At 36.5% G+C, this 55778-nt stretch carries 44 protein-coding genes, 1 tRNA gene and 2 pseudogenes; 27 read left to right on the forward strand and 20 right to left on the reverse strand.

What is annotated here, in order from left to right; genetic code table 11:
* Window positions 1-211: 211 nt before the first annotated feature.
* The 4 genes and pseudogenes from ACFIME_RS08935 to ACFIME_RS08950 all read right to left on the reverse strand — a co-directional run bounded on the left by ACFIME_RS08935 (window position 212) and on the right by ACFIME_RS08950 (window position 2957).
* Window positions 212-412 carry a helix-turn-helix transcriptional regulator gene (locus ACFIME_RS08935; RefSeq protein WP_375684827.1) on the reverse strand — a complete coding sequence of 67 codons (201 nt, stop codon included), beginning with the start codon at window positions 410-412 and terminating at the stop codon, window positions 212-214.
* A 207-nt stretch (window positions 413-619) separates the two neighbouring features.
* The gene (locus ACFIME_RS08940) at window positions 620-1786 is read right to left on the reverse strand and encodes a tyrosine-type recombinase/integrase (protein WP_375684828.1); all 1167 of its coding nucleotides are present in this window, start codon (window positions 1784-1786) and stop codon (window positions 620-622) included.
* A gap of 608 nt (window positions 1787-2394) precedes the next feature.
* Window positions 2395-2667, reverse strand: coding sequence for a type II toxin-antitoxin system YafQ family toxin (locus tag ACFIME_RS08945; RefSeq protein WP_375684839.1), 273 nt, complete (start codon window positions 2665-2667; stop codon window positions 2395-2397).
* A gap of 9 nt (window positions 2668-2676) precedes the next feature.
* Window positions 2677-2957, reverse strand: a pseudogene (locus ACFIME_RS08950) (type II toxin-antitoxin system RelB/DinJ family antitoxin).
* A 277-nt stretch (window positions 2958-3234) separates the two neighbouring features.
* Here ACFIME_RS08950 and ACFIME_RS08955 point away from each other — a divergent pair.
* The 3 genes from ACFIME_RS08955 (at window position 3235) to ACFIME_RS08965 (ending at window position 6281) form a co-directional block, all read left to right on the forward strand.
* Window positions 3235-4197: an L-threonylcarbamoyladenylate synthase gene (locus ACFIME_RS08955; protein ID WP_375620641.1), complete on the forward strand. Its 963-nt coding sequence runs from the start codon at window positions 3235-3237 to the stop codon at window positions 4195-4197.
* A 2-nt stretch (window positions 4198-4199) separates the two neighbouring features.
* On the forward strand, window positions 4200-5609 hold the full coding sequence (locus tag ACFIME_RS08960; RefSeq protein WP_375661872.1) for an FAD-binding oxidoreductase: 1410 nt from the start codon (window positions 4200-4202) through the stop codon (window positions 5607-5609).
* Between the two features lie 144 nt (window positions 5610-5753).
* Window positions 5754-6281, forward strand: a complete 528-nt coding sequence (locus ACFIME_RS08965) for a DUF6101 family protein (RefSeq protein WP_273787899.1) — start codon at window positions 5754-5756, stop codon at window positions 6279-6281.
* A 1152-nt stretch (window positions 6282-7433) separates the two neighbouring features.
* Here the strand turns inward: ACFIME_RS08965 and purD are convergent.
* Entirely contained in the window at window positions 7434-8708 is a 1275-nt protein-coding gene (gene purD / locus ACFIME_RS08970) for a phosphoribosylamine--glycine ligase (protein ID WP_375684829.1), read from the reverse strand.
* A 90-nt stretch (window positions 8709-8798) separates the two neighbouring features.
* Between purD and ubiA the strand changes: the two genes are divergently transcribed.
* Window positions 8799-9803, forward strand: coding sequence for a 4-hydroxybenzoate octaprenyltransferase (gene ubiA / locus ACFIME_RS08975; protein WP_375634211.1), 1005 nt, complete (start codon window positions 8799-8801; stop codon window positions 9801-9803).
* A 238-nt stretch (window positions 9804-10041) separates the two neighbouring features.
* On the opposite strand, the gene pdxH is transcribed toward ubiA, so the two are convergent.
* Window positions 10042-10665: a pyridoxamine 5'-phosphate oxidase gene (pdxH, locus tag ACFIME_RS08980; protein WP_375611119.1), complete on the reverse strand. Its 624-nt coding sequence runs from the start codon at window positions 10663-10665 to the stop codon at window positions 10042-10044.
* 324 nt (window positions 10666-10989) lie between these two features.
* Here pdxH and ACFIME_RS08985 point away from each other — a divergent pair, with 324 nt between their 5' ends.
* The 8 genes from ACFIME_RS08985 (at window position 10990) to ACFIME_RS09020 (ending at window position 19618) form a co-directional block, all read left to right on the forward strand.
* Window positions 10990-11895: a DnaJ C-terminal domain-containing protein gene (locus ACFIME_RS08985; RefSeq protein ID WP_375661874.1), complete on the forward strand. Its 906-nt coding sequence runs from the start codon at window positions 10990-10992 to the stop codon at window positions 11893-11895.
* Window positions 11896-12022: 127 nt separating this feature from the next.
* A complete protein-coding gene (fabI, locus tag ACFIME_RS08990) occupies window positions 12023-12841 on the forward strand; it encodes an enoyl-ACP reductase FabI (protein WP_273787904.1) in 819 nt (272 codons plus the stop codon).
* Window positions 12842-12989: 148 nt separating this feature from the next.
* On the forward strand, window positions 12990-14078 hold the full coding sequence (gene aroC, locus ACFIME_RS08995) for a chorismate synthase (protein WP_375634294.1): 1089 nt from the start codon (window positions 12990-12992) through the stop codon (window positions 14076-14078).
* A gap of 15 nt (window positions 14079-14093) precedes the next feature.
* Window positions 14094-15197, forward strand: coding sequence for a 3,4-dihydroxy-2-butanone-4-phosphate synthase (gene ribB / locus ACFIME_RS09000; RefSeq protein WP_375684830.1), 1104 nt, complete (start codon window positions 14094-14096; stop codon window positions 15195-15197).
* A 7-nt stretch (window positions 15198-15204) separates the two neighbouring features.
* Window positions 15205-15459: an exodeoxyribonuclease VII small subunit gene (locus tag ACFIME_RS09005; RefSeq protein ID WP_375618413.1), complete on the forward strand. Its 255-nt coding sequence runs from the start codon at window positions 15205-15207 to the stop codon at window positions 15457-15459.
* A 241-nt stretch (window positions 15460-15700) separates the two neighbouring features.
* On the forward strand, window positions 15701-17608 hold the full coding sequence (gene dxs / locus ACFIME_RS09010; RefSeq protein ID WP_375684831.1) for a 1-deoxy-D-xylulose-5-phosphate synthase: 1908 nt from the start codon (window positions 15701-15703) through the stop codon (window positions 17606-17608).
* A gap of 16 nt (window positions 17609-17624) precedes the next feature.
* The gene (locus ACFIME_RS09015; protein ID WP_375655278.1) at window positions 17625-18368 is read left to right on the forward strand and encodes a TlyA family RNA methyltransferase; all 744 of its coding nucleotides are present in this window, start codon (window positions 17625-17627) and stop codon (window positions 18366-18368) included.
* On the forward strand, window positions 18365-19618 hold the full coding sequence (locus ACFIME_RS09020) for a class I SAM-dependent RNA methyltransferase (RefSeq protein WP_375634223.1): 1254 nt from the start codon (window positions 18365-18367) through the stop codon (window positions 19616-19618). Before ACFIME_RS09015 ends, ACFIME_RS09020 begins: the two co-directional genes overlap by 4 nt.
* A gap of 555 nt (window positions 19619-20173) precedes the next feature.
* On the opposite strand, the gene tldD is transcribed toward ACFIME_RS09020, so the two are convergent.
* Window positions 20174-21598, reverse strand: a complete 1425-nt coding sequence (tldD, locus tag ACFIME_RS09025; protein ID WP_375661878.1) for a metalloprotease TldD — start codon at window positions 21596-21598, stop codon at window positions 20174-20176.
* 110 nt (window positions 21599-21708) lie between these two features.
* A complete protein-coding gene (locus ACFIME_RS09030; RefSeq protein ID WP_375611128.1) occupies window positions 21709-22248 on the reverse strand; it encodes an invasion associated locus B family protein in 540 nt (179 codons plus the stop codon).
* 344 nt (window positions 22249-22592) lie between these two features.
* On the opposite strand from ACFIME_RS09030, the gene cyoE reads away from it, so the two are divergent.
* From cyoE to rnhA, 4 genes are all read left to right on the forward strand, one after another.
* On the forward strand, window positions 22593-23528 hold the full coding sequence (cyoE, locus tag ACFIME_RS09035) for a heme o synthase (protein WP_375661879.1): 936 nt from the start codon (window positions 22593-22595) through the stop codon (window positions 23526-23528).
* A 178-nt stretch (window positions 23529-23706) separates the two neighbouring features.
* The gene (gene ispH, locus ACFIME_RS09040) at window positions 23707-24762 is read left to right on the forward strand and encodes a 4-hydroxy-3-methylbut-2-enyl diphosphate reductase (RefSeq protein ID WP_375636191.1); all 1056 of its coding nucleotides are present in this window, start codon (window positions 23707-23709) and stop codon (window positions 24760-24762) included.
* Window positions 24762-25721, forward strand: coding sequence for a homoserine kinase (locus ACFIME_RS09045; protein WP_375634231.1), 960 nt, complete (start codon window positions 24762-24764; stop codon window positions 25719-25721). Before ispH ends, ACFIME_RS09045 begins: the two co-directional genes overlap by 1 nt.
* Before the next feature lie 5 nt (window positions 25722-25726).
* Window positions 25727-26194 (forward strand): ribonuclease HI, encoded by a 468-nt coding sequence (gene rnhA, locus ACFIME_RS09050; RefSeq protein ID WP_375634233.1) that lies wholly within the window; start codon window positions 25727-25729, stop codon window positions 26192-26194.
* 26 nt (window positions 26195-26220) lie between these two features.
* Here the strand turns inward: rnhA and ACFIME_RS09055 are convergent, their stop codons facing one another.
* A complete protein-coding gene (locus ACFIME_RS09055; RefSeq protein WP_375684832.1) occupies window positions 26221-27099 on the reverse strand; it encodes a protein-disulfide reductase DsbD domain-containing protein in 879 nt (292 codons plus the stop codon).
* A 71-nt stretch (window positions 27100-27170) separates the two neighbouring features.
* On the opposite strand from ACFIME_RS09055, the gene ACFIME_RS09060 reads away from it, so the two are divergent.
* Entirely contained in the window at window positions 27171-27755 is a 585-nt protein-coding gene (locus ACFIME_RS09060) for a YqgE/AlgH family protein (protein ID WP_375618404.1), read from the forward strand.
* Window positions 27756-27797: 42 nt separating this feature from the next.
* Here ACFIME_RS09060 and ACFIME_RS09065 read toward each other — a convergent pair whose 3' ends face one another.
* The 7 genes from ACFIME_RS09065 to ACFIME_RS09095 all read right to left on the reverse strand — a co-directional run bounded on the left by ACFIME_RS09065 (window position 27798) and on the right by ACFIME_RS09095 (window position 38379).
* Window positions 27798-30683 (reverse strand): EAL domain-containing protein, encoded by a 2886-nt coding sequence (locus ACFIME_RS09065; protein WP_375684833.1) that lies wholly within the window; start codon window positions 30681-30683, stop codon window positions 27798-27800.
* A 400-nt stretch (window positions 30684-31083) separates the two neighbouring features.
* Window positions 31084-32358, reverse strand: a complete 1275-nt coding sequence (locus tag ACFIME_RS09070) for a M16 family metallopeptidase (RefSeq protein ID WP_375684834.1) — start codon at window positions 32356-32358, stop codon at window positions 31084-31086.
* An 83-nt stretch (window positions 32359-32441) separates the two neighbouring features.
* A complete protein-coding gene (gene thrC, locus ACFIME_RS09075) occupies window positions 32442-33839 on the reverse strand; it encodes a threonine synthase (RefSeq protein ID WP_375684835.1) in 1398 nt (465 codons plus the stop codon).
* Window positions 33840-34451: 612 nt separating this feature from the next.
* Window positions 34452-34817 carry a hypothetical protein gene (locus ACFIME_RS09080; RefSeq protein WP_375661884.1) on the reverse strand — a complete coding sequence of 122 codons (366 nt, stop codon included), beginning with the start codon at window positions 34815-34817 and terminating at the stop codon, window positions 34452-34454.
* A gap of 206 nt (window positions 34818-35023) precedes the next feature.
* On the reverse strand, window positions 35024-35371 hold the full coding sequence (locus tag ACFIME_RS09085; protein WP_375661885.1) for a hypothetical protein: 348 nt from the start codon (window positions 35369-35371) through the stop codon (window positions 35024-35026).
* A gap of 174 nt (window positions 35372-35545) precedes the next feature.
* Entirely contained in the window at window positions 35546-35902 is a 357-nt protein-coding gene (locus ACFIME_RS09090) for a hypothetical protein (protein WP_375661886.1), read from the reverse strand.
* A 1781-nt stretch (window positions 35903-37683) separates the two neighbouring features.
* Window positions 37684-38379 carry an HAD family hydrolase gene (locus tag ACFIME_RS09095; protein ID WP_375661887.1) on the reverse strand — a complete coding sequence of 232 codons (696 nt, stop codon included), beginning with the start codon at window positions 38377-38379 and terminating at the stop codon, window positions 37684-37686.
* Window positions 38380-38752: 373 nt separating this feature from the next.
* On the opposite strand from ACFIME_RS09095, the gene ACFIME_RS09100 reads away from it, so the two are divergent.
* Window positions 38753-39841: a site-specific DNA-methyltransferase gene (locus tag ACFIME_RS09100; protein WP_375661898.1), complete on the forward strand. Its 1089-nt coding sequence runs from the start codon at window positions 38753-38755 to the stop codon at window positions 39839-39841.
* Between the two features lie 755 nt (window positions 39842-40596).
* Here ACFIME_RS09100 and mutY read toward each other — a convergent pair.
* Window positions 40597-41655, reverse strand: a complete 1059-nt coding sequence (gene mutY, locus ACFIME_RS09105; protein WP_375620664.1) for an A/G-specific adenine glycosylase — start codon at window positions 41653-41655, stop codon at window positions 40597-40599.
* 203 nt (window positions 41656-41858) lie between these two features.
* On the opposite strand from mutY, the gene ACFIME_RS09110 reads away from it, so the two are divergent.
* From ACFIME_RS09110 to ACFIME_RS09130, 5 genes are all read left to right on the forward strand, one after another.
* Window positions 41859-42359: a DUF721 domain-containing protein gene (locus ACFIME_RS09110; RefSeq protein ID WP_375638055.1), complete on the forward strand. Its 501-nt coding sequence runs from the start codon at window positions 41859-41861 to the stop codon at window positions 42357-42359.
* Window positions 42360-42441: 82 nt separating this feature from the next.
* Window positions 42442-43098 (forward strand): DsbA family protein, encoded by a 657-nt coding sequence (locus tag ACFIME_RS09115; RefSeq protein WP_375611143.1) that lies wholly within the window; start codon window positions 42442-42444, stop codon window positions 43096-43098.
* A gap of 172 nt (window positions 43099-43270) precedes the next feature.
* A complete protein-coding gene (gene ppdK / locus ACFIME_RS09120; RefSeq protein ID WP_375684836.1) occupies window positions 43271-45937 on the forward strand; it encodes a pyruvate, phosphate dikinase in 2667 nt (888 codons plus the stop codon).
* 718 nt (window positions 45938-46655) lie between these two features.
* Window positions 46656-46853 (forward strand): hypothetical protein, encoded by a 198-nt coding sequence (locus tag ACFIME_RS09125; protein ID WP_375684837.1) that lies wholly within the window; start codon window positions 46656-46658, stop codon window positions 46851-46853.
* Window positions 46854-47419: 566 nt separating this feature from the next.
* A complete protein-coding gene (locus tag ACFIME_RS09130; protein ID WP_375661891.1) occupies window positions 47420-47608 on the forward strand; it encodes a hypothetical protein in 189 nt (62 codons plus the stop codon).
* 97 nt (window positions 47609-47705) lie between these two features.
* Here the strand turns inward: ACFIME_RS09130 and ACFIME_RS09135 are convergent, their stop codons facing one another.
* Entirely contained in the window at window positions 47706-48539 is an 834-nt protein-coding gene (locus ACFIME_RS09135; protein ID WP_375636199.1) for a peptidoglycan-binding protein, read from the reverse strand.
* A gap of 1054 nt (window positions 48540-49593) precedes the next feature.
* On the opposite strand from ACFIME_RS09135, the pseudogene ACFIME_RS09140 reads away from it, so the two are divergent.
* Window positions 49594-49969: pseudogene (locus ACFIME_RS09140) on the forward strand (DUF5330 domain-containing protein).
* 108 nt (window positions 49970-50077) lie between these two features.
* Window positions 50078-50488 (forward strand): SufE family protein, encoded by a 411-nt coding sequence (locus tag ACFIME_RS09145; protein ID WP_375611146.1) that lies wholly within the window; start codon window positions 50078-50080, stop codon window positions 50486-50488.
* A gap of 98 nt (window positions 50489-50586) precedes the next feature.
* On the opposite strand, the gene ACFIME_RS09150 is transcribed toward ACFIME_RS09145, so the two are convergent.
* The gene (locus ACFIME_RS09150) at window positions 50587-51024 is read right to left on the reverse strand and encodes a MucR family transcriptional regulator (RefSeq protein WP_012754848.1); all 438 of its coding nucleotides are present in this window, start codon (window positions 51022-51024) and stop codon (window positions 50587-50589) included.
* Between the two features lie 854 nt (window positions 51025-51878).
* Here ACFIME_RS09150 and ACFIME_RS09155 point away from each other — a divergent pair.
* Window positions 51879-53972 carry a S9 family peptidase gene (locus ACFIME_RS09155; protein ID WP_375684838.1) on the forward strand — a complete coding sequence of 698 codons (2094 nt, stop codon included), beginning with the start codon at window positions 51879-51881 and terminating at the stop codon, window positions 53970-53972.
* A gap of 82 nt (window positions 53973-54054) precedes the next feature.
* Here the strand turns inward: ACFIME_RS09155 and ACFIME_RS09160 are convergent, their stop codons facing one another.
* The gene (locus tag ACFIME_RS09160) at window positions 54055-54657 is read right to left on the reverse strand and encodes a superoxide dismutase (RefSeq protein WP_375661893.1); all 603 of its coding nucleotides are present in this window, start codon (window positions 54655-54657) and stop codon (window positions 54055-54057) included.
* A gap of 877 nt (window positions 54658-55534) precedes the next feature.
* On the opposite strand from ACFIME_RS09160, the gene ACFIME_RS09165 reads away from it, so the two are divergent.
* Window positions 55535-55609, forward strand: a tRNA-Gln gene (locus ACFIME_RS09165).
* The last annotated feature ends 169 nt before the right edge of the window (window positions 55610-55778 follow it).

Genomic DNA, 55778 nt, shown 5'->3' on the forward strand with positions numbered 1-55778 from the left:
CAACCTTCCCATATGTCGTCCTGGTGCTGTCATGCCTCAGCGAAGTGTTGAGAGACGCTTAAATAGCCCTTATTGTAAAAAGCATTCAGAACAACTTGAATGCAAACCTTAAGTCTTGCTTCAGCAGAGAAAGCTTTGAATTTACACCAAATAAAGCTCTAGGTTGATGAGTTTGAGAAAGCCTTGTCCGTCCTTACGTGACAAGGTTTTTTTATGCCGCGTCAGTTTGACGTTGCTGTTTTGCTTGCTCGATGACATTCAAAAGATCCGATTGTAACCAACGTGATAAAAAACCAAATTTTAAAGGTTTTGGGAGAGAGCCATTGGTAACATGACGCCGGAATGTTGAAACACTCATATGAAGCAATTTTGCACTTTCACGGTCTGTCAAAAGAATATCATTTTCTGTCATTCTAAAATCCTTTCACTATAAAAACAAAAACAAATCATAACCATTTATTAACCACATTTTGGTTCCTTTTTGAAGGTATTTTATTTATAGAAAACAATATTTTATCATATAATTTCTGATGTAATACGTGATGAATCTTATTGAGAAAGAATGAGAGACAAGAGAGCTAAAGTTATCCACAGATAATGGGGTTATTCACCCCATATTTTAGGTCTGACCCGTGACATAAGCCGCCCATTTATCCATATAGACACGGCGCTGTTCTAGATAGTCAGTACGACGATAGGAGCGCTCTACTTGTCCTCCTACTGTATGACTTAGAATAGTTTCAGCGACCTCATAGGGGGCATCGGTTGTTTCTGCTAGCCAATCGCGTAAACTAGAGCGAAAACCATGGGGGCAAGCTTCAATTTTATTTTTTCTCATATACGCCGCCATCATCGTATGTGAAAGAGGACCACGACCGGTAAGTGAAAAGATGAAATCACTTTTAGAGATACAGCGGGCTTGTTCAATTACTTTTATTGCTTCAGATGATAGGGGCACGCGAAACTCTGTTGTGGCATCACGCTTGCCTTTCATATTCTCAGCAGGGATTGTCCATATATCACCTTCAATCTGATCTTCACGAATATGACGCAAAGGGTTGGTACGAACGCCTGTCAGGATAAGCAGACGCAAAGCTAAATGTTTTATAGTTGTTGTTTTGCAGAGAAATTGGTAAAAAGCCGGCACATCTCTCCAATCCATGGCTGGTAAGCTTTGTTTTTTATGACGTTGTTTGCCTAAGAGAGCGCGTGCTTTTTCTACTGCTTGTAAATCAACATCTAACCCTAATGCAGCCGCATGTTTGAGACAAAGATTAAGACGCATTAGTGCTGTTCGAGCAGTTCCAGCTTTTGTATGCCAAATAGGGGCAAGGGTATCGCGTATCTCTGTTTGCGTAATCTCTGAAACGGGCAGACAGCCTAATTTAGGCAGAATATGGAGGCGTAAATGTAAAAACCAATTACAAGACTCACCATCATTCTTTAATTCAGCTTTACGGCTTTCAAAAGCATCTAGAGCAATATCTTTTAAATAATGGAGATTGCGCATTGCCTCACGCTTTTGTTTGTTGCGTTCTTTAATAGGGTCACGCCCCTCACGTAAAACAGCCCGCCACCTAGTTGCCAATTCACGGGCTTGTTTTAAAGAAACATCTCTTAAAGCACCCAAGCCCATTTCGCGACGCCGACCATGAATGGTATAACGATAAAGCCATTGAGCACCACCATCTTTACGCTTATGGAGAAGCAAGCCGGCACCATCATTATATTTGCCAGCTCCCAATGTTGCGACAGCCCTTGCATTAAGACGATTCATAAGAACCATTTTTACTCCTTTCTTATACAAATTTGATCCACACACTCATCCCACTTGTTATGTGCAAATAGTGGTTTTGATTGATTCAAGATAAACAGATTTAAAATGAGAGAATCTTACGTTATTCGGGACTCTCACTCAACATACAAAACAGTGAATTGTCATTATAAATCAATGCATTACACACTGGTTGCGCGACAAATAAATATGTTTCTTCTTGTGTTGGCTGGTTACCTATTTATTTAAGCCGGCAAGATCTGAACACCATTAGCTCAAACTTAGCAAGAGAGATCTTAAAGCATAACAAGCAGGGTCAACGCTTGTGTGGGTGGAAACATGGTTAGAAAAAAAATCCAAAAAACACACAGAGCTTACAGAAGCAGAAAAAGAAATGCTTCAAGAAATGATCATCATCTATCAAAGCGTGAAAATGATGTCTCGCTTGATGAAGTGGATAGCATTTTTTCTTTTTTTGCTTATCCTTGATTTTGCATGCCTCATGGATGCGATAGACAACATCTTCGCTCATTTGAAGCAGTGGTTCTCAAAGAATTAGAAAAACTGTCATACAAGCAAAAACTTCGAAAAATTCTTTTTACTATGAATTGGAGATCCAATCATAAGCGTAGTTCAGAATGCAAACGAAGTCGTAAAAGCTCGAGTGTTTTGGTATTCGGCTTTCGATAGATCAAAACTAAATCTGGCTTGATATGACAATCACGACAATTGCGCCATTGACCTGTTAGCGCATGATCTCTCCAATGCGCTTTTAGCGGTTCATTCTCCGCTAACGCTTTGACCACAAGCAGCAAATCCTTCTCTAGTGTATTAGCATACCTACCTTTGCTTTCACGTTTAAGATCAGACCGGAATGAACGCGTATAGACAATATAGCAAGCTTAGGTTTTCTTTTCAGATTTACGCATTTCGGTTCTATCTTCGCGTATCATGGTCCTTAAGCTGTCTAATGATGTACGTTCGACGCATCCCATTTCGGCATCCTCGATAGCTCGTAATGTTTCCGGATTTGGTTGAAAGATCCAAGCGGTAATGTTCGATCTCTAGCAATGCGGGTCATAAACATGTGTACTGCATCCGATACAGTTAAACCCGTAGACTTAATAACTGCACCTGCAATTTTTTGAACTTGATCAGGTATGCGGGCTTGAATTTTCCCCATTTCTAAATCCCCTATTCAATTGTAGTACAATGTACTGCACGTTAAGTCTATGTCAAGAGTTTCAACAATAGCTTTTCACAAGAGAACTTAGCAAAATTCAAAAAATTATTAGAGAAAGTTAGAAGAATAAGATATGTTTTGTAGAAGAATATTGGAAAATCCTATTCCCTAACCTTTATTTATGAACCCCATACTTTTAAAAACATATAAATCAATGTGATATATGAATATAAAAGAGCATAATATCACTAAAAGAGTGTTATAGAAATGATGTGTCATGACGATTCTACCACTCGATAGTGCTTCGATAAGAGAGGCAATAGCGCTTCTTGAACAAGGGAAGTTAGTAGCATTACCAACGGAAACTGTTTATGGATTAGCGGGCGATGCAACCAATGGGAGGGCAATTTCTTCTATTTATTCTACAAAGGGTCGTCCGCAAATTAATCCTCTTATTGCGCATGTCAGCGGCATCGAAATGGCGGAACGTTATGTTAAAATTGACTTTCTTTCACGCCAATTAATGGAGGAATTTTGGCCAGGGCCTTTGACATTGGTTTTGCCTTTAAAGGAACAGCATAATATCCATCCTTTAACAACCTCTGGTTTGAATACCTTGGCTGTTCGTTTTCCAGACAGTCGTTTTGCGGAAGTGGTACAACATTTTGGCCGCCCACTTGCTGCTCCTAGTGCGAATCAATCGGGGCGTCTTAGCCCTACTTCAGCTGAGGCTGTTTTTGCATCTTTGGGGGAATCTGTTCCTTTGATATTGGACGGAGGACCTGCTAAAATAGGGCTGGAATCAACGATTATTAAAATTTGTGGTGAAAATATTTATCTTTTGCGTCCAGGGGGGCTTGCGGCTGATGAAATTGAAGAAGTTGTGGGGAAGCCTTTAAAACGGATAGATCAAAGGGCGGCGATTGAAGCTCCTGGGATGTTAAAGTCGCATTATGCTCCCAATGCCACGGTTCGTTTGAATGTAGAAAAGGTGGAAAATGGTGAAGCACTTTTAGCATTTGGTTCAAAGCGTGTTATGGGGGCTGAAAATGCCGTTTCTATTTTAAACCTTAGCGAAGATGGAAAGTTAGAAGAGGCAGCCTCTCATTTATTTCAATATATGAAGGAATTAGATTCATTTAAAGTGAGATGTATCGCAGTAGAACCTATTCCATTATACGGGTTAGGGGAGGCTATCAATGATCGTCTTATACGGGCTGCGGCTCCAAAGGAGAAATGAACATGGAGCAGGAATTAATTGAAGGGTTTAGGGAAATTGTTGGTGCTAAGCATGCTATAACAGATCAAGCGTTGATTGCACCATATTTGCTTGAAGAGCGTGGGCTTTTTCATGGAAAAACACCTTTACTTTTACGTCCATCTTCTTGCGCACAGGTCTCATTGATTATGCAGCTAGCGAGCAAAACACGCACACCGATTGTGCCACAGGGTGGAAATACAGGGCTTGTGGGGGGACAACAACCAGATGAAAGAGGAGGGAGCGTTCTTTTATCCATGGAACGATTAAATAAGATTAGAACTATAAATCTTGAGGGAAATTTTGTTGTTGTAGAGGCTGGTGTTATTTTACAGGATTTACAGAAAAAAGTGGATGAATCAGGTCGTTTTTTCCCTCTTTCTTTGGCATCTGAAGGTTCTTGTCAAGTAGGAGGAAATCTTTCGTCGAATGCTGGAGGGACAGCTGTTTTAGCCTATGGCAATATGCGTGATCTTTGTCTTGGTTTGGAAGTTGTTTTACCAGATGGCCGTATTTTAGATGATTTGCGTTTTGTTAAAAAAGACAATAGTGGTTACGATTTGAAAAATCTTTTTATTGGTGCAGAAGGCACATTGGGTGTTATAACCGCAGCCGTTTTGAAGATGTTTCCAAAAATAAAAGGAAAAGCTGTTGCTTTGGTGGGATTATATAGTCCGGCGAAGGCTTTAGAGTTTTTATCTCTGGCTCAAGAATATGGAGGAGGGATGTTGACAGGTTTTGAGCTCATGGGAAATCTCAGTTTGCAAATGGCTTTAGATTATAAGATGTGTGAGAAGCCTCCTCTTCAGCGGGAGCATGAATGGTATGTATTAATGAACATTTCATCATTGCAAGGCGATGATGAGGCGTTATCAGTACTGAGTATTATTTTAGAAGAAGCTTTAAAGAGTGCGGTGATAGAAGATGCAATTGTTGCACAATCTTTAAAACAGCAAGATTTTTTTTGGCAGTTGCGTGAAAGTATATCCTATGCACAAAAGTTAGCAGGAGGGTCCATTAAGCATGATATTGCGGTTCCACTTGCTTCTATTCCTGATTTTATTGCTGAGGCAGCGCTTATTGTTGAAGATATTTCTCCAGGAGCACGGGTGATTTGTTTTGGACACATGGGCGATGGAAATTTACATTATAATATTACACAACCTGTAGGAGCTGATACAACGGTGTTCTTGCAGTTATGGTCAAAAATGAATCATCGCATTCATAGTTTAGTAATGGACTATAGAGGTGCATTTTCTGCTGAGCATGGAATTGGTCAGCTTAAGCGCGAAGAACTTCGTTCTTTTAAATCGCCTGTCGCATTGGATATTATGCAAGGGATTAAAAAAACGCTCGATCCTTTAGGGATAATGAATCCCGGAAAAGTATTATAATTCAAGAATAGTGATCATGTATTTTTGTTTAGATTTTAATAACCAAAAAAGAAACCAGTTGTTTTTTATTCAAACTTTTAATAATCCAATGAGAAAAAGCTGCTAAAGGGTGTATGTTATTTAAGATAAATTGGGATAATGTATATGGCTAATCAATGCTTTAATCAGGCAAAAGCGGTGCTTGAATTTCGGTTAGATCCGTGCCATTTGCCACAAACGACGACATATTTTTCATCCAAAACGGGTAATCAGGTTATTTGTTCGTTAAATGAGCGTGGTGTTTCTTTTAAAACGGATATGCCTTCAAGCTTATCGCATTTAATACCCCCTTATCATTTCCAAGGAATTGCAGCACGTACCGTAAAAACGCGTTCAGGAGAAAGAGCTGTTGCATTAGAATTACTTCATGCTGATGAGGAAGCTTGTATACCGCTTTTGGTTTCCAGAGATTTGAATAATGTTCTTCTGGATTGGCGATTATGGGCGGATACTTATGGCCTCCCCATGCTTATGATCAATGAAGATAATCGCATTCTGGTTGTAAAAGATCGTTCTGATTTACATCGTTTTTTTGGTACAACAGCACATTCTAAACAAAAGCGTTTCTTACTTCGTTATAGCAATCCGTTAGGCTTGCGTTTGGTGATTGCGAATCGAGTTGCACTCCAGTAATATTAATATGCATTCATTTTTGTACTACCGTAAGCATTTATCTTGTTGTGCCGTAAAACATCGTTGTTTGGGCGGTAATATAAGGCATGTAAACTTCATACATGAAGTATTTTTAGAGGACATGGCGAATATTCTTAAATGTCGGTCTTTGTGTAAGTGAAGCATATGAGTGGGAACCAAGAGGAACCTGCTCAATGAGAATCCAGATGTTTCCAGATGGGATTTGGTGTGACTGTTGGTTCTTTAAGGCAAAGAGGAAGTCAATGATTGTAAATGAGAATTTTTTGACACCATATATTTGCAGCAGGAATCGGTTATGTTAAACGCTTTTTTCGGAGAGGTAAAAACGGTTTTCATAACAATAGAAACCGTTTTTTTGGCGGTGTAATTTTTGGTTTTTGCCACATCATTAAAACACCAGAAGATTGCTGGAAGTGTTTTTGATTTTTTTAATAAATCATTTCTCCATGTTGAATGAGAGCTTTGAATATTGCAAAATATTCTTATTTCATCTCTCTCCTATAACCAAAATCATTTTTTTGCACGTTATAAGAAGGATTAGAGTGTGGATAAAAATCATTAAAAAAGAGTAAACACTCTCTGATAAAGCGTTTAGATAGAAAGAGTTATCGTAATATTGAGAGTTGGAAAATACAATGATGGTATCGGTTTTTATCTTTATTCAAGAAAGATGGCAGAATGGGTTTATACTATTTGCAGGTAGTATCGTAAAATGGGAGTGACGAGCATGAGAGGTATTGTTTAAGAATTTGTACGTGAATAACATCAGTATCTTTTTTTTGGCATTTTATTTTTCGTAAAAGCGGAATTTCATTAAAAAACGCAATAAATAAAAGAAATGATAGTATATATGTTTTTCTTCAGGGTTTTATAAGAAAGTGTTTATAAAAGTGATGAGAAAATACGTTTAAAGTAAATACAACAGTAAAATGATCAGTTTATATGACAGTGTCATATTCAGAGAAACTTCCTATTTTATCATGAGTAGATATCCTATTTACAATATTTGATTGTTCAAACGAAAGCACACTCATTTTTTCAAAATTATAGTCAACGTAAAACAGTAAGAAAATTTGTGTATCATGCTCTTATATAAAATAATCAAATCGTAAAAAAGAATATTCAAATAATTTAGTTTTCTCGTGCAATGGCTCTCCATCCGATATCACGACGAACAAAACCTTCTGGCCAATCAATACAATCAACAGCTTCATAAGCACGTTTTTGTGCGTGCGTAATCGTTTTTCCTGTTGCTGTTATATTGAGAACACGTCCACCATTTGCAATGAGTTCTCCATCACGCAATACTGTACCAGCTTGAAAAACTTTCACATCGGGAAGAGTTTTTACTTTATCAACGTTACGGATAACAGTACCTTTTTGGGGAGAGTCTGGATAACCATTAGCAGCCATAACAACGGTGAGAGCAGTTTTTTCAGACCATCGAAGAGGCTTATTTTCAAGTTTTCCTTGAGCTGCAGCAAGAAAAATTGGCAAAATGTCATCTTTGAGGCGCATCATTAAAACTTGACATTCAGGATCACCGAATCGTACGTTAAATTCAATTAATTCGGGTCCTTTTTGCGTTATCATTAATCCGACGAAGAGAATACCTTTAAAGGGGGCACCCATTTCTTTCATGCTTTTTAAAGCTGGTTCAACAATTTCTTTGAGAGTACGATTCACTATTTCTTGGGTCATGATGGGCGCTGGTGAATAAGCACCCATACCACCGGTGTTTGCTCCAGTATCCCCATCACCTACACGTTTATGATCTTGAGCAGATCCAAAAGGAAGAACAACTTTACCATCACAAAGGCAGAAGAAGCTTGCTTCTTCACCTTCAAGAAAAGATTCTACAACAATTTTGTTTCCTGCATCTCCAAATGTACTTTTGAAGCAGGCATCAACTGCGTTAAACGCTTCTTCCATAGTTGTTGCAACCACGACACCTTTGCCAGCTGCTAAGCCATCAGCTTTAATAACAATGGGAACACCTTGTTGCTGAATGTAAGCTTTAGCTTTAGAGGCATCATTAAAGCATTGGTAACTTCCTGTAGGAATGTTATTCTTCCGACATAAATCTTTTGTAAAGGCTTTTGAACCTTCTAGTTGAGCAGCTTTTTGAGTAGGACCAAATACACAGATGTTAGCGCTATTAAGAGAGTCTGTTATACCCGCCACCAAGGGTGCTTCTGGTCCTACAATTACAAGATCAATAGAATGTGCCTTACAAAAATCAATAACAAGGGGATGGTCATCAATGTTCAAATTAATATTTTCACCAAATTCTGTTGTTGCAGGATTTCCAGGAGCACAATATAACTTTGTTAGCAGTGGTGATGCTGCTATTTTCCATGCTAAAGCATGTTCTCGTCCACCTGAGCCAATAAGAAGAATATTCATTGCTTGCTCCTCTCATAAAAGATAATTAATCTCATCCTCTTCTCATAAGAATGAAATGTCTCTATCGCAAGACCAAAGGTAAATCATTTGATGAAAAAAAATAAAAATATCGCGCATGTTCAGTCCTATGATAGCCAAGGACGGGTTATGGATGCATCTTCCAAACAATGGGTCTACAGCTTCCTTCCCCGTTCTTTATGGTTTTATGCGCAATTGGCGCGTTGGGATCGACCTATCGGTTGGCAATTGTTGATGTGGCCTTGTTTTTGGTCAACAACAATGGCTTTTTTCTCTTATAACATGCATTACGATACTCTTTTATCAATGTTTCTTCATTGGGTTTGGTATCTTTTTCTTTTTTTTCTGGGATCTATTGCTATGCGAGGGGCAGGATGTACTTGGAATGATCTTATTGACCATAAAATTGATGCTCAGGTAGAAAGGACACGTTCTCGCCCATTGCCAACAGGTCATGTGAGTCGGTTTCAAGCGAGAGTTTTTATCCTTGTGCAATGTTTTGTTGGTTTAGTCGTTTTATCACAATTTAATAGGTTTAGTTTTTTTCTAGGTATTTCGTCATTGATAGCTGTTGCATTTTATCCTTTTATGAAACGCGTAACATATTGGCCGCAGTTTTTTTTAGGCGTTGCATTTAATTGGGGGGCATTAATGGGGTGGGCTGTTGTCTTTGGAAGTTTAAGCTGGGCACCAATCTTGCTTTATGTGGGATCAATTTTGTGGACCATAGGATACGACACAATCTACGCACATCAAGATAAAGAAGATGACGTTACTGTTGGTGTCCGTTCTACGGCTCTTCTTTTTGGTAAAGCAACCAAGCGTGCTTTAGTATTTTTGTATGGTGGTTTTGTGATGTTCGTTAGTCTAGCATTTTATTTAGCTGGAGTCCCTGTTCTTAGTTTTTTGGGGATTTTTGTGGCAAGTATCCATATGTTTATTCAAATTAAAGTCATTGATATAGATGATAGTTCACAATGCCTCAGGCTTTTCAAATCTAATTCGCTTATTGGTTTTGTGATTTTTTCTGGTTTAGTATGTGGGGGTATATGGATGATATTTTATCCTGCGGTCTAAAAATAAGTTAGCTAAAATCATAGTTTCTACTGAATACAGTATGTTTTTTTTTAATAAGCTTGTTGCTAATCTATTTTTAAGCAATACAGTAGAAAATATCACCAATTAACCTTTACAGTGAAAATAAAATTCTTCTATTTAAATAGAATAAATCATCTTCTTTTAGAATTTTTCGAATAAAAAATATTTGTTTAATTGTTGCGAAGAAAAAATCTTCATAACGATGAAGTTTGAAGGATTAGGGATAAAGTTTTTGTCTTTTCCAATCGCTGTGTTCAACACAATCCCGTGTAAAAAGCAAACGATCATGTAAACGAAATGGGCGATCGCACCAGAACTCTATAGAAAGGGGTTTAACACGAAACCCAGACCAATAAGGTGGTCGTGGAATATTGCCTAGAGCATAACGCGCAGTATATTGAGCAATTGCTTTTTCGAGCACAAAACGATTGTCTAAAGGTTGAGATTGTTTAGAGGCCCATGCACCAATTCGACTACCACGTGGTCGCGATTGGAAATAGGCATCGGCTTCCTGTTGACTTACTTTTTCAACGATTCCTCTAATTCTGACTTGACGACGGAGTGATTTCCAATGAAAACCTAAGGATGCTTTCATTGATTTTAAAATTTCTTGTCCTTTACAGCTTTCATAATTGGTATAGAAGACGAATCCTTGGGGACTGTAGTCTTTGAGGAGAACCATACGAACATTAGGGAGTCCTGTTTCGTCAACTGTTGCTAATGCCATAGCATTCGGATCATTTATTTCACTTATCGTTGCCTCTTCAAGCCACTTTGCGAAAAGTTCAAAAGGTTTTTGCATTTTCATAAAATGATCATCTGTTGGTATTTTTGTGCTCATAGTTTCTCCAAATATCAGTGAGCATGGGTGAGGCATTTCTCATTTACTTTATCATCAAGAAGTTACAGTACTATTTTTTCTTATTTTCAAAAAGCCAATGATATCATGTATTTCTATGGTAGTTTAATTATTTTTACTTTAGCATAGACTACAAGGAGCTATATTAAATAAATGTCTCATTTTATCTGGTATTTTAGTTTATTGATAGACATATAAAGAGAAAAGAAGAAATTATTCTTTAGAATAGACTGATGAAGCTATAAGGGATATTGAACAACGTATCAGTTGATATTTTGAAAACGAAGAAATTGAAAAGAGGGCAATATGCGTGATCCCTACACGATTCTGGGTGTGGCACGTACCGCAAAATCGCAAGAGATTAAATCGGCATTTAGAAGATTAGCGAAGAAATATCATCCAGACCATAATAAAGATGATACAAAGGCTAAAGAGAAATTTGCTGAAATTAATCAAGCCTATGAAATTATAGGTGATAAAGATAAAAAAGCACAATTTGACCGCGGTGAAATTGATATGGAAGGAAAACCGCTTTATCAAGCCTATGGTGCTGGTGAAAATTTTAACAATAAACAAAATCCCTTTTCAGGAAGAGCAAAGGGATTTGATTTTTCCTCTTCAGGTGGTGCAAGTTTTGATGCGAGTGATATTTTTCGGGATCTGTTTGGAGGAGGTGGTAGCTTTTCGAATTCCACACACTATAACCGTCCCCAACAAGGAGCTCATGTTCGTGCTAATCTTGCCATAACATTAGAGCAGATGGTTGGCGCAGAAAAGGTGGAGGCTGTTTTTCCAAATGGAAAAAAGTTAAAAATTAAACTTCCAGATTATATTGAAGACGGACAGACTATTCGTTTAAAAGGTCAGGGAGAAGAGGTACCTCACGGGCAAGCAGGAGATGCGTTGATAACCATTCAGATTCAAAAACATCCTCGTTTTCGGGTTGAAGGAAGAGCACTCCATCTTGATTTACCAGTTTCTCTTAAACATGCTGTTTTGGGAGCAAAAGAAGAAGTTGAGACGTTGGAGGGGCGTGTGGTTTTAACGATTCCTGCGTGGTCAAGTTCTGATCGCGTTTTACGGTTGAAAGGGAAAGGGCTTCGTTTAAAAAATGGTACAAGAGATGATCTTTATGTGCATGTTCGCATTATGTTGCCGGGAGATGAAAATGCCGCCGCACTAGAACAGTTTTTGCAAATGCAACAAGATTAATTTTAAAAATTTTATATATAAAAGCGTAGTTTTTGTTTGATTTTAAACCAATTGCTTGAAGAAAAAGTTGACCTGTGTCATAGGCAGGTGAATAATACTAATTTTAAGTAACAATGGGGCAGTGCTGATGGCTAAGGGTAATGGTTTATTGTACGGTAAGCGTGGTTTAATTTTGGGGTTGGCCAATAATCGCTCCATCGCTTGGGGAATCGCTAAAGCGGCAAGTAGCGCAGGGGCAGAGCTTGCTTTTACCTATCAGGGTGAAGCAATGAAAAAGCGTGTCGAGCCTTTGGCTGAAGAATTAAAGGGATTTGTTTGTGGACATTGTGATGTTTCTGACAGTGTCTCTATTGATACGGTCTTTAGAGAAATAGAGAAGAAATGGGGAAAGCTTGATTTTTTAGTTCATGCTATTGGTTTTTCTGATAAAGATGAATTAAGTGGTCGTTATATTGATATCAGCGAATCAAATTTTATGATGACGATGAATATTTCCGTTTATTCCCTAACAGCTCTAACGAAGCGTGCAGAAAAATTGATGCCAGATGGTGGTTCAATCTTGACACTAACCTATTATGGTGCAGAAAAGGTTGTTCCCAATTATAATGTAATGGGCGTTGCCAAAGCCGCTCTTGAAGCGAGCGTGAAATATTTAGCGGTAGATTTAGGTCCCCAAAATATTCGTGTTAATGCTATATCTGCTGGACCAATTAAAACGTTAGCGGCTTCTGGTATTGGTGATTTTCGTTATATTTTAAAATGGAATGAATATAATGCTCCATTACGTCGTACGGTAACAATTGAAGAGGTTGGTGATTCTGCGCTTTATTTTCTTTCAGATTTGTCTCGTTCTGTTACCGGTGAAGTCCATCATGTCGATTCGGGTTATAATATCATAGGTATGAAAGCAGTTGATGCCCCAGACATTTCTGTCGTTAAAGAATAAAGTTTGGTTTATAAGATTTTATTAGACAGCAGTAATTTGACCAAATTTAAGGTGTCCAAGAGTATTTGGGAGAAAAGAGTTGTCTTGTGTATAGCACACAACATACGTTATCGTTGTATATATTTGACAGAGAAATGGATCTTTTTTCATGTCGCATAATACATTTGGTCATTTGTTTCGTGTAACAACATGGGGTGAAAGTCATGGTGCTGCTCTTGGTTGTGTCATTGATGGTTGTCCACCTGGAATTATTTTTACTCTTGCAGAAGTTCAAGCTTATCTTGATAAACGCAAGCCAGGACAATCAAAATATACAACGCAGCGCCGAGAACCAGATGAAGTAGAGGTCCTTTCAGGAGTTGTTGTTCAAGACGATGGAACGACATTGGTGACAACAGGTACACCAATTTCTCTGTTGATTCGAAACACAGATCAACGCTCTCAAGATTATGGAGCAATTGCTCATCAGTATCGTCCAGGACATGCGGATTATACTTATGATATTAAATATGGCATTCGTGATTTTCGAGGCGGGGGACGTGCTTCGGCACGGGAGACGGCAGCACGTGTTGCAGCAGGTGCATTTGCTCGTAAAATCGTTCCTGGTTTGATTGTACGAGGAGCAGTGATAGCAATTGGTCCTCATAATATTAATCGTGATCGTTGGGATTGGTCAGAGGTTGATAATAATCCTTTTTTTACAGCTGATGCAGAGATGGTTCACATTTTTAGTGACTATATCAGTAAACTCCGTAAAGAGGGGACATCTGTTGGTGCGGTTGTTGAGATCGTTGCAGAAAATGTTCCGGCAGGTTTAGGAGCCCCTATTTACGCAAAGCTTGATCAAGATATTGCCTCGTTACTTATGTCGATTAATGCGGTAAAAGGTGTGGAAATTGGTGATGGTTTTGCGGCAGCCCGCTTGAGGGGAGAAGAAAATGCCGATGAAATGCGAATGGGAAATGATGGAAAACCGCTTTTTTTATCCAATCATGCTGGTGGTATTTTAGGGGGAATATCGAGTGGACAGCCAATTGTTGCACGTTTTGCTGTAAAGCCTACTTCATCAATTTTAACACCTCGTCGTTCCATTGATGTTGATGGTCATGATATAGACGTTATAACAAAGGGACGTCATGATCCATGTGTTGGGATTCGTGCCGTTCCTGTTGGTGAGGCGATGGTTGCTTGTGCTATTGCTGACCATTATCTAAGACATCGCGGTCAAGTTGGGTGATTGAAAAGGTGAACAATGGCGTATGATGAAAAAAAAATTGTTTCTGCACTTAAAGCTTTTGAACGCGGTGAAATTGTTGTGGTGACAGATGATGATGACCGTGAAAATGAGGGTGATTTAACTGTTGCTGCAGCGCATTGTACAGAAGAAAAGATGGCGTTTATTCTTCGTCACACAACAGGTATTGTGTGCACACCTATGCCAAAAAAAGAAGCAAAACGGTTTAATCTTTCTCCTATGGTACCAGATAATAACTCTGCACATGGGACGCAATTTACGGTTACTGTTGATTTTAAACACGGCATAACAACAGGAATTTCAGCGCATGACCGTACATTAGCTGTACGTAATCTTGCGAATTCAAATGCAAGTGCGGATGATTTTGTTCGTCCAGGGCATGTTTTTCCTTTAATTGCGCATGAAGGGGGGGTGCTCATGCGTTCAGGTCACACGGAGGCCGCTGTTGATTTATGTAAATTATCTAATTTGCCGCCGGTTGGTGTTATCGGTGAATTAGTCAATGATGATGGAAGCGTTAAACATGGCGATCAGATTATGAAATTTGCGCAAGAACATCGGTTGCATATTATAACGGTTGCAGATTTAATTTCTTACCGCCAACGTAAGGAAATATTGATCAAGCATGTTGGAGAAATGCTTATTGAAACATCTGTAGGTCCCGCTATTGTTCAAAGTTATCAACTCCCTTGGGAAGTCGTTCAGCATATTGCAATTGTTTTTGGTGATGTCCGTGAGGGTGAGAATATTCCTGTGCATTTACATCATGAAAACATTATAAGTGACGTTTTTTGTCAAACTTCAGATATTATGGTGATGATGCAGCGTATGATGGAAAAAGAAAAACGTGGCGTATTTATTTATTTGCGTGAAGGATCTGTTATACAATCAACTGTTGGTATTCAAAACATGACAAGAAACAGTTCAGAAAACCATGTGCAGGCGATTGAACGCGAAGAAGAATGGCGCAAAATTGGTTTAGGATCACAAATTTTAAAATATTTAGGAATAGGCTCTGTTATTGTTTATGCTTCTAAAGAGCATCATTATGTAGGTTTGGAAGGTTTTGGAGTTCGTATATCCAGAACAGATATTTTTTGAGGTTCATATGAAAAAAGAGATACAAGAGGGGGATATTACGACCTTAAGCTTTGAGCAAGCGCTTAAGCAACTTGAAGTTATTGTCGAAAATTTGGAACGTGGCGATGTGCCTTTGGAACAATCCATTGATATTTATGAACGCGGTGAAGCGCTTAAAAAGCATTGTGAAAAACTCTTAAGAGTTGCTGAAGCTAAAGTTGAAAAAATCCAGCTTTCAGAAGAAGGTTCTCCAGAAGGAGTGGAACCACTTGATGCTAAATAATTTAAATCTTTTTGGATATTTATTGTGGGACTTAAGAGAAGCAATAACCTTAGTTTATAAATAGAAAGTTTTATTGATTTCTTTTTTATAAAATAAGTTAAAAATGAGGAAATTATAGCTCATCTCAAATAGAAAAGAGCATTTTTCAGTAAAAAAGATGCAAAACTGTAAATAAAAGAGTAGAGAAGATATATTTTTATCATTGTGTTTTCTTGAGTTAAGATAATAGAAAGGATTTTTTTTGTCTCAGGTCTTAACACCATTGCTTGACCGTGTTTGTTTTCCGCAAGATTTGCGGGCATTGCCTGAGTCTGATTTGGTACAGTTGGCTGATGAGTTGCGGACCGCAACAATTGATGCGGTTTCTGTAACAGGTGGTCATCTTGGGGCGGGACTTGGTGTTGTTGAGCTCACTGTTGCATTACATTATATTTTTAATACACCAGAGGATAGGATTATTTGGGATGTTGGTCATCAAACCTATCCACACAAGATTTTAACGGGGCGTAGAGAAAAAATTCGCACATTACGTCAAGAGGGCGGATTATCTGGTTTTACAAAACGTTCAGAAAGTGTGTATGATCCATTTGGAGCGGGGCATTCGTCTACTTCTATTTCAGCGGGGCTTGGTATGGCGGTGGCAAGTGCTTTGAAAGCAGAGACAAGACGCAATATCATAACTGTCATTGGTGATGGTGCAATGTCAGCGGGCATGGCTTATGAAGCAATGAACAACGCTGGTGCTTTGAATGCACGCTTGATTGTTGTTCTTAATGATAACGATATGTCTATAGCACCACCTACAGGTGCTATGAGTGCACATCTTGCACGATTAGTGTCTCGTCCTTCTTATCGTCATTTGCGTGAACGCGTAAAGATGTTGAGCGAAAAATTGCCAAAGTTTTTTTTGGATAAAGCCCGTCGTTCAGAGGAATTTGCGCGTGGCCTTTTGGTTGGGGGAACTTTATTTGATGAGCTTGGCTTTTATTATGTTGGCCCCATAGATGGGCACAATTTGGGGCATTTATTGCCTGTTTTTAAAAATGTTCGTGAATATCCTAATGGTCCTGTTTTGGTGCATGTTGTAACCCATAAGGGAAAGGGATATCCACCTGCAGAGGCCTCGTCTGATAAATATCATGGTGTTAATCGTTTTGATGTCACGACAGGAAAACAGGTAAAAGCATCAAGTAATATTCTATCCTATACCAAGGTATTTTCTAAAGCTTTAATAGAAGAAGCTCGCCATGATGATAAGATTGTTGGCATAACAGCAGCGATGCCAACAGGGACAGGTCTTGATTCTTTTGCGAAAAAATTTCCTGAAAAAATGTTTGATGTTGGTATCGCTGAGCAACATGCCGTAACTTTTGCGGCAGGACTTGCTTGTGAAGGGTATAAGCCTTTTGTTGCAATTTATTCTACTTTTTTACAGCGTGCTTATGATCAAATTGTTCATGATGTATCAATTCAAAAATTACCGGTACGTTTTGCTATTGACCGAGCAGGTTTTGTGGGGGCAGATGGTGCAACACATGCTGGAAGTTTTGATATTGTTTTTTTGGCCACTCTTCCTGACTTTGTTGTTATGGCACCTTCTGATGAGCTTGAACTGATGCATATGGTGCGTACAGCTGCAGCTTATGATCAGGGACCAATTTCTTTTCGTTATCCGCGTGGTGAGGGGATTGGTATAGATTTACCGCAACGTGGTGAGTTATTAGAAATTGGAAAAGGGCGCGTTCTGCGTGAAGGAAATAGAATCGCTTTGGTTTGTTTTGGAACGCGGATGTCAGAAGTGTTGCAAGCTGCTGATGCGTTGGAGGCTGAAGGATTGTCTACAACGGTTGCAGATGCACGGTTTGCAAAACCTTTAGATAAGGATTTGATGCGTCGTTTGGCACGTGAGCATGAGGTATTGGTGACAATTGAAGAAGGGGCAATCGGTGGATTTGGAGCGCACATATTACAATTTTTAGCGCAAGAAGGGCTCTTAGAGCATGGTTTGAAAGTTCGTACACTAAAATTTCCTGATGAATATTTGAATCATGGTTCACCAGAAAAAGTTCTTTCACGTGTCGGACTTGACGCTATGGGTATTTTAAGCACGGTTTTTGCTGTTTTGGGACGCGAGATTCGAACAGAATAGAAAATTCGAGTATGAGATGGCTTCCAGAAAAAGACTCGATATTTTTTTAGTTGAAAAAAACTTTTTTACGACACGTTCACGCGCACGTGATGCAATTATGCGCCAAACTGTTAAAGTTAACGGAGAAATCGTTTTTAAAGCTGGGCAAATCGTTTTTGATGATGCAGAGATTACCGTTTGTGATCCAGCACAGAATTATGTTTCTCGGGCAGCGTTAAAATTGATTGCTGCACTTGATGCATTTCCAATTATAACAGATAAAGTGACAGCCATTGATGTTGGTGCATCAACAGGTGGTTTTACGCAAGTTCTCTTAGAGCGTGGAGCAGATCATGTCATTGCCGTTGATGTTGGGCATCATCAATTTGATAAACGTTTATTGGGCAACAGTGCTATAACGTTATTAGAAGGCTTGAATGTCAGAGATTTTAAACAGGAACATTTAGGTGGGCGAGAAATTGATCTTATCGTTTCAGATGTTAGCTTTATTTCGCTCAAACTTGCATTGCCTCCCGTGTTGTCTTTAGCCAAGAAGGGAGCCCAAGCTGTTTTACTGGTAAAGCCTCAGTTTGAGGTTGGTCGTAAACACTTTAGTAAGGGAGGAATATTAAGTCCATCAAGTGCTAAAAAAATTGCTGAGGCGCTTTTTGTTTGGTTAAATACACAAACAGGGTGGAGTGCAAAAAGTTTAATTTCTTCCCCTATTACAGGTGGTGATGGCAACGTGGAATATTTACTATTCGGAGAAAAACAAGAGTGAATGACAATGTCATAATCGATCATATCGGAGCAAATGGTTATGGTACTGCTAAGACGTCTCACGGCTTCGTTTCTGTTCCTTTTACTTTACCAGGAGAGTGTGCTGAAATTACTGTTCATGGAAAATATGCAACATATATAGCATTAAAAGAAAAATCATTAGAACGCATTGATACTCTTTGTCAGCATTTTGGAGAATGTGGAGGGTGTACTCTTCAGCATTGGCATATGGATGCTTATCGCGTATGGAAACAACAATTGGTTGTTGATGCGCTTAAAAAGTATGGACTTAATAATGTTGTTGCGCCTTTAATAGAATGTAAACCTTATAGCCGACGGCGGATTACTCTAACAGCATCTATGACCCCACAGGGGCAAAAAGTTGGTTTTAACCGTTATCTCTCTCATGAGATTGTAGCTCTTGAGGAATGTCCAGTAAGCCGTCCAGAGCTTATTTCTCAGTTGCATAATATTAGAGAGCTCTGTGCTTTTCTAAGCAGCTCTGCCAAACGGTTTCATGTTACGATAACATGTGTTGAAAATGGTTTAGATGTTGCTTTAAGCGGTTGCATTATACACCATGAATCACTTCGTCAGAAAATGATCAGTGCTGCTCTTTCATATGGGATTATACGTTTATCTGTTGACGGTGAAGTTTTGGTTGAACGAGAAAAACCAGAGATTTACTTTGGAGATGTCCGTGTTGAATTTCCTTCTGGTGGTTTTCTGCAAGCAACTTGTGAAGCTGAAAATATAATGGGCAATATTATTTTGACTCATTTTAAAAAAGTAAAGAATGCTGTTGATTTGTTTTCAGGGGTAGGAACATTTACCTTGCGTATGGCAAAAAAGATGAATGTTCATGCAGTAGAAAATAATGAAGATGCATTAAGAAATCTAAATACAGCAGCACGTTTCGCGACTGGTTTAAAAACGTTCACTTGTGAAAAACGTGATCTTTTCCGACATCCCCTTTCTGTAAAGGAACTTGAATGTTTTGAGAGTGTTGTTTTTGATCCTCCCCGTGCTGGTGCAGAGCAACAAGTACGTGAATTAGCGAAGACAACAGTATCACGTGTTGTGGCAATTTCTTGTAATCCTACTACATTTGCTCGTGATTTATCTCTTCTTGTTGCAGGGGGGTATACAGTAGAAAAAATCATACCGATTGATCAATTTTTATGGTCACCACATGTCGAAATTGTTGCTGTTTTGAGCAAAAAGAAAAAAAAGAAAGGTTGGAAACTTTAGCCTAATTTTTTTTAATGCTATGAAGATTTTTTAAAAGTTGACCTGTGTATTATTATAAAATCTCTCCAAAATTTATCTATAATAATAATCTTTTTCTCGTTGAGTTAAGAGCACTGAATGTAGAAAGTGTTTTTTTCTTTTAAGCTTTTTTATTATGAAATATAAAAGACAAGTTACTCCACACAAAAAAACCACAAAAGACTAATGTATTACGAAGAAGATGTGTCTGAATAAGCCTGTGCCGTCGTTATATTTGCCATTCCCTAATGTTTCTTAAAACTCTTGGTACTTGAGACGGCCCATAAGAGGAATCTTTAGTTCTTTCTTGTACAGTTTTTATCCATATAACTCTCCCCGCCTGTAACGTATAAACGAATGATTTTGATTGATCCAACAGACACAGATTTAAAATGAGAGAATCTTACGGTATTCAAGGTTCTAATAAAATATGAATAACGCTAGATTATCTTTATAAATCAATTCATTGTAACATCCCCCTCACAAAATGGTCGTAATAGACGAGAAGGAGGCAATACTGGGAAGGAATGAGCAAGCTTATTCCTCTATAAGCGCAGTTCCACCGATTGTCATATTATTGATTCGAAGATGAGGTTGACCAACACCAACAGGGACATTTTGCCCTGCTTTTCCGCACATGCCAATACCATTATCAAGTTTGCTATCATTGCCAATCATTGTAATACGTTTCATGGCATCTGGTCCATTACCGATAAGGGTTGCACCTTTAATAGGCGCTAAAATTTTACCATTTTCTACTCTGTAAGCTTCAGTACATTCAAAGACGAACTTTCCAGAAGTGATATCAACTTGTCCTCCGCCAAATGAAACAGCGTAGATACCGTTTTTGAATGATGATAGAATTTCTTCAGGTGTTTTATCGCCTCCTAGCATGATCGTATTAGTCATCCGCGGCATTGGTGCATGTGCATAGGATTCACGCCGTCCATTTCCAGTTGGATTAACCCCCATAAGTCGAGCATTTAGTCTGTCTTGCATAAAGCCAACGAGTTTTCCATCTTCAATAAGAACATTATATCCTGATGGGGTTCCTTCATCATCAACAGTAAGTGAACCACGGCATTCGGGAATTGTACCATCATCAACAACTGTAACACCTTTTGCGGCAACTTGTTGGCCAAGAAGTCCAGCAAAAGCAGAAGTTTTTTTGCGGTTAAAGTCACCTTCCAATCCATGACCTACGGCTTCATGAAGCATAACACCGGGCCATCCATTGGCTAAAACAACATCAAATGTTCCTGCTGGCGCTGCTTCTGCTTCTAAATTTGTTAAAGCCATACGTAAGGCTTCATCTGCAGCTTTTTTCCAATTGTCTTCATGAATAAATTGGTTAAATGCTTGTCTCCCTCCACATCCATAAAAACCATTTTCACGTCGATTGCCTTCAGCTGCGACCACAGATATAGAAAGTCGCACAAGGGGACGAATATCACGAACCAAATAACCATCTGCACGTAAAATTTCAACATGTTGTAGCGAGCCGGAAAGAGAAACAGTCACCTGATGCAATTTATCATTTTTAGCACGTAAATAGGCATCAATTTTTTGCAAAAGAGCACTTTTTTCTTCAAATGATGGAGAATCAAGGGGATTATGCGGTTGATAAAGTCTTTTGTTTGTTTGTTGAGGTGCTATGCTATAAGTCCCTGCATGATTATTATAGGTAACAGCTTTAGCAGCTTCACTGGCACGTTTGAGTGCAGCAGCTGATAACTCACTAGAGTGAGCATATCCAGTAGCCTCTCCAGCAACAACGCGTAGTCCAAATCCCATATCTTGATGAAATGAGCCGTTTTTAAGCTGTCCATTATCAAATAAAAGAGCTTCGCTTTCTGTATACTCAAGGTAAAGCTCACCATCATCAGCATGATGAAGTGTTTCCTGTATAAGTGATTGCACTTTAGAGGAAGCAATATCAAAATGATCAATCAGCGATTTCATAAGAATTATCCTATTTTTATGGGGGCTTAGAAGATTTTTATCAATCTAATTTTAAGAATCTTTCAAAATATACGATGAGATTTTGATTGTTTAAAATGTATTGATTTCATTCATGTCGGTAAGGTTGCATAGGCGTCGCCAAGACCATGAAGGTCAACAAAACCTCCAATCCCTTGTTCAGGAGTTGTAAAGATAAAATAGGTTGCCATTTTTCCTTTTAAAAAGAGCTGCAATATGTCTTCTTTAAGAAAGGCTTCAGCAACACAATTATCACCAAGACAACGACGATATTCCATTCTGCCCATATTTTTATCGTCAATTTTAATTCCAACGCCAGGACGTAATTCAACGCGAATCGGAACAAAAACACGCATCAAGGCACCTTGCTTTTGAGGAAGTTTATAAAATGTAACACGCAAGGTAATATCTTGACGCCCTTGTGTGTGAACGTTTTGTACAACTTCACACTGCATGTTAGGTGTACCTGGTGGTAGAGAACACACTTTTGTCCATGCACCATAGGTTTGTGGAGCAGGGACATCTTGTGCATAGGGTGTTTGTGCAAATGCATGACTGATAAAACTACTATAAAGTGTGTAAAGAACAGCACCAATAAAAAAAGTTTTTTTGAGTAATTTATAAAGTATCACAGAAAATCCTATCCGACTCAACACCCACAACCATGCATAGATTTACATAAAAAAATGAACTCCCCATAAAAAACTATAACACAAAATCAGTATTTACCCAAATATATTAATTCATATGATATATTTTTATGATACATTTGTAATGTGGAGAGAACGTTGATTGAAAAAATGTATTTTTATTGCCAATATTTCCATTTACTTTTAGGGGATACGTGCGAAAGAGATATTTCATATTTTCTCAAAAATACGATTGGTCTTAATTGGTCATTTCCATACGCTAGATAATATTTGTCAGATAATATTGGGTTTGTGAATGACAGAAATGGAAAAGGGCTTTGAGTGGAATGTCAGTTTCAGAAGAGTTATCTGTTGTGAATGGTAAATCAACGCCACCAAAATCCGGTATTGGTGATTACATCACATTATTAAAGCCACGTGTTATGTCTCTTGTGGTTTTTACGGCTCTGGTTGGTTTGCTTGTATCGCCTGTTCCTATCAATCCGTTGTATGGTTTTTTAGCAATTTTATGTATTGCTGTTGGCGGTGGTGGTGCGGGAGCATTGAATATGTGGTATGATGCTGACATTGATGCTGTGATGGAACGGACTAAAAAGCGTCCTATTCCCATGGGTAAAATCAGCTCCCAAAAGGCATTTATTTTTGGCATGGTTCTTTCTATGCTCTCGGTATTGGTTATGGGGAGCTTCATTAATTGGTTTGCGGCATTTTTTCTTGCGTTTACGATTTTCTTTTATGTCGTTATCTATACAATTTGGTTAAAGCGTATCACACCACAAAATATTGTTATTGGTGGTGCTTCTGGGGCTTTTCCACCAATGATTGGATGGGCCGTGACAACAGGGACAGTGAGTATTGATAGCTTTTTATTATTTTTAATCATTTTTATGTGGACCCCTCCTCACTTTTGGGCTCTTTCTTTATTTTCATCTCTTGATTATGAGGCTGCAGGTATCCCTATGATGCCTAATGTACGAGGTGAGCATTCAACAAAAAAACAGATTTTATTTTATACTGTTTTGATGGCATTATGCGCTGCTGCTCCGTGTTTTACTGGTCTTGGCGGAATTTTTTATGGTATTTTTTCAACAATTTTAAGCATTATCTTTATTTATTTTGCCTATCGTTTATGGAAAGCTGATACACATAATGAAACTATTTTGATGGCCAAAAAAACGTTTTTCTTTTCATTACTTTATTTGGCAGCTATCTTTGGAATTCTTTTGATTGAATCTCTTGTTTGGTATTTTATCGCTCTTTAGTCGCGTAAAATGAAAGAGCAAATTTTAAAAGAGCTTTTCTTCAAGAAAATGCTGTAAGAAAATACGATAGAGTGTGTTCTTATGCAAAAGATGATATTGCGCGTTTTTTACATTGCTTATTCATGTATAATGATAGGTTGTTTGAATATGATAAAGCTATAGAGATTAAGGATGATTTATGTCTGGACTTCCCCCTTTAACGATACGTCTTTGTGGTCCACGTGGATTTTGTGCAGGGGTTGATCGTGCTATCCAGATTGTTCTGCTTGCATTAAAAAAATATGGTGTTCCAGTATATGTTCGTCATGAAATTGTACACAACCGCTACGTGGTTGAGGGATTACAGCAACGGGGTGCTGTTTTTGTCGAAGAACTTAATGAGATTCCAGAAGAACATCGCAATCAACCAGTTGTTTTTTCTGCTCATGGTGTACCAAAATCTGTTTCAGAAGAAGCACGATGCTATAATTTGTTTTATCTCGACGCAACATGTCCTTTGGTCTCGAAAGTTCATAAACAAGCGATACGACATCAACGTCATGGTCGTCATGTTATATTGATTGGTCATGCTGGTCATCCTGAGGTGATAGGGACAATGGGACAGCTTGAAGAAGGGGTTGTGACGCTTATTGAAACGATAGAAGATGCTTTGCATTATCAACCCAATGATCCAGATAAATTAGGATTTGTTACACAAACAACGCTTTCTGTTGAAGATACTGCAGGAATTATCGATATATTACAACAACGTTTTCCTACATTAGCAGCCCCAGCGGCTGAATCAATTTGCTATGCTACAACGAATCGACAAGATGCGGTTAAAGCAGCGGCAAAGGGGAGTGATTTGTTTTTGATTGTTGGAGCACCAAACTCTTCTAATTCACGACGTTTAGTAGAGGTTGCCGAAAAGTCTGGTGCGCGACAAGCTATTTTAGTTCAGCGCGCTGATGAAATTAATTTTGAAAACCTAAAATCTCTTTCTATTGTCAGTCTTTCAGCAGGGGCTTCGGCTCCTGAAATTATTATTGATGAAATTATTTCAGCGTTTCGTGAGCGTTATGATGTCACAATAGAATTAGCTGAAACAGCGGTAGAAACGGAAAAATTTTTAGTGAGTCGCGAATTACGTGACGTCATTTTAACGTCTCAAGATATGGCTTTCGTCAATGGTCAAGCAAATAATGCAAAAAATGAAAATCAGAATACAGACATGTCTACAACGAAAGCAGAATAATGGCCGTTTATACAGATATTCACCCAAATGATTTAAAAGTGTTTTTAACACGTTATGCAATAGGATCACTTTTGTCTTATCAAGGTATAGAAGAGGGGATTGAAAATTCCAATTTTATGTTAGAGACAACACAAGGGCGATTTATTTTAACACTTTATGAAAAGCGTATTTCAAAAGATGATTTACCTTTTTTTTGTCGCTTGATGCAGCATTTAGGACAACGTGGAATTCCTTGTCCTAAACCTGTTATTCAAAATGATGGAATGATGATCTGTGAATTAGCAGGACGTCCTGCTGCTATTATTACTTTTCTGGAAGGAGAGTGGATCCGCCAGCCCAACATAGATCATTGTGGCGAAGTGGGGATGGGGTTAGCACAATTACATTTAGCAGGACAGGATTTTACACTCAGTCGTAAAAATACTCTTTCTGTTATGGATTGGCAGGTATTGTGGCAACGTTGTCAAACCAAAGAAGATGCATTGTTAAAAGAATTTGGACAAAAAATTGAGTTGGAATTGGCTTTTTTACAGGAAAATTGGCCGTTCAATTTACCAATAGGCATTATTCATGCAGATTTATTTAATGATAACGTTTTTTTTGTGAATCATCGTCTTTCTGGGATGATAGATTTCTATTTTGCTTGTAATGACTTTTTTGCTTATGATTTAGCGATCTGTTTAAATGCTTGGTGCTTTGAGCCTGATCATTCCTATAATCTTACCAAAGCACGTAAGTTATTGGAAAATTATCAAAAAATAAGACCATTGATCCCTTTAGAATTGGACAAGATGGTTTTATTAGCTCGTGGTGCGTCTCTACGTTTCTTACTCACACGTCTATATGATTGGTTTAATACACCGCCTAATAGCTTTGTTATTAAGAAAGATCCATGGGAGTATTGGCACAAGCTTTGTTTTTTCAGTAATGTAAATTCGCTAAGTGAATTAGGTTTTTAAATTTTATGGCAACTCAACAAAAAGTCGTTGAAATTTATACAGATGGTGCTTGCTCAGGGAATCCTGGAATTGGAGGGTGGGGGGCAATTTTACGCTGGAATGGTCATGAACGGGAGCTTTATGGCGGTAAGGTCCATACGACAAACAATCAAATGGAACTCATGGCGGCAATTTGTGCATTAAAGGTGCTTAAAGAGCCCTGTTTGGTCGATCTTTATACAGACTCAGTTTATGTACGTAACGGTATATCTAAGTGGATTGAAGATTGGAAAAAGAATAATTGGCGCACCGCATCAAAAAATCCTGTTAAAAATATGGAGCTATGGCAAGCTCTTGAGGATGCTAGTTCTTGTCATACAGTTAGATGGCACTGGGTAAAAGGGCATGCGGGACATCCAGAAAATGAACGCGCAGATGCCCTTGCTCGCAAAGCAATTACTCAATATCGTGAAAATGGACGTTTTCCAGCATAATTGCTGTTTGAGAGCTTTTTCTTTTATCACGGAGACGCAAGAGGGGTTGGCTGCGTATGGAATATGAATGTTCCACTTAAGGCGTGATCTTTAAAAGAAACTGTATAAAAAATTTTTTGGTTTATTTCTTCTGGTGCGAAATAGAGTGGAGCATTAAAGAGTGTATATTCTGCGTTATCACTGACTTTTCTTGCTGCTCCAATTTGCATTTCTCCTCCATCTAAAAAGAGAGAGGAAGGAGTGGTTTTGTTATTATTTTGTATTTTTATAAGAAGGGTACTGTTATTTTTTTCGGCACTTATTTTTAGTGCATTCTGCGCCATGCGTGGCAAAGAATCTTGCGCCTTTTTTAAGAAGGAAGCAGGAAGCTGTTTATTTTTAAGAGCAGATGGCGAAAAATCAAAGTTAACAGTAAATGGAAGACAGATTTTGTGACATAATCCAAGAGTGAAAGCACCACTTAAATTTTTGCTTGAACTAGAAAGATTGAAGGGCAATATTACTTTATCTTTATAACCTAATGACCAATCATTTTCTGTTTCAAAAAGCTGTGGAGTAGGATAAAAGATTTCATAAGAAGTCTGTTGGTTGAAATTAAAAAATGGTGCCATGCCAGAATTACCTGGATTACGCCAGTAAGTTTTCCATCCTGGTTTAAGCTCAATTTCAATAATGCCTTCTCTTATTCCAGAAAGAGAAGGTTCAGTGATCGCTAATCGGATACGACCACCATCTGATTCATACCAAGATGTTGCGAAAAGCTGGAGTTTTTGTTCTGTTTGAGCATTTACAGGAATGTTAAGTAATTCTAAAACTATGAATGTTAAGCTTAAAGTAACTAAAAGCTTTTTATAAAAGAAAGTTGCGATATTTTGTAAATTTGTAAATATATAACTTTTTTTCATTGGAGTTTTATTTTCCTAGTGTGCTAAATGAACAAACTTTTATCATGTAAATTATGGAGAATAACAGATTAATGAAGCGGTGTAATGGCTTTTTAGGTGGACAATTACTCATAGCAATGCCTGGGATGAATGACAAACGCTTTATTCGTTCTGTTATTTATATTTGTGCGCATTCTGATGCCGGTGCGATGGGCATCATTCTCAATCAATTGCATCATATTGATTTTCCAGAGCTTTTGCTTCACTTAGGAATCATAGACAGTGGCCAAAAAAAAAGTCTTTCTGAACCAATAAAACAGTTTCCAGTTCGCTATGGTGGTCCTGTTGATACTTCGCGTGGTTTTGTTCTTCATTCAGATGATTATGCTTGTGAAGAAACTGTTTTTATTGCAGATAAGATCTGTTTTACTGCGACAATTGATATATTAAAAGCGATCAGTTGCGAACAAGGTCCGCAACATGCACTGGTCGCATTAGGCTATGCTGGATGGAAAGCGGGGCAACTTGAGGCAGAAATTTCTACAAATGGGTGGCTAATCAGTTCTACATCACCTAGTTTTCTTTTTGAAAGCGATTTAAGCTGCAAATATGATAAAAGTTTAACACGCATGGGTATCGATCCAACTTATCTTGCTTCTGAAATGGGACACGCGTAGAGTTTTTTCTAAGCTTTTTAACTTTACACGTTATTTTATCCCTTATGTTTTTATTTTATAAGGGAAATGGCTCTGAACGAGCGTAATTAATTCTTCTATGGCAATCGGTTTTGTCACAAGTGTACTTTGAACATATTTACAGCCTTCTTGACGGAGGAAGATTGCTTCTTTTTCATTTTCAACACCTTCTGCGATAATTTGCAAATTAAGATCTGTTGCCATATTAATGATAGACTTTAGAACAATTTTCTTCTTAAGAGAGTCGATTGAGATAAGTGAACGATCAAGTTTAACCATATCAAATGGATAACGTACGAGATAGGTCAGAGACGAATAACCTGTTCCAAAATTATCGAGTGCGAGATTCATTCCAAGTGTTTTAATTTGTTCAAGAAAGTGCGCTGATTGTTCAGGATTATTTCTTAAGACAAATTCAGATATTTCAATCATCAGACGCCCTTTGTGGAGCGGATGGCGAAGCAAAGCGGCACGCAATTGACTGATAAAACGAGGATGAATCATTTCTGCGCTTGGTAAATTAATTGAAATAAAGAAAGATTGTTGGGAAAACTTTTCTTGTACATTTATAAGATCAATAATGGCATTATCGATGATAAATTGTGACAAATCCATAACAATTTGTTCATTTTCTACGATTTTTATGAAATCAGAGACATTTAAATTTCCATAAGTGGGATGATGCCATTCTACAATTGTTTCAAAACCAATAATATGTCCGTCTGATAAATTAAGAATAGGATGGTAGAGGATTTTCATCTCATTACGTTTTATGGCATAACGAACATCTTTCTCCAGAGTATTATGTTCGAGACCCAAAGTGCGAAAATTAGGACGAAAAGGTTCAATATGGTTCCCACCCATTTGTTTTGCGCGAATCATCGCTAACTCACTATCATTAAAAATATCTTTAGCCGTCGATCGGCTTTCACTCCATGTAACCAATCCGATAGAGGTTGAAAGGATTATTTTATTTTCTGAAAGTGAAATAGGTGCTGAAATTGTTTTGTGCAAATGATCTGCAAATGCTGCAATTTTTTGTGGTTCGGTTTCACTGAGTAAAATAATTGCAAAGCGGTCTGCTGAAAGACGCGATAAGGTGTCTTGAAAGTTAATAAGACGATTTAAACGACGTGCGATTATAAGCAGTACAGTATCCCCAACTGCTATGCCTAATTTGCGATTAATTTGGCGAAAATTGTCAAAATCAATCATAAAGACAGTCGGTCTAATTTTGATATTTGCTTTCGCTAAAGAGGTATAATTTTGTAGTCTATCAAAGAAAATTTGTTGGTTAGGAAGTCCGGTTAAGCTGTCGTGGATTGCATCATGCAATAAGCGTTCTTCGGATTTTTTATGGTTAGTAATATTGACAATGGTTCCAATGACACGTGTGATTTTTCCATCTTTTTGCATAGCCGGACGTGCACGAAGAGAAAACCAATGATAATAACCACCACCGGAAGAAAGCCGAAAAATTTGATCAATGCGCCCTTTTTTATTTTTAAGAATGATATCCAATACGGCTTGAAAGCGTTCACGATCATCATGGTGCAAGGCTGAAATCCAGTTGCGCATAGGTCCATTGAGGTTATGAATTTCAGTACCAAAAAGGGTTGCCATGTTTGGATGTACAACAATACGGTCACGCTCAATATTCCAATCCCAAATAATATTTCCAGCTCCCTTTGCTGCGAGTACTTGTTGTTCAAGGTCGGAAAATATTCCTTCATGGAAAGCGTCATTAGAAAAAGTTTGTTGCAGGACAGTAAAGCTTATGAGAAGAACAATGAGCACTAATCCCCCCGCTAATGCTGGCTGGATAATATCATTGTTTAAATGTCCAGCTATGCAGGCATAGGCTCCAACGCACCAAAAGCTAATGAGCAACCATGTTGGAATAAGCATAATGGCGCGGTCATAGCTTCTGATTGAGAAATAGATGATTAATATTATACCAAGCACAGCGGTAAGGCCAAAAGACAAACGCGCAATTCCAGCTGCTCTGATGGGATCATAAATAGCAAAGGCTCCTAGACTGCAAAACGCAATGGTCCAAGCGATAGCACCGTAACTAAAATGATAATGCCAGCGGTTAAGGCTGAGATAGGTAAAAAGAAAAATGAAGAGTGTAGCAGTAAGTGCTACTTCTGTACCAGCACGCCAGATTGGTTGGGTTGTGAGTGTAACTGCAAAGAATTTATTTAAAAAGTTGAAGTCAATACCAATATAAAAAAGCACTGCCCAAGCAACTGCCGCTGTTGCAGGAAACAGCCCTGTTCCACGGACGACGAAGAGAACAGTTAACAAAAGCGCTAAGAGACCTGATATCCCAAGAAGAATACCATGATAAAGCGTATAAGAATTAATTGCATCTTTATAAGCTTCAGGTTGCCATAAATAGATTTGCGGTAGATTTGCAGAGTTAAGTTCGGCCACAAATGTAATAACAGCACCAGGGTTAAGGGTAATACGAAAGATATCAGAGTTTGCACTAAGTTGACGATCGAGGGAAAAACCTTCGCTTGGCGTTATGGATTGAATCCTTGATGATCCAAGGTCTGGCCAAAAAAATCCAGAACGTGCCATGCGGTAATGGGGGGCAACGATGAGACGATCAACTTGTTCATCTGTTGGATTTGCAAGAGAAAAAACTGCCCAATTTCCGGAAAATTTTTCATTTTTTGCCTGCACTTCAATACGCCATACAATACCATCTGGTCCTGGTGCTGTACTTGTTTGAAAAATAGAGTTGTTTGTATGGTGAATTTCAATTGCTTTTGAGAGATCAAGAGCAGCATCTTGAGAAGAAATTTTAACTGGTTCAATTGCTTGTGCTGATGTAAGATGGACAAAAGAACTAACGACTACAATGAAAATGATGTCAATTATTTTACGCAAACTCTTCACAATGTCCCACTCTCAATATTTTAGGATGTTTAATTTTCATTTCGACTTTTGAGAAAAAACGTCCACCTTTTATAATTTATTTACATAATAAATTGTTATCACTTTTTCTTAAGTTATGTGATTTTATATACAAATAGACCACACACCCATTTGCTTCAATGGAACCTGAAGCGAATGAAGTTTTATATTTTAAAAGGGCAAAGTTAAACCATGAATTTCCAGATTTCACGGATATACCTTCACTTATTAGAATCTTTATCACATGAAGTATGAATTGGGTAGTTTTGTACGCTTCTTTGCCCAATATTTCCAAAACTTATTTAATGAGAAGAGCTTTTGTGGTAAATTTTACGATAAAATATGTGTATGTTATTGTGATGCTGTGTTGAAAAGAAGTTTTTTACTTTAGCTTGGATGAAAGAGTTGACGTTAAATCATCAAAATTTATGAGGGATCCTACAGGTCCGACAGCAGTTAGTGTTGGAGTGGAGTTTGTAAAAAGACGATGTGCTAAATCAGTTAATCTTTTAGGAGTGATGAGATTGAGGCGTTCAATTGTTTCCGATATTGGAATTGGTCGACCATAAAGGAGTATTTGGCGAGCAATGAGATGTGCTTGACTAGAGGGATTTTCCTGTGACATTGTCAGATTTGCACGATATTGCGTTTGTGCTCGTTGCAGTTCGTTGGCTTGAATATTTTTGCTGACCTTGGAAAGTTCATCAAGAATCACAGGAATAAGTTCTTTGAGTCCTTCTTGTCCGGTAGCTGCGTGAACACCAAAAAGCCCAGTATCTGAAAATCCCCAATGAAAAGCATAAATAGAATAGCATAATCCACGTTTCTCTCTTACCTCTTGAAAAAGACGTGAAGACATACCACCACCAAGAATGATTGAAAGAATTTGGGCCGCATAAAAATCACGCGCGTGATAAGCACGCCCTTCAAACCCTAGAACAACTTGTGTATCCATTAAATCGCGATATTCACGAAAGTCGCCACCGACATAATTTGCAAGATTAGTAAGAGGTGCGGTTGAATGGGAGCGAAAAGTACCAAGACGACTTTCAACTTCTCGCAAGAAACTTTCGTGCTTTACAGCTCCTGCAGCAACGACAATCATACGATCTGCACTATATTGTTTATTGATGAAATCATGGAGATCAGTAGATGTAAATGATTGAATAGTTTTAGCTGTTCCTAAAATAGAGCGTCCAAGGGATTGATGACGAAAGGCTGTTTCTGTAAAGTGATCAAAAACAATATCATCAGGAGTGTCATGGGCAGCACCAATTTCCTGAAAGATTACTTGTTTTTCTCGTTCTAGTTCATCGTCGTCAAATTTTGAATGCATTAAAATATCGGCTAAAATGTCTATAGCAAGTGGGATATCGCTTTTAAGTACACGTGCAAAGTAAGCTGTTGTTTCAATACTGGTTGTAGCATTGATTTCACCGCCAACATCTTCAATATCGGTTGCAATTTGAAAAGCAGTACGGTTTTCGGTTCCTTTAAAAGCCATATGCTCAAGAAGATGAGCAATACCATGCTGTGTGGAGGTTTCATTGCGTGAGCCCACTTTAACCCATATTCCGAGGGCAACACTATCAATTTGTTGCATTGTATGTGTGGCGATAGTCAAACCATTACTAAGGCGACATATATCTACATCCATGTATTTACAACTCCATTAAATAAGCTAAATACCTCATTGTAAGGGTATTAGAATATTCTTGATTTAAATTAATGCAGCTAACTTTAATAAGATGCACGCGATTTTAAAGAGATATAATCTTTTACTATTTTTTCATCATTAGCAAGACTTATAAAGTGTTCTTCGCGTTTCATTACATCATTGAGATGAGATGGCCATGGGGCATGAAGGCCACAAGCACTTTTAATAGTATCAGGAAATTTAGCTGGATGAGCTGTGGCAAGGACGATCATTGGAATATGCGGTTTTTTGTTTTCACGCGCTACTTGAAGAGCGACAGCTGTATGTGGATCAACAAGATAGCCACTTTCCTTATAGACACTATCAATTGTTTGAGCTGTTGCAGCCATGTCACTTTTCCCAGCGGAAAATAGGGAACGAATATTTTTGAGTTGCTTTTCATTAAGAGTAAAACGTCGTGATTGTTTCAAGTTTTTCATTGCATTGCGAATCCAGATTGGATCACGATTGCCACTTTCAAAGAGCAAACGTTCAAAATTAGAAGAGACCTGAATATCCATAGAAGGTGATGTTGTATGAACTATTGGTTGTGTTTTGTAAGTACCACTTGCCAATGTACGTGCAAGGATGTCATTATCATTCGTTGCGATGACCAGTTGAGCAATGGGTAATCCCATACGGGCTGCGACATAACCTGCAAAAATATCACCAAAATTTCCAGTAGGAACAGTAAATGAAACAGCTCTATCAGGAGCTCCTAAGGAAAGTGCAGATGAAAAATAGTAAACAATTTGCGCCATGATACGCGCCCAATTTATAGAATTAACACCTGAAAGCGCTCTTTTTTTACGAAAATTGTGGTCATTAAACATTGCTTTGACAAGAGCTTGGCAATCATCAAAATTTCCTTCAATGGCAATGGCATGAACATTTGAACATTGATTGGTTGTCATTTGTCGTTGTTGAACAGGTGATACACGTCCTTTAGGAAATAAAATAAAAATATCTGAGTGTTCTTTTCCAGCAAAAGCTTGTATCGCAGCCCCTCCTGTATCACCTGATGTTGCAGCAATAATCGTTGCACATCTATTTTTTTCAGTCAAAACATAATCCATCAGTCGAGAAAGAAACTGCATTGCGACATCTTTAAAAGCTAAAGTAGGACCATGAAAGAGTTCAAGGATAAATTCATCTGCTCCAGTTTGTCGTAACGGACAGATTGCTGGATGGTGAAAGGTTGCATAAGATTCAGCGATCATATTTTCAAAAGCTGTATATTCGATTTCGTTATTCACAAAGGGCCACAGAATAGTTTTAGCAATTGTTGTATAGGACTGACCACGAAGTGCTCGTAACGCATCAAATGATAGCTGAGGAAATTTATCTGGCAGATAAAGTCCCCCATCATGAGCCAGCCCAGTCATGATCGTTTCCGTAAAGCCTAGAACAGGGGCTTCACCTCTTGTGCTTATATATTTCATAAGTCTTATCCTTTTTTTATTTCTGGAAAATTGGTGAAGTTATTTATTTCACGTTTTTCATAATATTTAAATTATTAAATGGATAGTTTTTAAACTCAATAATGAAAGGAAATAGTCTTAAGCATTTTTATTTTTGAGATATAAACGTCAAATGTTCACAGAAAATCTGTTACAGTCGAAAATTTTCTCTCTATTATTCATTCACTTAAATTTTACAATGTATTTTCACTTGTGCACCTTCTTAAATAATAAAACCAAATAGATAGAATGGTATTTATTGAAGATTTTTTTTGTAAAAATCAACCATTCATAGTTATTTTATGCTCTTATACTTTGTAATAATTAAATCTGCTAAAATGAATATTGAAATGATACAGCACAAAATTTACACTGAAAGATTTATAAGGTAATTTTATGGCATTTCGTACGCAAATCTATAATTTGAATAATCGTTGTTTAGCTTAATTTATTATTTTGTACTAAGAGATATTATATTTATCCCACGCGGTATTATTAGTAATGAACAAAGCCTCTATAGAAAGCACAACAAAATCCTGCCCCAATTATTTGAAGCAGGATGTAATTTAAACATTGCTTTAAATTATTTTGGAATTATCTGGTTAGACCTACTATTATCCCGATTATTCCGCCGAATAAGGACATAAAAGCGCCAGAGAGTAAACCAAAAATAAAAGATCCCGTCATGGTAAAAGTTCCTATTGTAATGGGTTCGAAAAACACATTCTCAATTTTTCCTTCAATGGGAGCTTCATTTCCCACTCCATAATTTAAATTTTGTACATAGAGAGTATCCATACGCATTGCTTCTTTTTTCCCTTGTTTCATTACAAAAAGAGAAATATCTTTTTTTTGTGGGGTGTTGCTCAAATGACTTGCATTAACATTCACAACTTGTACAAGAGAAAAAGCAATCACTATAAAAATATTTAACACGTAATTTTTAAACACTTTTGTCATAATTTCACCTCAAATCCTTTCTGACTTCAGCGTGGATAATTTAACGAATCAGCGGAGCTGGTGAACACACTAAGGAGATATAAGTGCGTGCAGCTCTTTTTTCTGTGGTGAGGGTTATTGTTTTTGTTCAATAACAATGAACAAGTGTGGATATACTTGAGAAATTAGAAAATTTTGTTTTTATAAGTTTCAATTTAAATACAGAGTTATCTATGTCTTTTTATATGATTTATTATCGCCGCTATGATAAAGCCCACTAGGGGTGCTAAATATCCTATTAAAAATGACAAACCGAAATCTCCTATTATGACCGGCTGAGCTATTTTCTCAACTCTTCCTTCAACAGTAGTCCCATTTTTTGCTCCGTAGCTTAAATTGGGAACGTAGAGAGATGCGATATGGGTTACTTTCTCTTTTACCTGACTGATTACAAAAGCATCTTCTCGTTGTAAGTTATTGCTCAAGTGATTTGCATTAACATTTACAACTTGTGAAAGAAAAAAAGCAATCGCCATAAAAATATTTAACATATAATTTTTAAACACTTTAATCATAATTTCACCTCAAATATTTTATAATATAAATATATATGCGTAAATTTACACTTTGGATATTTTTATGTAATCCATTTATATTTTATAGCAATAGAAACTTTATTATGTAATTATTTACAATAAACCAGAGACACATAATGAATACGTTGCTCTAGAGTTCCAGACGAGGTTGAATTATTTGAACATCAACATTATGTCCTTTATCCAACTTATTATCGATCCTATAAGGTTTATTACATATCCAGCAGACAATATTCCTATTCCGATAGTTATAGGCTCAACGACCTTTTCAATTTTCCCTTCACCTGTTGTTCCATTTTCTGTTTGATAACTTACAGATGGAACATAGAAAGCAGTCTTAGAAACTACATTGGATTTCGCATACTTTACTTGTTCCATTGGTAAGACAGAAAGTTCCTCTTTTGGAATATCGTTTTTCAAACAGTTTGCATTAACATTTACAGTTTGTGAAATAAAAAAAGCATTCGCTATAAAAATGCTTAAGATATAATTTTTAAATATTTTCACCATAATGTTACCTCAAATATTTTTAATTTATATATGTAATAAAATATACATAATGTTTATATATCTCACACTATATATTTCAATATGTATTATTAGTCAATAATAAAAATACATATAAAAAATATAAATATATTTTTTATAAACATTATTGTAAAAATGTAACAGTAATAATCACAAAAATATTTTTTAAAATTTTATGAAATATTTCGTTATGTGTTATATATAAATAACATGTGGTGATCGCATAATTTTTATAAAATGATATTAATATTATTTTTTAATACATTTATAGATAATAAAAAATATGAAAATTATGATGTATTTATAAAAATTAATATTAATAATTCAAATATAAATGGACGCGATAAATTTTTATTATTTACAATAGTTGTTATATATAATAAAAATATACAGTTCACTCATAGTATAAAGTAGAGCTCGAATTGGATAGAGATAAATGATATTATCTTTTTCTCGCCAATGTGAACAGCATATTAATGTGATGTAAAGCAGTGTATAGAAGAATATCAATTCAGAGACATTTATGAGTGCTGAAAGATCGGCATTAGATAATATTTTTCAACATTTTCTTCTTTCCAAACCGAAAAGTCACTTTCCTTTTTAGAAAGGATGTCTTTCCTAAAGTTGGATTACTTTTGAAAAGATCTGATTTCATTACTTATTTAAAAAATCTATACAAGTGCTTTCAGAAAATTTTGAGCAACTACAGGTATCTCTTTACGTTGTTCTATGTTTCATATTTATGTGCTTTTTTAAGAAATCCTTCTCAAGGTACTCAAGCCTATTTTGCAATTATAGATATGATGATAAAGCCCCATAATATAAAATTCTTAGGGCATCAGAATCTTTGATGTTTATAAAGAAGAAAGATGGCATCGCCATACACTTTGCTCGCTTCTAATGTTGCTACAATTTTTGCCTTTTGAGATGATTCATTAAAAGGCATTTTTATTTCTTTATTTATTTAATTCAGCATATCCAGGTTTGAAATGAGAGAATCTTACAATATTCGGTTTTTTTGCTTAATTTGAATAATGATAAATTATGATTATAAATCAATATATTGTCTGTAAATTACTTGGTATGAAATGTTTTTTATAAAATGCACATCTTCATAAGAGTGTATTCTTTTTGTTTTTTGTAATCTTAGGGAGGTTGTACCAATTGATGCTGTTAAAATACTATTTAAGCAGCAAAGTAAATAAGCCTTCAACAAGTTTATGAGATTTGGATTGAGTAAATATAAGCCTTTGTAACTCAACAAGGACGCATTTGTCATTTTCAATAAAGTCTTGTGTTCCATAGATTCCGCGAATTTTAATATTTTTTCCATGATCAATATGCACATCCCTTACAATTTTACCATAGTGTGTGTTTTTTTGATCAGATGAAAGAGGTTAGCAATTTTCACATCTTATCGAGCAAGGCATCGTAATATTTCTTTTTTGACAAATATAATAATTTATCAGGATGAGCTGCTGTGGTTGGGAGTGGGATATTGGATTTGAGATAGATAAGCAGGGTTTAATTTTTATGAGTTTGCACCCCTGTTTTTTGCTTTTTTTTTAAGTACGTGCAATGGTTAACAGACTTATGATCTCAATGAGGTGCTATATTTTTCCTTCACATTGAGATGCAATTCACCCGTGTCGTGAATTGCGCATTTATTGAAGTTATTATAAAAGGAGCAGCGAGAAGAGCAGGACATTTGAATAAAAATGCTTCTTACAAGAGTTTACAAATTGATATATTCAAGAGATTTTTTATAATAGATCTCGCCATACTGCCATTGCTTCTAAGACTTCTCCTAAATGAGCATGTTTTGCAATAACTGTTTCTGCACCAGCTTCTGCAAGTGCATTAGAGTGGCCAAGATAGCTATGTGATCCTCCCGTAAAGCCGATGACACGCATGCCTGCTGCTATGGCTGCGTGTACACCATGAAGTGAATCTTCTATAACGATAGTGTTTTGGGGCTCTGCCTGTAATTGTTGTGCGGCAAAAAGGAAAACATCAGGGGCCGGTTTCGTTCTTTTTGTTCCAACTTCAGGTGCTGAAAATATTTTACCTTCAAAAAGGTCATAGAGATCAACCGTGGTGAGCATCTCTTTTATATCTACGCTTTTTGCATTAGAGCAGATACAGTAGGGATAGCGTGTTTGGATAATTTCTACAGCTTCTCTTACATCATCAATAGCCCGTAATTTAGTTTTTATTTGTGTACGAAAAATATTAGTCATTTGATCTATGAGATGAGCAGAAATAGGTTTTTCTGTTTCCTGTTCAACGTGTTTAAGAATATCGCGAAAGATAAGCCCTGAAAAACGCTCACTCAATTCTTCGGGTGATATTTCATATCCTGTTTGTTTGAGCAATTGAGATCCAATTTTTGCTGCAAGATATTCAGAGTCGACGAGAACTCCGTCACAATCAAAAATAATAAGATCTATCTGAGGCATAAGATATTCCTTTACATGTTACGAGATGGACAACTTTCATGAAAACGATATTGAGAGGATCTTATTTCATAAAAATACGCTTTGAAAATGATTTTTAATTCTTTTACGAAATAAAAGATATGGGAACAGTACATTGAAAAAAAGAAAAATAAGGTTTCATTCATATGAAAGTTTTTTTTTACTTAAAAAAACAAAAACAATTATCAATTTTGTAGAACTTTAACGATACGTTTACGCTATTTTGTAAATATGGATTGGTAATGCGGGCCTATAAACTATTTTGGTTGATTATAGGGCAAATTCAGTTAATTTTGTTGGGTTTTTCATGACAGTTATTCAGCTTCAAAAAGATTTTCTTCGTACTCCCTCACAGATGCCATGGCGCAATAAAATTTTTAAAGGAGATTGTGTTTCCGTTCTAGAAAAACTTCCAAAACATTCCGTTGATATGATTTTTGCGGATCCACCCTATAATTTGCAATTGGACGGAGCTTTATATCGTCCAGATCATTCGCTTGTTGATGCGGTTGATGATGAATGGGATCAGTTTGAGAGTTTTGCTGCTTATGATGCTTTTACCCGTGCATGGTTGCTTGCTTGTCGTCGTGTATTAAAACCCAACGGAACACTTTGGGTTATCGGATCTTACCATAATATTTTTCGAGTTGGGACGGCATTACAAGATTTAGGTTTTTGGATGCTTAATGATATTATTTGGCGCAAAAATAATCCGATGCCTAATTTTCGAGGGCGCCGTTTTCAAAATGCTCATGAGACGCTTATTTGGGCCGTGCGAGATCAAAAAGATAAAAAGTACACATTTAATTATGATGCCTTAAAAGCGGCAAATGAAGATCTACAAATGCGTTCAGATTGGCTTTTCCCTCTCTGCACTGGAGCTGAACGTTTAAAGGATGATTCAGGGCGTAAATTACATCCAACACAAAAACCGCAAGCGTTATTAGCGCGTATTATTATGGCTTCTAGTAAACCTGGTGATGTTATTCTCGATCCATTTTTTGGTTCGGGAACAACAGGTGCTGTTGCCAAGCTTTTAGGGCGTGATTTTGTTGGAATTGAACGCGAGCAAGATTACATCGATGCAGCATGTGAGAGAATTGCGGCGGTTCAACCTTTAGCGCAACCAGAACTAGCGATTTTGGATAGAAAAAAAGCAGAACCGCGCGTAGCATTCAACAGTTTGCTTGAAGCAGGTTTACTCTATCCTGGAGAAGTTCTGTATGATCGTAAGAAGCAAGTATCTGCTATTGTAAGAGCTGATGGTACGATTATGCATGGTGGTGAAGCGGGCTCAATTCACGCAATGGGAAGAAAGGCTCAAGATTCGCAGAGTTGTAATGGTTGGACCTTTTGGTATTATGAGGAAAATGGACGGTTGAAGTCCATAGATCATTTAAGAATGATCATACGTTCACAAATGTTAAAAACGGGTGTTTTATGAATTAAGCTGATCGCTTCATTCTATTGACCACCAATGTACCTGATCTTGATTGAGATGGACGTGAGGGTGTTTTAGCCTTTCTTAGATGTTTTTTATTGACACACTAATCTCGCTTGTAAGCGACAAGCGAGTATTTTTATGCTTCTTTTAGAAGAAATTAAAATGAGAAATTTTCACTCTATGTTCTGATTTTAGTTCCAAAACAGTAAAGTTTCAATATAAGCTTATAAAAATGAAATATCAGAATTAAAAGGTTCATTCAGAAGTTCAAAATTAAGTGCTTTTTTGAATACGTACATCTGTAAAGTGCATATAATATATTGATTATAAAGATAATTTAGCGCAACTCATATTGAAATGCCCTCGGAATATCGTCAAGTTTTCTTATTTCAAATTTGTTCCATATTGAATCGATGAAAATTACTTTCTTGCTTGTCATAAACGGGGTTGGCGTGTGAATAAAAATTGTTAACGAAAGAACTAAAAGTACCTCTTATAATCCGTTTCACGTACCAAGGGATGTTGAGGGGGCTGGTAAATATAACGATGATGCTAACTTGCTCCGTCATAAGCGAAAAAAGGATAGATCCTGAAATTTAAATCTAAAGCTTCTAAGCGTTTCTATCCCTCCTTAATTTTTGTCTGTAGAAAAAATTGGTTATTTCATTTTTTAAAATTTTTCTTTTACAGATTAATAAATGATCGCTAGAGATACAAAAGTCTCCATTAGAAAACATTTTTATGAATAGGGAAGGTTATTTAAATCTGAAAGAATTGGGAAGTGCTACGGAAATGGCTTTTTTCATAACAGTAGGTAATGCTTCTTCGGCAAGATGTTGAATGTTACACCACCAACCATTTTCACAATTCATTTCATGAACATCTTCGGTATAGTAAACATCGAGTTTTAGAGAAAAGTGAGTAAAAACATGCGTAATTTGTCCTTTGAATTGCCAATTGGCAGTAAAGGGTGCGTTTTGGAGCCCATTTTCGTTGTTTATGCCAATATTGTTAGGAATTTGGGTCATTCCACCAAGGAGCTTTTGCGTCTGTCGTTTTTCCAAATAAATTTGTTTCTTTTTATTAAGGACCACAAAAGCAATACCTGTTTTTGAAGGGCGTTCTTTTTTAGGGGCTTTAACTGGAAAAGACTCCGGTTGTTGCATCTTTTCTGCTTTGCATAAACATTGAAGAGGGCAGGTATAACAAGATGGTTTGCGTGGAGTACAAATTGTTGCTCCCAAATCCATCATTGCTTGAGCAAAGTCACCAGGACGATTTAAAGCAGTAATTTTTTGTGTTTTTTCTTTAATTTCAACTTTTGCTTTTTGCAATATTGAAGTGATAGCAAAAAGTCGCGCTACCACACGTTCGACATTACCATCAACCACTGCTACAGGGTGGTTAAAAGCAATCGCAGCAATGGCTGCGGCAGTATAATCTCCAATACCGGCTAGAGTTCGCAATTCTTTTACAGATTGTGGAAATTGTCCCGCGTAGTTTTCAACAAGCTGTCGCGCACATTTTTTAAGATTACGTGCGCGTGAATAATAACCAAGTCCAGCCCATGCTTTCATGATATCATCTTGGGAGGCTTTTGCTAAAGAGGAAAGATCCGGCCATAGTTTTAGAAACTTTTTAAAATAAGGCTTAACTGTTTCAACGGTTGTTTGTTGAAGCATGATTTCAGAAAGCCAAACTTGATAAGGATCAGGACGGATACCTTGTTTTTGCTTTTCAGGGGTAATCCGCCATGGAAGATGTCTGTGATTTTGATCGTACCAAGCAAGGAGGTGCGAAGAAATTTCATACATGATTGCTTTCAAGCATAGGGAGATATAAAATGCAAAAGAAAAAATTATTTATTTTGTAATTCATGTTTTTTGCTCTTTTATTGTCAAGGCTCTGGTGAGAAAAGGCTTTTTATTTTGTTGATATTTCATAAATTGAGGAGGCAAAAATTTTTAGATGAAACAAATGATTTTAATTTAGTAAGCGCTTGAACAATGATCTAAAAATGAGAAAACAACTTAAAAAACGTATCTTTTATTCTCTTTCTGAGGCGGTATACAAAATACTTGATCCAGTTTTACGCAAACGGACAGGGCTTAATGTAGCGCTTATAGAACACTGGCCACAGATTGCGGGCTATGATATCAGTGAACATACAATGCCGCTTAAAATTATTTGGAAACGTCGTGCAGATCAAGATGAAGTTTTTCAGCCAGCAACACTTGTTGTCGCATGTGAAGGATTTGCTGCGTTAAAATTGATGCATGAAACAGAGGAATTACTTCATAGAATTAACGGATTTTTTGGCTATATTGCTATTGATCGCATCAAGATTGAGCAAAGGAGTATGTCGGTTTTTATGAATCACTTGCCTCTAAAACCGCCTTTGAGTGAACAAGACAAAAAATGCGTGGAAAAAATGCTTGAAGGAATTGAAGATAAAAGTTTGCACCAAGCACTTTATCAACTTGGCTGTTGCATTTTTTTGGAAAAAAATAATAAATAGAAAGATATTTTATATATTTTTCTTTAATATATGAGAAAGCATTGGATTCCTATTCGTTAATAACAACAGAAAAGTATTATTTATGGTAAAATATCGTTCTTTTTTATCTTTCGGGATAATTTTTCTCTTCATAACGATTGTACAAAACAGTGTAACAGTTGCTTTAGCGCGTGATCCCAAATCAGTGGCAACTGTTGATATGGCAGAGCTTCTCCAATCGGGTAAAGTAAAGGATCGCTTTGAGGGAGAGGCGGATGCACCAGTCGTCATTGTTGAGTATGCTTCGTTGACATGTACCCATTGTGCGCATTTTTATAATGATATACTTCCCCAAATTCGTAAAAAATATATCAAAACAGGAAAAGTAAAACTTATTTTCCGAGAATATGCTTTTGATCCTCGGGCAACAGCAGGTTTTATGTTGGCACGGTGTGCACCGGAAGATCGCTATTTTCCTTTGATAGAAGTTTTATTTCAAAAACAAAATGAATGGGCTTTCGGAAAAAATGCTCTAACACCATTGAAGAAAATTGGCTTAATGGCTGGTTTTACAGATGAAAGTTTTACTGCGTGTTTGAAAAATCAGTCCATTTTAGATGAAGTAAATGCATCTTTTGAACGCGGTAAAGAGCTTGGTGTCACAGCAACACCTACTTTCTTTATTAATGGTAGTAAATATGAAGGTGCCATGAAAGTAGAAGAATTTTTTTCGGTGATTGATAGTTTTCTAAAAAACTGAATCTTAATCTTCCAGAAGATGGATAGTGATTTTTGGTCATTATCTCTTTTGGAAGGATTAATATTATGCATTTATGAAGCGATATCGTTGAGCCAATTTTGAATCAAATCATTGCTTTTAAGTGAGCCTGGGTTGAATGATGTTTTGAAGCTGATATGGGAGGATTTGTACAGTGAAAAAATGGGTTTATAGTTTTGGAGATGGAAAGGCAGAAGGAAGTGCAAGTGAGCGTAACCTTCTCGGAGGTAAAGGGGCTAATTTGGCAGAAATGAGTAATCTTGGTTTGCCCGTACCACCCGGATTTACGTTGACAACAGAAGTTTGTAATTTTTATTATGCCCATGACAAATCATATCCAGAAGAGCTACAGGAATCTGTTAAGCAAGCACTAAGATACGTTGCTGAACAAACAGGACGTGAATTTGGGAATGAACAAAGACCACTTTTGCTGTCTGTTCGTTCAGGGGCTAGGGCTTCTATGCCAGGGATGATGGATACAGTGCTGAACCTTGGCATGAATGATAAAACTGTAAAAGCAATTGCTTTACAAGCCAATAATGAACGTTTTGCTTATGATAGTTATCGGCGTTTTATCCAAATGTATTCTAACGTTGTTTTGGGGCTAGACCATTCGTATTTTGAAGAGATTCTTGATGAAGCAAAAGCATGCAATGGTTACACTATTGATACAGAAATGACAGCAGATGATTGGAAGAATGTTATTATTTCTTATAAAGCCTATGTTGAAGAAAAATTAGGAACCCCTTTTCCACAAGATCCTGAACAACAGTTATGGGGGGCGATTGGAGCCGTTTTTTCAAGTTGGATGACAGCACGTGCAGTTACTTATCGCCGTTTACATAGCATTCCTGAAAGTTGGGGAACGGCAGTTAATGTGCAAGCTATGGTTTTTGGTAACATGGGAGAAGATTCGGCAACGGGCGTTGCTTTTACACGCAATCCATCGACAGGGAAAAAAGAACTTTATGGTGAGTTTTTAGTTAATGCGCAAGGGGAAGATGTTGTGGCGGGCATTCGAACGCCTCAAAATATTACAGAAAATGCGCGTATTGTTGCTGGTTCAAATAGACCGTCGTTAGAAAAAATTATGCCTGAGGCTTTTTTGAAATTATGTCAGATTGCGCAGAATCTTGAGCAGCATTATCGGGATATGCAAGATCTCGAATTTACCATTGAAAAAGGTAAATTATGGATGCTTCAGACTCGTTCAGGAAAACGCACGGCTCGTGCGGCTCTCAAGATGGCAATTGAAATGGTTGAGGAGGGGTTAATAAACCGTGAAGAGGCTGTGATACGTATTGATGCAAAGTCGCTTGACCAACTTTTGCATCCAACACTTGATCCCAAAGCAGAACGTTTTGTTATAGGACGTGGTTTACCTGCTTCTCCTGGAGCCGCAACTGGTGAAATTGTTTTTACTTCAGAAGAGGCAGAAACTGTGTCGGCGGAAGGTCGCAAAGTTATTTTGGTCCGGGTAGAAACAAGCCCAGAAGATATTCATGGTATGCATGCTGCAGAAGGAATTTTAACAACGCGTGGCGGTATGACAAGTCACGCTGCTGTTGTTGCGCGGGGGATGGGAAAACCATGTATTTCTGGTGCTGGCAGTGTGCGGATTGATTATAACACAAATACGTTGTTTGCCTCAGGAGAAAGCCTAAAAAAAGGTGATGTTATCACAATTGATGGTGGAAGTGGAGAAATTTTCAAAGGGAAAGTTGCAATGTTGCAGCCTCAGCTTTGCGGAGACTTTGCAAAATTAATGGAATGGGCTGATGGGATGCGACGTATAAGAGTTCGCGCTAATGCTGATACACCATCTGATGCCCGTATGGGACGCTCTTTTGGGGCTGAAGGTATAGGTCTTTGCCGTACGGAGCATATGTTTTTTTCTGATGAACGTATCGTTGCCATGCGTGAAATGATTTTAAGTCATGATGAAAGTGGTCGTCGTAAAGCACTAGATAAGCTTTTGCCAATGCAGCGTTCAGATTTTAGTGAATTATTTGAAATTATGTGTGGTTTACCTGTTACTATCCGCTTGCTAGATCCACCATTACATGAATTTTTGCCTAAAACGAAAGCAGAAATTCTTGATGTTGCAACAGCTATGGGGGTTTCTGCTGAAGTGCTTGCTGAACGCACTCAGCAGTTGCACGAATTTAATCCTATGCTTGGATTACGAGGATGCCGTTTAGCTATTACTTATCCTGAAATTGCAGAAATGCAAGCGCGGGCGATTTTTGAAGCAGCAGCAGAAGCTGCCCAAAAATCTGGATCTCCTGTTATGCTTGAAATTATGGTGCCACTGGTTGCGCTTAAATCTGAACTCGATTTTGTGAAAGCGCGTATTGATCAGGTTGCTGAGGAAGTGATGAAAGAAAAGGGAAGCACTATTCAATATATGGTTGGGACGATGATTGAACTTCCAAGAGCGGCGCTTCGAGCAGATGAAATTGCTGAAACTGCTGAATTTTTTTCATTTGGAACAAACGATTTGACACAAACTACTTTTGGGATTTCCCGTGATGATGCAGCTCCTTTTTTGGCAACCTATTTTCAAAAAGGTCTTTTAGAGCAAGATCCTTTTGTGTCTATTGACCGTGATGGAGTAGGGGAACTTATTACCATTGCTGCACAGCGTGGACGCTCAAAGCGTGCAAAAATAAAATTGGGAATTTGCGGTGAACATGGAGGCGATCCTGCCTCTATTGCTTTATGCGAAGAAAATAACCTAGATTATGTTTCGTGTTCTCCTTTTCGAGTGCCAATTGCTCGTTTAGCAGCAGCTCAGGCCGCAATAGCAAAAAGGATGTAATAGGTTAATATTTTTTGTTGTATCGTTATTACTGAAATAAATTTTTATATATTCTTTTATTTTCTTTAATAAAGGGAATAAAAATGCTTCTAAAATGCACGATAAGTTGTGTTACGCGAGAAAGTGTTTTTTTTAGAGGTTTATGAGAGAAAATATAAAGCAGGATAGACAAAGATGTATTATTAATACTACTTTCTATTGGCGAACCTCTTGATAGAGAGAAACGTGTTATTGTGCAGTCAATTTATGCGTTTGCTTTTTTATAGGGGAATGAGCTCCTCACGCAAAATAGAATGCTCCAAACAAATGCATTTTTTTTGCACATCATGCTGTTTGAGATAGACATTTCTCAGTGGATGCTCCATTTCACATTGATATTCGTGGAATGGGGATTATGTAAAACTCCCCGTAAGTTTATAAAAATCTTCCCAAAATTTATAAACTCCATTATGCACTCCCATCTTTACATTTATAAAGGAATATCAAAGTTACACAATCTATTGATTTATAAAGATAATTTTTTATTTCTCATATTGAATGAAAGCTGTAAATATCATAAGATCTTCTTATTTCGACTTCTTTTATAATGAATCAATCAAAACCATGTTTTTTGTATGTTACAGGCGGGATGAGCGTCTGTGGATAAAAAAATAAAGCAAGGATATGCCTCTTATAAATCATCTCAAGTGAGAGCTATCACAAATTGAAGGTAGGTACAGTGTGTAATGGTGCCGGCGTGCTTCTTCACAAGCGTAAAGATGATGTGCGCTGTCGCGCAGTTGTTGTGGGGGGGCTTGCTATTATTATTCACGGGCGTTGTTGCGAAGTGGTTTTGGGTGCTTTAGAGATGTTTTTTAAGAAAGCCCGTGAATGGCAATCCAAGTATATTCCGTTTGGGACATTTTGTTTTAGGTGAGGGGGAGTGAGACTAAAAAGACATGTGATAAATAAGAGCATGAGGCAATAGGTAATCTCCGTTATTTTAAAGATATTGCTTTAGATGTCTTTGAAAGGCGTAAAGCTGAATTAAAAGGAAATGGCAAAGATGAAAACTGGTTTTTACCTTAAATTTTCATATTCTTCCCAAATTAGGCTGTTTTCCTGTTTTAAGAGATTATACAAACAGAGATGCGCAATATTCTTGCCTCCATTTGGCATACAAAAGCTATAACAGCTGAGAGAAGTACTAAACTGTCTTAACATTTGTTTCAAACATACTGCTGCGTTAGGTTTGGATGTTGATTTATAGGCAATACTAAACGCACACGCTCTCTTAAGAAGACAATGTCATAAAACACATAACTTTCCAGCAGTAGATTAGAGAGAAGTGCCGGTTTTTTATCAGACACTTTGCAAAACAACAACCATAACACAACTAGCTTTATGTCTACTTATCCTTACAGGTGTTTGCACAAATTCTTTGCATCATATTTATAAAGATCAAATTGACGATAATATATGGACAATTCGTGGTTCGATAATATGAAAGGTTTACGTGATACGATACTACAAAAATTTCGTGTCCTTTTATCATCAGAGGCAATAAAAATGCTAGAACAAGCGCGTTTGCTATTTTGCAATATTCTTTTTTCTGCAATCGGTTGTGGTTTTTTTGAAGCAAATTATACGGCTCAATATGTAATGTGTAAGAAAACCATTCTGATTGATTGAATATAAGAGGGCTTGAGATGAAGGAATGTTTGAGGGGAGCATTAAACAAACGAAAGATGAATTATCATTATAAATTAAGAGATTATTATGATTAGCTTCAATTTAATAAACCAATTTCACGCATTTTCATTAAAATTGTGTGATTAATTTTACCTGTTACAGGAAGATCAAATATTTTTTGAAACTGTTTTAAGGCTTCTATCGTCTTTTGATCTTCTATTCCTGTGACAATAACCTCCTCATTCCCAAAAATATGTAAAGCTTTTTGCACTTGTATAATATCTTCAACAGAAGGCTCTAAAATAGCTTCTTTTAAGTGTGTCATATTTTTTGTATTGTTTGTTTCTATTTCGCTTTGCTTAATTAATATCGCGATTTCATCTGCTGCGGGATTAGATAGAACATTCTTTTGCATTCTCTGAGCAGTTTGCTGTTTCCATAAAGTGATGGCTCGGCGTGTTTTAGGTCCTTCCAGTCCATCTAATGGACCATCATAAAATCCTAATTTTGCTAGTTCTTTTTGCTTTTCCAGCATGCTTGCTGATTGAGAGGGTAAAGGTGAATTTGTGTGGTTATGACTTTGAGAATGTACAGAAGCTACACGGGAGAGTTCTTGTGATTTTTCTTCTTTTTCCGATAAAGTAGAGCTCTTACCTATACTTTGAACAGAGGAAAATTTCATTTGAGTTAAAATATTTTGATGCGTTGTCATTTGCGAAAATAAAGCATTAAATGAAATAAATAAAAAACTAATGCTAAAAAGAAGAAATCCAACAAAAAATAAAGTATTTTTTCGTGTATAGAAATAAAGAGTTTTTGCACTCCAAAAAATAAAATGAAAAGTTATAAGAAGAAGTGTTATAACAATACTACTGTAGTATTTACGGTGTTTTACAGTTTTTTTTCGGTATGTCTTTCGTTTTGTTGCCATTACTTTTATTTTCAGTTGCGTTTATTTTTTACAAAGAAACAAATATAAATTAGGAAACGAATATGAATCAGTTCTTACTTCCAGCCAGAGAGAAATGCATTGACATTATTGATTTTTCCTTTCAAACTCCTAGAATGAGCAGCTTCATTATATCAATTTATAAGTTGATAAATCAACAAGAGTTCTTACCAACTTTTATTCATTTCATTTTTTTACAAATCTTTAATGTGTATAAAGAGAGCACCAAATGATTAGCATTCAAGATCATTTTGGTGTTTGCAAACTGCATTATCACATATAATTATCTAAACAATAATGCCACGTTATTCTTCATTTTGTGCCATATGTTTGCCTATTATTTAAAATAAAATTGAAAATATTTGCCTATAACGCTAAAAAGATGACAATCGTTATCTATTCTTTATAATTTACATATAGATGGTTACTGATCCATAAACGGTTTGGTAAGAATAATTATCTCTTAATAGTATTATATTTTGGTATAAATTCCTTCTATTAAATAATTTTCATAAGTATCAATTAAATTGATGTTTACAATGTTATAGAAAAAAACTGGCTTGAGATGTAATCATAAGAGATGCAGTTATTTTTTTGATGTTTTTATCGACATGTTGACCATTTTCATAACATTCCAGTAAAAATTTTATAGATAATATAAATATTTTATCGACACTAGAGTCAGAATAACAGAATTTTACTCTTTTTAGCCTTTTCAACTAAGCTAAGATGGTGGACTATTATTTAAAATAATTATGTACACAACATGATTATCTCTCTCATTTTTTATCATAGTATGTTCATTAACATGACCAGCTTGTAAGTGTATAATTTTGATGTTAATTTTTTACTGAATAGACAATGTATCCCATTTTATACAGCGGAATTGTGCCATATTTATAAAAAAGCCAATGATATAGATCCAATACATGAATACTCAATTTTATAAAAAGCACATTTTATAAATTGTTTATAAAGCAACAGTGTATAAAATGCTTCTTTTATTGTATTGACCACTGCGGTACATTGATTATCCATGATACGTTTTTTAATCAAATTATCATTTTTTTTATTTTTTATTTTTGTCATTATTTCATTTTTTGTAGCAGATCCAAGCAGTAACCATTCTTCTAGCCCCCAAAATAATGAGACAACAACGAGCGATGTGATTATTGCTTTTAAGGAAGCCTTAAATGACTTAGGCGCATTTTGTGACCGTAATATAAAAACCTGCAAAGTAGGAAAATCCTTTTTAAGTTCACTTGGCGAGCGCGCATATTACGGTGCAAGAGCTGCTTATGAATATTTAGGGAACATATTAGGAAACAAAAATGATATCAGAGACTTCCCCTAATGTTTCTTACAAAATCGAAATACAAGAGTTCTTACAAAACCATGCAATGTTATCTTGAAATAAGGATTTTTAACGTTCTTCGTGTTATTTATGTTAGGAAGAATAAATATTTATTTTTTATAAGTGTATTCAAGAATGATTATTCAAACGAAACAGGACTAAAATAATGGCGGAAACAATCGGTAATATTATAGAAAACTTTTCGCTTTTGGATAATTGGGAAGATCGTTATCGTTATGTCATCGAGCTTGGCTATGAATTGCCACCTTTTCCAGAAAGCGCTCGAAACGATGCTCACAAAGTTCCTGGTTGTGTTAGCCAAGTGTGGCTTTTATCTTCACGTAATAACTCAAAAGATCCAATATTGACGTTTCAAGGTGATTCCGATGCTCATATTGTGCGTGGACTCATTTACATACTTCTTGCTTTTTATTCAGGCAAAAAAGCTTCTGAAATTCGCAATTCTGATGCTCAAGAGCTCTTTGAAAAACTTGGTTTAAATGAAAATCTTACACCACAACGATCAAATGGTCTGAAATCAATGATTAAACGGATTCGTAACGAAAGCTATATGTAATCCCCTTGGTAGAAATTGCTATATATACAAAAGCTTCACACAAAACATGTATACTAAAATCAACTTTATACATGAAACCATTTTTTCGCAAAATAAGATTATTTAGTTTTTTTCCGTTTGCTTTTGCGTCCAAGCCCCATTTCTTTGGCCAAAGCCGATCGTGTTTTTGCATAATTAGGCGCCACCATAGGATAAGAACTATCTAACTGCCATTTTTCACGATATTCCTCTGGCAACATTCCATAATGTGTCATGAGATGACGCTTTAGAGATTTAAACTTCTTTCCATCTTCAAGGCAAATGAGATAATCAGGAAATACTGAACGCTTCGGATTAACGGCAGGCCTTTGTTTTTCAACTTCGACTTCTGTTAACTCTAGATTCCCTGCTTTACGAAAAGCAGCATGGACATCAGCAATTAAACTTGGCACTTCAGTCGGTCGAATAGAATTATTACTCACGTAGGCAGCAACAATATCAGCAACCAATGTAATAACTAAATTGCTTTCAGTCTCTAAGACTGCACGATGTTCCATTCTTGTTTCCTTTAATTTAAAATTGAGTAATTCAAAATCGAGATATAGTGCATATACTCATGATATAAAGATCTCATGCACATGAGCTTCATATTGTACAAAAATCTTTTTTGTCAATTCAATTATTCTATAAAATTGCCAAAACACAAAAAAATCAAATAAATACCCATTTTTTGTCATAATATACAATAAGAAAAACGAAATTATTACATGCTAAAATATATTTTTATCCTATAACATATCATACATAATATATAATACATCACAAATATAAAAAAATATATGATAAAATTTATTTATTTTTTTTGAGAACGTAAAAATAAAATTACTAATTATAAAAATATAATATATAAATTATTATATTTTTTTTGAATACTTATAGTTTAGTAAGTTTATGTTTAATAAGTTTTAAATTCATTTTTATTATTTATATTTATAAAATTTAATAATAAAAAACATGATGTATTATAAATATGACATAATAGTATTATTTATAATATAAAATTATTCATTAAAAGGAGATAGGACATTTTTATTTTTTATACAGTAATAATAATATTTTAGATATATTTATTCCTCTCTGTAAAATTATGCGATTATACTGTTTCAAAAAAAATCAATTCTTTTTCTAGTAGTTTAATTGTTTTACCAGTCACTTTCATTATAAAAGTGGTGTTATATCCCTAGAAAACAATAGCTGTGATATGTAATGAACAGAAAGGTATTAGTTTTAAAAATTATCATGGTGCTATTTTTGCAAGTGAATAGAACTTATAGATTTTTACACTTGCATCAATCATTGTGATTCTAACATATAAACGAAGCTATTAACATATTTTAATATAGGATTGTGTATGACTCGCACTTTTGCAATTCCTCCCAAAGCATCTAGAATCACTCATAAGGAAATATATCATGGTATTTTTCGTGATGATCCCTATCATTGGCTACGTGCGTCTAACTGGCAAGATGTTTTTAAAGATCCTAACTGTCTTGATCCCAATATTCGACATTATCTTGAAAAAGAAAATGCTTATCAATCAGCTCAAATGGCTGATACAAAACCATTACGAGATTTGCTTTTTACCGAAATGAAAAACAGGATCCAAGAGAATGATAGTTCTGTTCCTATAAAACATGGTCCTTTTGCTTACGGATTCTCTTATGTTACCGGAGGCCAACAACCACATTATTTTCGGACACCAAGGAATGGCGGAGAAAAAAACGTGTACCTTAATGGTGATGTCTTGGCAGAAGGCAAAGAATATTTCAAATTTGGTTCAGTTCAAGAATCTCCTGACCATACACATGTGGTATGGACCTATGATGACAAAGGATCAGAATTCTATACAGCTAAAATTCGTAATTTTGAGACATTGTCTGACTGTATGGACACAATTACTGATACATCTGGTCAAATTGTATGGGATGCTAGATCTGAAGGTTTTTTCTATACTAAGATGGATAAAAACCACCGACCTTCAGAGCTCTATTATCACCAATTAAACACATATCAATCACAAGATAAGCTTATTTTTCGTGAAGACAATCCAGGTTTTTTCTTAGATGTAAGCGGTTCTAAGCTTAATGATGTTATTTATATTAATATTCATGATCATGAAACATCCGAGATCTGGTTAATTCCTGCTGAGGCGCCTTTTACTGTTCCCCAATGTGTACGGAAACGACAAAAAGGTATTGAATATTCACTTACAGAGGGTGGTGATGTCTTTTATATTCTGACCAATTTAGATAATGCAAAAGATTTCAAAATTATGGTAGCGCCATATACATCTCCACAATCAGAAAATTGGTCTGAGTTTGTCCCACATCAGCTTGGGTGCCTAATATTATCCCATGATGCTTATCAAGATTTTCTTGTCTGGATCGAACGTTTTGAGGGGCTTCCACGTATAAAAGTGATGGAACGTACCACTAAACAAGTGAATTCCATTGCTTTTACTGAAGAGGCTTATTCTTTAAGTTTGCAAGGAGTTGCAGAATATAACAGTCCAACTATTCGTTTTTCCTATTCATCTATGACAACACCTGATCAAGTGTTTGATTATGAGATGAAAAATTGTAAACGAATGCTTTTAAAAACGCAAATAATTCCCTCTGGGCATAATAAAGATGCATATGTAACACGACGGATTACAGCAATAGCAGACGATGGTGAGAAGATTCCTATTTCACTTTTTTACCACAAAAACACTCTCCTTGATGGTGGTGCGCCTTGTCTGCTTTACGGTTATGGTGCTTATGGGATCTCTATTCCTGCCAGTTTCAATAGTAATGTACTTTCTCTAGTAGACAGAGGTTTTATTTACGCGATTGCTCATATTCGTGGAGGAAAAGAAAAGGGAGTAGAGTGGTATGAGAAAGGAAAGCATCTCTTTAAGCACAATACATTTACAGATTTTATTGCTTGTGGGCGTTACCTTGTAAACAATAAATTCACTTCTCACGACCGGCTGATTGCTCATGGTGGTTCAGCAGGGGGGATGTTGATGGGAGCCATTGCCAATATAGCTCCCCAGGATTTTGCTGGGATCGTAGCGAATGTGCCTTTTGTTGATGTCTTAGCGACAATGTTAGATGCTTCATTGCCACTCACACCTCCAGAATGGGCCGAATGGGGGAATCCTCTTGAATCAGAAGAAGATTATAAGCTTATTGCTTCCTATTCCCCTTACGATAATGTCAAAGCTCAAAACTATCCCCCTATACTTGTGATGGCAGGATTAACAGATCCTCGTGTAACTTACTGGGAGCCTGCAAAATGGGTGGCAAAATTACGAGACCTAAAAACAGACGATAATGCAGTTTTATTACGTATTAATATGGATTCAGGGCACGCTGGTGCAGCTGGACGTTTTTCAAAGCTAGAAGAAGTTGCCTATATCTATGCATATATTCTAAAGATAGCAGGAAAAGACTTTTGCTAATCCATAATACTTCTGTATGAAAGTCTCCGATAATTTATTGGATTATAGAGACTTTCATACACTAAAAAATTATCTAGATAGTTTAAAATTCACATTCTTCATAAAGTTCCAAAACATAGTCCCAATTAATTAAATGGTCTACAAAGGATTCGAGGTACTTCGGTCGAGCATTGCGATAATCAATGTAATAGGAATGTTCCCACACATCGACACCCAAAATAGGGCGAGCATTGTGCACTAAGGGATTTTCACCATTAGGCGTTTTCATAATTTCAAGCTTGCCATCTTTAATAGCAACCCATGTCCATCCAGAACCAAATTGGGCACTAGCAGCAGCAATAAAATCAGCGCGGAATTTGTCGTAACCACCTAGATCAGCGTCAATAGCTTTTGCTAACTTTTCAGGAAGTTTTTGGCCACCACCATTTTTTTTCATCCAAAGCCAAAAGTGGTTATGATTGTAATACTGCGCTGCATTATTAAACAAACCAATATTTTTTCCAAAACTTTTTTTAACAATATCTTCAAGGCTTTCATTTTCTAAGCCTAACTCTTTCACAAAATTATTGGTGTTGGTAAGATAAGCAAGGTGATGCTTATCATGATGATATTCAAGCGTTTCGCGTGACATATAAGGCGAAAGGGCATCGTAATCATAAGGCAACGGGGGCAATTCAAAAGCCATTTAAAAATCTCCTCGATTCTAATTGTTAAGCTTATTTCATAAGCCTAATTTGCCATTTACCGCATTTAAAAGCAAATGTTGAATACCTAGTTTGTATGAAATAGTTTTAATGTTTCTCTTTTTGTAAAAGAAGCTTTTAGGAAATGTATATTCATCAATCAAAAAGGGTATTGGTCTACATAAAGATTGCTTCTGAAGATTTTTTTACATCTATGAGTGGGTAATAAATATCATTATCTTTTGAATAAAAAGTAAATGGAAATAGTTATTATTCCTTGTTTTTGTATCTCTATTTTTTCAAATACCATATAAAATGTTTTTAATTTTTGCAAAACTCTTCCAGTTTATTGGTGTATCATAATGTTTTCAACAGAATATTAAGTGTTATTTTTTAGGAAATATTTTTCAATGTGCTTGATTTTATTTTATGGTGCTACCCATGAATAATATAATGTAAAAATTAGTGGACATTACCATCTTTATGCTTAATGCAAGAGCACAGCAGCACTATTATACACTTACCGATTGCCAATTTGGTGACAGCTTTTTTCTTAAATTGAGCAAGATGGGATTTTAATATATCAAGAAAAGTAAATCATATGCAAATTTATTAGATACATGAGTAAACTGCAAGATTTTCATTTTCTGTTCCTAGAAAATCAATACAAAGAGCAAAATAATTGATGGATAAATGGTTTTTTCTTATGTTAAAATCACAACTGTATATCAGTTTCTGCTACGAATTTGTATCGATGGCAATGCCATACAAAACTCAGAAATTTTATGATAAAAAAGTAAAGTCTTTGATTTTCAGATATTGCGTCCAATCACAGGAATCGCTATAAAGTGCAAGACGTCGCTATAAAGCGTGTTTTTTTGGGGTATAGCCAAGTGGTAAGGCACCGGTTTTTGGTACCGGCATTCCCTGGTTCGAATCCAGGTACCCCAGCCAATATTTAATTAAATCAATAGGTTATATAAAAGTTCGGGAATTTTGATTCCGTTGATTCTTTTAACTTATTTTCCACCTATCCCTAACTTTTTTGAAGATTTTTGATTGCTTCTATTGCAAGTCGTTTTCTATCGGCTGTTTTGGTATAGAGGGATGCCATGTTATCTTC

It is taken from the genome of Bartonella sp. AP1QHHD, from assembly GCF_042196265.1.
GTDB lineage: Bacteria > Pseudomonadota > Alphaproteobacteria > Rhizobiales > Rhizobiaceae > Bartonella.

What these genes read in the sequence shown, in the direction of transcription:
- ACFIME_RS08935 (WP_375684827.1), bottom strand. Translation starts at nt 412, where the DNA reads ATGACAGAAAATGATATTCTTTTGACAGACCGTGAAAGTGCAAAATTG.
- ACFIME_RS08940 (WP_375684828.1), bottom strand. Translation starts at nt 1,786, where the DNA reads ATGGTTCTTATGAATCGTCTTAATGCAAGGGCTGTCGCAACATTGGGA.
- ACFIME_RS08955 (WP_375620641.1), top strand. Translation starts at nt 3,235, where the DNA reads ATGACGATTCTACCACTCGATAGTGCTTCGATAAGAGAGGCAATAGCG.
- ACFIME_RS08960 (WP_375661872.1), top strand. Translation starts at nt 4,200, where the DNA reads ATGGAGCAGGAATTAATTGAAGGGTTTAGGGAAATTGTTGGTGCTAAG.
- ACFIME_RS08965 (WP_273787899.1), top strand. Translation starts at nt 5,754, where the DNA reads ATGGCTAATCAATGCTTTAATCAGGCAAAAGCGGTGCTTGAATTTCGG.
- purD (WP_375684829.1), bottom strand. Translation starts at nt 8,708, where the DNA reads ATGAATATTCTTCTTATTGGCTCAGGTGGACGAGAACATGCTTTAGCA.
- ubiA (WP_375634211.1), top strand. Translation starts at nt 8,799, where the DNA reads ATGAAAAAAAATAAAAATATCGCGCATGTTCAGTCCTATGATAGCCAA.
- pdxH (WP_375611119.1), bottom strand. Translation starts at nt 10,665, where the DNA reads ATGAGCACAAAAATACCAACAGATGATCATTTTATGAAAATGCAAAAA.
- ACFIME_RS08985 (WP_375661874.1), top strand. Translation starts at nt 10,990, where the DNA reads ATGCGTGATCCCTACACGATTCTGGGTGTGGCACGTACCGCAAAATCG.
- fabI (WP_273787904.1), top strand. Translation starts at nt 12,023, where the DNA reads ATGGCTAAGGGTAATGGTTTATTGTACGGTAAGCGTGGTTTAATTTTG.
- aroC (WP_375634294.1), top strand. Translation starts at nt 12,990, where the DNA reads ATGTCGCATAATACATTTGGTCATTTGTTTCGTGTAACAACATGGGGT.
- ribB (WP_375684830.1), top strand. Translation starts at nt 14,094, where the DNA reads ATGGCGTATGATGAAAAAAAAATTGTTTCTGCACTTAAAGCTTTTGAA.
- ACFIME_RS09005 (WP_375618413.1), top strand. Translation starts at nt 15,205, where the DNA reads ATGAAAAAAGAGATACAAGAGGGGGATATTACGACCTTAAGCTTTGAG.
- ACFIME_RS09015 (WP_375655278.1), top strand. Translation starts at nt 17,625, where the DNA reads ATGGCTTCCAGAAAAAGACTCGATATTTTTTTAGTTGAAAAAAACTTT.
- tldD (WP_375661878.1), bottom strand. Translation starts at nt 21,598, where the DNA reads ATGAAATCGCTGATTGATCATTTTGATATTGCTTCCTCTAAAGTGCAA.
- cyoE (WP_375661879.1), top strand. Translation starts at nt 22,593, where the DNA reads ATGTCAGTTTCAGAAGAGTTATCTGTTGTGAATGGTAAATCAACGCCA.
- ispH (WP_375636191.1), top strand. Translation starts at nt 23,707, where the DNA reads ATGTCTGGACTTCCCCCTTTAACGATACGTCTTTGTGGTCCACGTGGA.
- ACFIME_RS09045 (WP_375634231.1), top strand. Translation starts at nt 24,762, where the DNA reads ATGGCCGTTTATACAGATATTCACCCAAATGATTTAAAAGTGTTTTTA.
- rnhA (WP_375634233.1), top strand. Translation starts at nt 25,727, where the DNA reads ATGGCAACTCAACAAAAAGTCGTTGAAATTTATACAGATGGTGCTTGC.
- ACFIME_RS09055 (WP_375684832.1), bottom strand. Translation starts at nt 27,099, where the DNA reads ATGAAAAAAAGTTATATATTTACAAATTTACAAAATATCGCAACTTTC.
- ACFIME_RS09060 (WP_375618404.1), top strand. Translation starts at nt 27,171, where the DNA reads ATGAAGCGGTGTAATGGCTTTTTAGGTGGACAATTACTCATAGCAATG.
- ACFIME_RS09070 (WP_375684834.1), bottom strand. Translation starts at nt 32,358, where the DNA reads ATGGATGTAGATATATGTCGCCTTAGTAATGGTTTGACTATCGCCACA.
- thrC (WP_375684835.1), bottom strand. Translation starts at nt 33,839, where the DNA reads ATGAAATATATAAGCACAAGAGGTGAAGCCCCTGTTCTAGGCTTTACG.
- ACFIME_RS09080 (WP_375661884.1), bottom strand. Translation starts at nt 34,817, where the DNA reads ATGACAAAAGTGTTTAAAAATTACGTGTTAAATATTTTTATAGTGATT.
- ACFIME_RS09085 (WP_375661885.1), bottom strand. Translation starts at nt 35,371, where the DNA reads ATGATTAAAGTGTTTAAAAATTATATGTTAAATATTTTTATGGCGATT.
- ACFIME_RS09090 (WP_375661886.1), bottom strand. Translation starts at nt 35,902, where the DNA reads ATGGTGAAAATATTTAAAAATTATATCTTAAGCATTTTTATAGCGAAT.
- ACFIME_RS09095 (WP_375661887.1), bottom strand. Translation starts at nt 38,379, where the DNA reads ATGCCTCAGATAGATCTTATTATTTTTGATTGTGACGGAGTTCTCGTC.
- ACFIME_RS09100 (WP_375661898.1), top strand. Translation starts at nt 38,753, where the DNA reads ATGCCATGGCGCAATAAAATTTTTAAAGGAGATTGTGTTTCCGTTCTA.
- mutY (WP_375620664.1), bottom strand. Translation starts at nt 41,655, where the DNA reads ATGTATGAAATTTCTTCGCACCTCCTTGCTTGGTACGATCAAAATCAC.
- ACFIME_RS09110 (WP_375638055.1), top strand. Translation starts at nt 41,859, where the DNA reads ATGAGAAAACAACTTAAAAAACGTATCTTTTATTCTCTTTCTGAGGCG.
- ACFIME_RS09115 (WP_375611143.1), top strand. Translation starts at nt 42,442, where the DNA reads ATGGTAAAATATCGTTCTTTTTTATCTTTCGGGATAATTTTTCTCTTC.
- ACFIME_RS09130 (WP_375661891.1), top strand. Translation starts at nt 47,420, where the DNA reads ATGAAAGGTTTACGTGATACGATACTACAAAAATTTCGTGTCCTTTTA.
- ACFIME_RS09135 (WP_375636199.1), bottom strand. Translation starts at nt 48,539, where the DNA reads ATGGCAACAAAACGAAAGACATACCGAAAAAAAACTGTAAAACACCGT.
- ACFIME_RS09145 (WP_375611146.1), top strand. Translation starts at nt 50,078, where the DNA reads ATGGCGGAAACAATCGGTAATATTATAGAAAACTTTTCGCTTTTGGAT.
- ACFIME_RS09150 (WP_012754848.1), bottom strand. Translation starts at nt 51,024, where the DNA reads ATGGAACATCGTGCAGTCTTAGAGACTGAAAGCAATTTAGTTATTACA.
- ACFIME_RS09155 (WP_375684838.1), top strand. Translation starts at nt 51,879, where the DNA reads ATGACTCGCACTTTTGCAATTCCTCCCAAAGCATCTAGAATCACTCAT.
- ACFIME_RS09160 (WP_375661893.1), bottom strand. Translation starts at nt 54,657, where the DNA reads ATGGCTTTTGAATTGCCCCCGTTGCCTTATGATTACGATGCCCTTTCG.